The organism is Pseudomonas sp. 11/12A (assembly GCF_000800055.1).
GTDB lineage: Bacteria > Pseudomonadota > Gammaproteobacteria > Pseudomonadales > Pseudomonadaceae > Aquipseudomonas > Aquipseudomonas mohnii.
Genome location: NZ_JUGV01000001.1, coordinates 115,344 through 171,810, shown reverse-complemented (window position 1 = coordinate 171,810; position 56,467 = coordinate 115,344). Strand labels below are relative to the sequence as shown.

Annotated in this window: 53 protein-coding genes and 2 tRNA genes (2 of these 55 only partly in view); 34 read left to right on the top strand and 21 right to left on the bottom strand. The window is 59.6% G+C overall.

Annotated elements, in window-relative coordinates; translation table 11 throughout:
* On the top strand, positions 1-1,048 hold the final stretch of the coding sequence (gene rapA / locus GQ39_RS00795; protein WP_047526485.1) for an RNA polymerase-associated protein RapA. 1,799 nt of this gene lie to the left of the window's left edge; only the last 1,048 of its 2,847 coding nucleotides appear in the window; its start codon lies beyond the left edge, outside the window; its stop codon occupies positions 1,046-1,048.
* A gap of 173 nt (positions 1,049-1,221) precedes the next feature.
* Here rapA and GQ39_RS00790 read toward each other — a convergent pair whose 3' ends face one another.
* Positions 1,222-2,571, bottom strand: a complete 1,350-nt coding sequence (locus tag GQ39_RS00790; RefSeq protein ID WP_047526483.1) for a spinster family MFS transporter — start codon at positions 2,569-2,571, stop codon at positions 1,222-1,224.
* Positions 2,572-2,929: 358 nt separating this feature from the next.
* Here GQ39_RS00790 and GQ39_RS00785 point away from each other — a divergent pair, with 358 nt between their 5' ends.
* Entirely contained in the window at positions 2,930-5,080 is a 2,151-nt protein-coding gene (locus tag GQ39_RS00785; protein WP_279627446.1) for a putative bifunctional diguanylate cyclase/phosphodiesterase, read from the top strand.
* On the opposite strand, the gene GQ39_RS00780 is transcribed toward GQ39_RS00785, so the two are convergent.
* On the bottom strand, positions 5,037-5,933 hold the full coding sequence (locus GQ39_RS00780) for an NAD(P)-dependent oxidoreductase (protein WP_161793916.1): 897 nt from the start codon (positions 5,931-5,933) through the stop codon (positions 5,037-5,039). The genes GQ39_RS00785 and GQ39_RS00780 overlap by 44 nt on opposite strands.
* Before the next feature lie 197 nt (positions 5,934-6,130).
* Here GQ39_RS00780 and GQ39_RS00775 point away from each other — a divergent pair, with 197 nt between their 5' ends.
* Positions 6,131-8,335 (top strand): hypothetical protein, encoded by a 2,205-nt coding sequence (locus tag GQ39_RS00775; protein ID WP_047526481.1) that lies wholly within the window; start codon positions 6,131-6,133, stop codon positions 8,333-8,335.
* A 286-nt stretch (positions 8,336-8,621) separates the two neighbouring features.
* On the opposite strand, the gene GQ39_RS00770 is transcribed toward GQ39_RS00775, so the two are convergent.
* Entirely contained in the window at positions 8,622-8,927 is a 306-nt protein-coding gene (locus GQ39_RS00770; protein WP_047526479.1) for a DUF2288 domain-containing protein, read from the bottom strand.
* Positions 8,928-9,279: 352 nt separating this feature from the next.
* Between GQ39_RS00770 and GQ39_RS00765 the strand changes: the two genes are divergently transcribed.
* From GQ39_RS00765 to GQ39_RS00745, 5 genes are all read left to right on the top strand, one after another.
* Positions 9,280-10,407: a branched-chain amino acid ABC transporter substrate-binding protein gene (locus GQ39_RS00765; protein ID WP_047526476.1), complete on the top strand. Its 1,128-nt coding sequence runs from the start codon at positions 9,280-9,282 to the stop codon at positions 10,405-10,407.
* A gap of 232 nt (positions 10,408-10,639) precedes the next feature.
* Positions 10,640-11,563 (top strand): high-affinity branched-chain amino acid ABC transporter permease LivH, encoded by a 924-nt coding sequence (gene livH, locus GQ39_RS00760; protein ID WP_047526475.1) that lies wholly within the window; start codon positions 10,640-10,642, stop codon positions 11,561-11,563.
* Positions 11,560-12,816, top strand: coding sequence for a high-affinity branched-chain amino acid ABC transporter permease LivM (locus GQ39_RS00755; RefSeq protein WP_047526473.1), 1,257 nt, complete (start codon positions 11,560-11,562; stop codon positions 12,814-12,816). The genes livH and GQ39_RS00755 overlap by 4 nt, the downstream gene beginning before the upstream one ends.
* Complete coding sequence (gene livG / locus GQ39_RS00750; protein ID WP_047526471.1) at positions 12,813-13,580, top strand: high-affinity branched-chain amino acid ABC transporter ATP-binding protein LivG; 768 nt, start codon at positions 12,813-12,815, stop codon at positions 13,578-13,580. Before GQ39_RS00755 ends, livG begins: the two co-directional genes overlap by 4 nt.
* Complete coding sequence (locus GQ39_RS00745) at positions 13,581-14,282, top strand: ABC transporter ATP-binding protein (RefSeq protein ID WP_047526470.1); 702 nt, start codon at positions 13,581-13,583, stop codon at positions 14,280-14,282.
* A gap of 187 nt (positions 14,283-14,469) precedes the next feature.
* Here GQ39_RS00745 and GQ39_RS00740 read toward each other — a convergent pair whose 3' ends face one another.
* A complete protein-coding gene (locus GQ39_RS00740) occupies positions 14,470-15,378 on the bottom strand; it encodes a LysR family transcriptional regulator (RefSeq protein ID WP_047526468.1) in 909 nt (302 codons plus the stop codon).
* Between the two features lie 105 nt (positions 15,379-15,483).
* Between GQ39_RS00740 and GQ39_RS00735 the strand changes: the two genes are divergently transcribed.
* From GQ39_RS00735 to GQ39_RS00725, 3 genes are all read left to right on the top strand, one after another.
* A complete protein-coding gene (locus GQ39_RS00735; protein WP_047526466.1) occupies positions 15,484-16,083 on the top strand; it encodes a short chain dehydrogenase in 600 nt (199 codons plus the stop codon).
* 59 nt (positions 16,084-16,142) lie between these two features.
* On the top strand, positions 16,143-16,808 hold the full coding sequence (locus GQ39_RS00730) for a COG3650 family protein (protein WP_047526465.1): 666 nt from the start codon (positions 16,143-16,145) through the stop codon (positions 16,806-16,808).
* Positions 16,809-16,903: 95 nt separating this feature from the next.
* Positions 16,904-18,517 carry an NAD(P)/FAD-dependent oxidoreductase gene (locus tag GQ39_RS00725; protein WP_047526463.1) on the top strand — a complete coding sequence of 538 codons (1,614 nt, stop codon included), beginning with the start codon at positions 16,904-16,906 and terminating at the stop codon, positions 18,515-18,517.
* Positions 18,518-18,572: 55 nt separating this feature from the next.
* On the opposite strand, the gene GQ39_RS00720 is transcribed toward GQ39_RS00725, so the two are convergent.
* Entirely contained in the window at positions 18,573-19,667 is a 1,095-nt protein-coding gene (locus GQ39_RS00720; RefSeq protein WP_047526461.1) for a PLP-dependent cysteine synthase family protein, read from the bottom strand.
* 249 nt (positions 19,668-19,916) lie between these two features.
* Between GQ39_RS00720 and nhaA the strand changes: the two genes are divergently transcribed.
* Positions 19,917-21,104, top strand: a complete 1,188-nt coding sequence (gene nhaA / locus GQ39_RS00715) for a Na+/H+ antiporter NhaA (RefSeq protein ID WP_047526460.1) — start codon at positions 19,917-19,919, stop codon at positions 21,102-21,104.
* 144 nt (positions 21,105-21,248) lie between these two features.
* Here nhaA and GQ39_RS00710 read toward each other — a convergent pair whose 3' ends face one another.
* A complete protein-coding gene (locus GQ39_RS00710; RefSeq protein ID WP_047526458.1) occupies positions 21,249-21,713 on the bottom strand; it encodes a glycine zipper 2TM domain-containing protein in 465 nt (154 codons plus the stop codon).
* A gap of 167 nt (positions 21,714-21,880) precedes the next feature.
* Here GQ39_RS00710 and GQ39_RS00705 point away from each other — a divergent pair, with 167 nt between their 5' ends.
* Positions 21,881-22,117: a hypothetical protein gene (locus GQ39_RS00705; protein WP_047526457.1), complete on the top strand. Its 237-nt coding sequence runs from the start codon at positions 21,881-21,883 to the stop codon at positions 22,115-22,117.
* Between the two features lie 4 nt (positions 22,118-22,121).
* Here the strand turns inward: GQ39_RS00705 and pdxH are convergent, their stop codons facing one another.
* The 5 genes from pdxH to dinG form a co-directional block, all read right to left on the bottom strand.
* Complete coding sequence (gene pdxH / locus GQ39_RS00700; protein WP_047526456.1) at positions 22,122-22,769, bottom strand: pyridoxamine 5'-phosphate oxidase; 648 nt, start codon at positions 22,767-22,769, stop codon at positions 22,122-22,124.
* A gap of 24 nt (positions 22,770-22,793) precedes the next feature.
* Entirely contained in the window at positions 22,794-23,885 is a 1,092-nt protein-coding gene (locus GQ39_RS00695) for an OmpA family protein (RefSeq protein ID WP_047526455.1), read from the bottom strand.
* Between the two features lie 113 nt (positions 23,886-23,998).
* Entirely contained in the window at positions 23,999-25,144 is a 1,146-nt protein-coding gene (locus tag GQ39_RS00690; protein ID WP_047526454.1) for a serine hydrolase domain-containing protein, read from the bottom strand.
* A gap of 236 nt (positions 25,145-25,380) precedes the next feature.
* A complete protein-coding gene (locus tag GQ39_RS00685; RefSeq protein WP_047526452.1) occupies positions 25,381-27,894 on the bottom strand; it encodes a beta-galactosidase in 2,514 nt (837 codons plus the stop codon).
* A gap of 95 nt (positions 27,895-27,989) precedes the next feature.
* Positions 27,990-30,134, bottom strand: a complete 2,145-nt coding sequence (gene dinG, locus GQ39_RS00680) for an ATP-dependent DNA helicase DinG (protein WP_047526450.1) — start codon at positions 30,132-30,134, stop codon at positions 27,990-27,992.
* 99 nt (positions 30,135-30,233) lie between these two features.
* Here dinG and GQ39_RS00675 point away from each other — a divergent pair, with 99 nt between their 5' ends.
* Positions 30,234-30,698, top strand: coding sequence for a CopD family protein (locus GQ39_RS00675; RefSeq protein ID WP_047526449.1), 465 nt, complete (start codon positions 30,234-30,236; stop codon positions 30,696-30,698).
* Between the two features lie 103 nt (positions 30,699-30,801).
* Here GQ39_RS00675 and GQ39_RS00670 read toward each other — a convergent pair whose 3' ends face one another.
* The 4 genes from GQ39_RS00670 to GQ39_RS00655 form a co-directional block, all read right to left on the bottom strand.
* On the bottom strand, positions 30,802-31,560 hold the full coding sequence (locus tag GQ39_RS00670) for a collagen-like triple helix repeat-containing protein (protein WP_047526448.1): 759 nt from the start codon (positions 31,558-31,560) through the stop codon (positions 30,802-30,804).
* Positions 31,553-31,831 (bottom strand): DUF1145 domain-containing protein, encoded by a 279-nt coding sequence (locus tag GQ39_RS00665; RefSeq protein ID WP_047526447.1) that lies wholly within the window; start codon positions 31,829-31,831, stop codon positions 31,553-31,555. The genes GQ39_RS00670 and GQ39_RS00665 overlap by 8 nt, the downstream gene beginning before the upstream one ends.
* Positions 31,832-31,979: 148 nt before the next feature.
* Positions 31,980-32,699 carry an OmpA family protein gene (locus GQ39_RS00660; protein WP_047526446.1) on the bottom strand — a complete coding sequence of 240 codons (720 nt, stop codon included), beginning with the start codon at positions 32,697-32,699 and terminating at the stop codon, positions 31,980-31,982.
* Between the two features lie 90 nt (positions 32,700-32,789).
* Positions 32,790-33,485 carry an OmpA family protein gene (locus GQ39_RS00655; protein WP_047526445.1) on the bottom strand — a complete coding sequence of 232 codons (696 nt, stop codon included), beginning with the start codon at positions 33,483-33,485 and terminating at the stop codon, positions 32,790-32,792.
* 190 nt (positions 33,486-33,675) lie between these two features.
* On the opposite strand from GQ39_RS00655, the gene GQ39_RS00650 reads away from it, so the two are divergent.
* Genes GQ39_RS00650 through GQ39_RS00635 form a run of 4 tightly spaced genes read left to right on the top strand, consistent with a single transcriptional unit; the run spans position 33,676 to position 35,389 of the window.
* Positions 33,676-34,173, top strand: a complete 498-nt coding sequence (locus GQ39_RS00650; RefSeq protein WP_047526444.1) for a DUF6231 family protein — start codon at positions 33,676-33,678, stop codon at positions 34,171-34,173.
* 4 nt (positions 34,174-34,177) lie between these two features.
* Positions 34,178-34,654, top strand: a complete 477-nt coding sequence (locus tag GQ39_RS00645; RefSeq protein WP_047526443.1) for a YchJ family protein — start codon at positions 34,178-34,180, stop codon at positions 34,652-34,654.
* A gap of 43 nt (positions 34,655-34,697) precedes the next feature.
* Entirely contained in the window at positions 34,698-35,183 is a 486-nt protein-coding gene (locus tag GQ39_RS00640; RefSeq protein WP_047526441.1) for an LEA type 2 family protein, read from the top strand.
* 5 nt (positions 35,184-35,188) lie between these two features.
* Positions 35,189-35,389: an SEC-C metal-binding domain-containing protein gene (locus GQ39_RS00635; RefSeq protein ID WP_034146774.1), complete on the top strand. Its 201-nt coding sequence runs from the start codon at positions 35,189-35,191 to the stop codon at positions 35,387-35,389.
* Between the two features lie 102 nt (positions 35,390-35,491).
* Here GQ39_RS00635 and GQ39_RS00630 read toward each other — a convergent pair whose 3' ends face one another.
* On the bottom strand, positions 35,492-35,998 hold the full coding sequence (locus GQ39_RS00630) for a cysteine hydrolase family protein (protein ID WP_236693131.1): 507 nt from the start codon (positions 35,996-35,998) through the stop codon (positions 35,492-35,494).
* On the opposite strand from GQ39_RS00630, the gene GQ39_RS33110 reads away from it, so the two are divergent.
* The 7 genes from GQ39_RS33110 to GQ39_RS00600 all read left to right on the top strand — a co-directional run bounded on the left by GQ39_RS33110 (position 35,897) and on the right by GQ39_RS00600 (position 43,225).
* A complete protein-coding gene (locus GQ39_RS33110; protein WP_236693164.1) occupies positions 35,897-36,157 on the top strand; it encodes a hypothetical protein in 261 nt (86 codons plus the stop codon). The two genes, GQ39_RS00630 and GQ39_RS33110, sit on opposite strands and share 102 nt — an antisense overlap.
* 82 nt (positions 36,158-36,239) lie before the next feature.
* Positions 36,240-38,690 (top strand): penicillin acylase family protein, encoded by a 2,451-nt coding sequence (locus GQ39_RS00625; RefSeq protein ID WP_047526436.1) that lies wholly within the window; start codon positions 36,240-36,242, stop codon positions 38,688-38,690.
* A gap of 351 nt (positions 38,691-39,041) precedes the next feature.
* A complete protein-coding gene (locus GQ39_RS00620) occupies positions 39,042-39,824 on the top strand; it encodes a transporter substrate-binding domain-containing protein (RefSeq protein WP_047526433.1) in 783 nt (260 codons plus the stop codon).
* A 56-nt stretch (positions 39,825-39,880) separates the two neighbouring features.
* On the top strand, positions 39,881-40,609 hold the full coding sequence (locus tag GQ39_RS00615) for an ABC transporter permease (RefSeq protein WP_047526432.1): 729 nt from the start codon (positions 39,881-39,883) through the stop codon (positions 40,607-40,609).
* Positions 40,606-41,316 carry an ABC transporter permease gene (locus tag GQ39_RS00610; RefSeq protein ID WP_047526431.1) on the top strand — a complete coding sequence of 237 codons (711 nt, stop codon included), beginning with the start codon at positions 40,606-40,608 and terminating at the stop codon, positions 41,314-41,316. The genes GQ39_RS00615 and GQ39_RS00610 overlap by 4 nt, the downstream gene beginning before the upstream one ends.
* Before the next feature lie 12 nt (positions 41,317-41,328).
* A complete protein-coding gene (locus GQ39_RS00605; protein WP_047526430.1) occupies positions 41,329-42,447 on the top strand; it encodes a succinylglutamate desuccinylase/aspartoacylase family protein in 1,119 nt (372 codons plus the stop codon).
* A 13-nt stretch (positions 42,448-42,460) separates the two neighbouring features.
* The gene (locus GQ39_RS00600) at positions 42,461-43,225 is read left to right on the top strand and encodes an ABC transporter ATP-binding protein (protein ID WP_047526429.1); all 765 of its coding nucleotides are present in this window, start codon (positions 42,461-42,463) and stop codon (positions 43,223-43,225) included.
* A 51-nt stretch (positions 43,226-43,276) separates the two neighbouring features.
* Here the strand turns inward: GQ39_RS00600 and GQ39_RS00595 are convergent, their stop codons facing one another.
* The 3 genes from GQ39_RS00595 to dcd form a co-directional block, all read right to left on the bottom strand.
* Positions 43,277-43,657, bottom strand: a complete 381-nt coding sequence (locus tag GQ39_RS00595; protein ID WP_052193449.1) for a hypothetical protein — start codon at positions 43,655-43,657, stop codon at positions 43,277-43,279.
* Positions 43,658-43,994: 337 nt separating this feature from the next.
* Positions 43,995-44,204 (bottom strand): hypothetical protein, encoded by a 210-nt coding sequence (locus GQ39_RS00590; RefSeq protein WP_047526427.1) that lies wholly within the window; start codon positions 44,202-44,204, stop codon positions 43,995-43,997.
* Positions 44,205-44,311: 107 nt separating this feature from the next.
* Positions 44,312-44,878 (bottom strand): dCTP deaminase, encoded by a 567-nt coding sequence (gene dcd, locus GQ39_RS00585; protein WP_007904652.1) that lies wholly within the window; start codon positions 44,876-44,878, stop codon positions 44,312-44,314.
* Between the two features lie 354 nt (positions 44,879-45,232).
* Here dcd and GQ39_RS00580 point away from each other — a divergent pair, with 354 nt between their 5' ends.
* Positions 45,233-45,442: a cold-shock protein gene (locus tag GQ39_RS00580; RefSeq protein ID WP_002554837.1), complete on the top strand. Its 210-nt coding sequence runs from the start codon at positions 45,233-45,235 to the stop codon at positions 45,440-45,442.
* Positions 45,443-45,550: 108 nt separating this feature from the next.
* Here GQ39_RS00580 and GQ39_RS00575 read toward each other — a convergent pair whose 3' ends face one another.
* Entirely contained in the window at positions 45,551-46,558 is a 1,008-nt protein-coding gene (locus GQ39_RS00575; RefSeq protein ID WP_047526394.1) for a DUF481 domain-containing protein, read from the bottom strand.
* Positions 46,559-46,721: 163 nt separating this feature from the next.
* Between GQ39_RS00575 and GQ39_RS00570 the strand changes: the two genes are divergently transcribed.
* The 4 genes from GQ39_RS00570 (at position 46,722) to GQ39_RS00555 (ending at position 51,507) form a co-directional block, all read left to right on the top strand.
* A complete protein-coding gene (locus tag GQ39_RS00570) occupies positions 46,722-47,075 on the top strand; it encodes an MGMT family protein (protein ID WP_047526392.1) in 354 nt (117 codons plus the stop codon).
* Between the two features lie 44 nt (positions 47,076-47,119).
* Positions 47,120-48,679 carry an AmpG family muropeptide MFS transporter gene (locus GQ39_RS00565; protein WP_047526391.1) on the top strand — a complete coding sequence of 520 codons (1,560 nt, stop codon included), beginning with the start codon at positions 47,120-47,122 and terminating at the stop codon, positions 48,677-48,679.
* A 141-nt stretch (positions 48,680-48,820) separates the two neighbouring features.
* Complete coding sequence (locus GQ39_RS00560) at positions 48,821-50,536, top strand: proline--tRNA ligase (RefSeq protein WP_047526389.1); 1,716 nt, start codon at positions 48,821-48,823, stop codon at positions 50,534-50,536.
* A 17-nt stretch (positions 50,537-50,553) separates the two neighbouring features.
* Positions 50,554-51,507, top strand: a complete 954-nt coding sequence (locus GQ39_RS00555; protein ID WP_047526388.1) for a hypothetical protein — start codon at positions 50,554-50,556, stop codon at positions 51,505-51,507.
* A gap of 62 nt (positions 51,508-51,569) precedes the next feature.
* On the opposite strand, the gene dinB is transcribed toward GQ39_RS00555, so the two are convergent.
* On the bottom strand, positions 51,570-52,631 hold the full coding sequence (dinB, locus tag GQ39_RS00550; protein ID WP_047526387.1) for a DNA polymerase IV: 1,062 nt from the start codon (positions 52,629-52,631) through the stop codon (positions 51,570-51,572).
* A 301-nt stretch (positions 52,632-52,932) separates the two neighbouring features.
* Between dinB and GQ39_RS00545 the strand changes: the two genes are divergently transcribed.
* From GQ39_RS00545 to GQ39_RS00530, 4 genes are all read left to right on the top strand, one after another.
* Positions 52,933-53,009 (top strand) — tRNA-Met (locus tag GQ39_RS00545).
* 229 nt (positions 53,010-53,238) lie between these two features.
* Positions 53,239-53,315 (top strand) — tRNA-Met (locus tag GQ39_RS00540).
* 278 nt (positions 53,316-53,593) lie between these two features.
* The gene (mprF, locus tag GQ39_RS00535) at positions 53,594-56,236 is read left to right on the top strand and encodes a bifunctional lysylphosphatidylglycerol flippase/synthetase MprF (protein ID WP_047526386.1); all 2,643 of its coding nucleotides are present in this window, start codon (positions 53,594-53,596) and stop codon (positions 56,234-56,236) included.
* On the top strand, positions 56,236-56,467 hold the 5' end (the start) of the coding sequence (locus GQ39_RS00530) for a virulence factor family protein (RefSeq protein ID WP_047526383.1). Its footprint extends 1,067 nt past the window's final position; the window shows 232 of its 1,299 coding nt (coding positions 1-232); it begins with the start codon at positions 56,236-56,238; the stop codon falls past the right edge of the window. Before mprF ends, GQ39_RS00530 begins: the two co-directional genes overlap by 1 nt.

Below are 56,467 nucleotides of genomic sequence, written 5' to 3'. Positions count from 1 at the left end.
GCAAGAGCGCCTGTTTCAGTGGTACCACGAAGCGCTGAACGCGTTCCTCAACACCTGCCCGACCGGCAACGCCCTGCAACATCAGTTCGGCCCGCGCCTGCTGCCTTTGCTGGAAGAGGCCGATGATGGCGAGTGGCAAGCGCTGATCGACGAAGCCCGCACCGAACGCGAACGTCTGGAAGCCGAACTGCATACTGGCCGCGACCGCCTGCTGGAACTCAATTCCGGCGGCGCCGGCGAAGGCGATGCCTTGGTCGAAGCCATCCTTGAGCAAGACGATCAATTCGCCCTGCCGATCTATATGGAAACCCTGTTCGACGCATTCGGCATCGACAGCGAAGACCATTCGGAAAACGCACTGATCCTCAAGCCGAGCGAGAAAATGCTCGACGCCAGCTTCCCGCTGGGCGACGACGAAGGCGTGACCATCACCTACGACCGCAACCAGGCGCTGTCCCGCGAAGACATGCAGTTCATCACCTGGGAGCACCCGATGGTGCAGGGCGGCATGGATCTGGTTTTGTCCGGTTCCATGGGCAATACCGCCGTGGCGCTGATCAAGAACAAGGCACTCAAGCCTGGCACCGTGTTGCTGGAACTGCTGTATGTCAGTGAAGTGGTTGCCCCGCGCTCACTGCAACTGGGCCGTTACCTGCCGCCGGCCGCCCTGCGTTGCCTGCTCGACCCGAACGGCAACGACCTGTCGGCCCGGGTGTCGTTCGAAACGCTGAACGATCAACTGGAAAGCGTACCGCGCGCCAGCGCCAACAAGTTCATCCAGGCCCAGCGCGATCAGCTGACCCCACGGATCAACGCTGGCGAAGAAAAGATCACCCCGCGTCACGCCGAACGTGTAGCCGAGGCGCAACGTCGTCTGGCGGCCGATACCGATGAAGAACTGGCACGCCTGACCGCCTTGCAAGCGGTCAATCCGACCGTACGCGACAGCGAACTGGTTGCCCTGCGCAAACAACGCGAGCAAGGCCTGGCCATGCTCGAAAAGGCTGCGCTGCGACTGGAAGCGATTCGGGTGTTGGTGGCAGGTTAAGCCCCCTGCTCCACCGCTATAAATGAAAAGGCCCGCAGCGATGCGGGCCTTTTTATTTCCTGTAATGAATCGGCTGCTGCTGATGGGTTCTTCGCGAGCAAGCGCTCACAGGCTTGGGCTGTTTAAAGTTTCTGTGTTCGACTCGAACACAGCGAGCTTGCTCACGAAAGCGATTATGCAGTCGCTGCAACCCCATCTGGCTCTACCACAGCAATCAACCCCTCCTTCATCCGCTTGGCATCGCGCACAAAACACCGCGCAGCCAGGAACAAAAACACCATGGTGAAAAACAGCGCCACCGGGATCAGGTACATCGCATCATGCAGGCCGACAGCCTTGAACGCTTCGGTCATCTGTTCGGCACCGGCGGCAAGCATCGCTGTATGGGCGAAGTGATCGGACAACGCGCCCACCACCACCGGCCCCAGGCCACCGCCCAACAGGTACAAGCCGGCAAAGAACAGCGCCATGGCCGTCGCCCGCAGACGCGGCTCGACCACGTCCTGAATCGCCGTGTACACGCAGGTGTAAAAGTTATAGGCGAACAACCAGCCCAGACTGAACACCGCCACGAACACGCCAATCTCGATCCGTCCCGAATGCAGCGCCCAGGCCGTGCACAGGGTCGATATGATCAGGCTGATCGCAGCAAACAGCAGACGTCCGTTGGCGACCCGTTGATGGATCTTGTCCGCGACCCAGCCACCCAGCGTCAGGCCCACCAGGCCGGTCACACCGACAATCACTCCGGTCGCCACGGCGGCCTCCTGCAAAGGCATCAGAAAGTAACGCTGAAGCATCGGCACCAGAAACGAGTTGCAGGCATAAGTTGCGAAGTTGAAACACAGCCCGGCCATCACCAGCCACAGAAAAGTCGGCACCGCCAAAACCCGGCGGATAGGTCGGTCGACGCGCTCTTGCGAGACTTGTACGCTCTCGGCAGCCCCCCGCTTCGGCTCCTTGATGAAAAACATGAACACCGCCAGGATCAGTCCCGGTACGGCAGCGATGAAGAAAGGTGCCCGCCAGCTGTCGAACGCCTTGACCATCGCCCCGATGGTAAAGAACGCCAGCAACAAGCCCAAAGGCAGGCCGAGCATGAAAATACCCATGGCCCGCGCCCGTCGGTGAGCGGGAAACAAATCGCCGATCAACGAGTTGGCGGCGGGCGCGTAACTGGCCTCACCGATGCCGATACCCATGCGCACGACCAGGAAACTCCAGAAACTGCCTACCATGCCGTTGACCGCGGTCAACCCGCTCCACACGGCCAGCCCCCAGCCCATCAACTTGCTGCGCGAACCGGTATCGGCCATCCGCCCCAGTGGCAGGCCGGCTATCGCGTAGACAAGGGTGAAGGCGGTGCCGATGATCCCCAACTGAAAGTCGCTGAGGTGCCATTCCATGCGGATCGGCTCAATGATGATGGCCGGGATCGTGCGGTCGAAAAAATTGAACAGATTGGCCAGGAACAGCAGGAACAGAATGCGCCAGGCATTCGCCGCTTGGGTCGAGTTCTGCATGGGTCCGTCTCTTTTATTGTTATGGGGCTTCACTGCCAGCGCATCCGAGCCCGGAACTTGCAATCTAGTCAGGCCCGCGAATGCTGTCTGTCATTATTCGCAAGGCTGATACCCACCCATGGTGGCGGGCGCAGCCCATGCAACAATTTATTTCCAATCGCTCTAAAGCCCATTCCAAAAAGGTTGGGCCCATTTAGCCACCATGGCTTGCGCTTCGTGCATGCCCTCTATACTTCAGTGCATTCGCCAGCGTCGATTGCGCAGGCCAGGGTGATTAACGACGGGGCATGCTATGGACTGGCTTGGTCTGCATTTCATTACCGAGCTACCAGTGAACGGGCAGGTCATACTTAACTGCATGCATGACCCCTTTCTGGTGTTACTGGCTTATCTGGTCGCCTGTGCCGGCAGTTTTGCCACACTGGACATGGCCGAACGGGTTGCCCACGCGGAAAACCTCTCCTCCCAACGACTGTGGCGCTGGGTCGGTGCCGGCTGCCTGGCCGGCGGAATATGGGCCATGCACTTTATCGGCATGCTGGCGTTCCAGGTGCCGGTCGATGTTCATTTCCAACTGCCCGTCACCTTGTTGTCCCTGTTGATCGCCCTGCTCACCTCCTGGCTGGTGATGTACACCCTCAGTCGCCCCTCCCTGAGCTTTTGGCAATGCCTGAAAGCCTCCGTCTGGATCGGCATGGGCATCGCGACCATGCATTACGTGGGCATGGGCGCCATGCAGTCGCAAGCGAAGGTCTATTACCAGCCAGTGTTGTTTGGGCTCTCCATCCTGATTGCGATTGGCGCCAGCCTGGCGGCGCTGTTACTGGCCAGCCATTTGCGCAACGGCACCGGGATGTTTCATCAGTTGTTCAAATACAGCGCGAGCCTGGTTATAGGGGCCGGCATCATCAGCATGCACTTTACGGGTATGGCGGCTTTCAATCTGTTGCTACCCGGCGGCACCGTCCTGCCGCAACCAGGGGAACACAACCACCTGCAATTGGGGGTGACTGTCGCAGTCATGACGCTGCTCATCATTGGCAGCTGCATCAGCGCGGCCCTGGCGGACAAGAAACTGCAAAAAAAGGATCATGACCTGCAACGGGTGAACTCGCTGCTCAGCCAACTCGACCAGGCACGCGTTTCCCTGCAACAGGTCGCGCACTACGACGCCTTGACCAGCCTGATCAACCGACGCGGTTTCAATCAGATCTTCGCCGAGAAGCTCATCGAGAAAACCCATGAAGGTGGCATGCTTGCCGTCCTGTTCCTCGACATTGACCATTTCAAGCGGATCAACGACAGCCTGGGCCATGATGCGGGCGACGAACTGCTCAAGGTACTGGCCAGCCACATCAAGGCCTCGGTGCGCAGCCACGAAGATGTCGTGGCGCGATTCGGTGGCGATGAATTCTGCATCCTCATCGATCTGCACGATCGGGACGAAGCCCGACAAATGGCACAACGCATCATGCTGAAAATGAAGGACCCCATCGAGCTGGCCGGGCGGCGCATGGTCATGACGACCAGCATCGGTATCAGCCTGTTTCCGGAGGATGGAAAAACCTGCGAAGAACTGCTGAAAAATGCCGATTTGGCGCTGTATCAGTCCAAGGGCAGCGGTCGCAACGGCTTGAATTTTTTCAGCGCCAATCTCAAGGCCCGGGCCACGCTGGAACTGCAACTGGAAGAAGAACTGCGCCATGCCCTGCGCGAAGACACCGGCCTGATGCTCTATTACCAGCCAATCTACGACCTGAAAACCGGCCAGGCCAGCAAACTGGAAGCGTTGATTCGCTGGCAGCATCCTGTCCACGGTTTCCTCGCACCGGATCGTTTCATTGCCCTCGCCGAGTCCAATGGCCTGATCACCGAACTGGACAAATGGGTGCTGCGCAAGGCCTGCCAGGACCTCGGCGAATTGTCACGACAGGGCTGCGATGAACTGAAGATTGCCGTGAATTGCTCGCCCCTGAGCCTGGTTCGCGAGGAACTGGCCGGGGAAATCGAACAGGCCTTGCGCAGCGCCGCAGTGGCGCCAAGGCGGCTGGAACTGGAGGTGACTGAAAATGCATTGATGGGCAACATCACCGAAACGCTGGTATTGCTGCAGCAGATTCGCGCCCTCGGCGTGTCGCTGTCGATCGATGACTTCGGCACCGGTTACTCGTCCCTGGCCTACCTCAAGCGCTTGCCACTCAACACGCTGAAGATCGATCGATCGTTCATTATCGACATCCCCAAATCCGCCCAGGACATGGAGATCGTCCAGGCCATTATCGTCATGGCCCACACGCTGCATCTGGACGTGGTCACCGAGGGCGTCGAAACGTTCGAGCAATACCAGTTTCTCGAACGCCACGGCTGTGACTTTGTTCAGGGGTACCTGCTAAGCCGCCCGGTGCCCCTCAATGATTTACGCCCGGTGCTGGACGAGATCAACCAGCGCAAGCACGCATACACCGTTACGCCGTTGAGTCTGGTTCACGGTACAACTGCACTAATGTAGACGGGTCATGTTCCAGGAAGCCCTGGCTCCCATGCAATCGCATCAATTGCGCGGCCAGACCGCTGATCGGCGTTGCCGAGCCTTGCTCACGGGAAAACTTCACCGCGGTATCCAGATCCTTGAGCAGGGTTCGCACGTGCCATTTGACTGGTTCGAAACGGCTTTCGGCCATTTGCGGGCCGAGAATCTGCAAAGGTTTTGAGTCGGCAAAACCACCGGCCAGCGCCTCGGCGATCAGGCTCGCATCAACACCGGAGCGCTCCGCCAGCGCCACCACTTCAGCAATAACCAGCGCGTTGCAGGCCACGATCATTTGATTGCAGGCCTTGGTCACCTGCCCCGCCCCGACGGCCCCCATGTGCGTCACGCGCTGGCCAAGGCTCAACAAGACAGGTTTGACCCGATCAAGCGCCGCCGCCTCGCCGCCCACCATGATCGCGAGGCTTCCGGCCTCGGCTCCGACCACGCCGCCGGAGACCGGCGCATCCAGCCAACCCATACCGGTTTTACTGACAAGCTCCGAGGCCATTTCCCGCGTTGCAGTCGGTTCCAGGCTGGAAAAATCCACCAGCAACTGACCGCTTTTCGCCCCTTCGACAATCCCCGCCGCACCGAAAACCACCTCACGGACGACCGGGGTATCGGCCAGGCACAACATCACCACATCAGCGTGTTGGCATAGCTCGGCAGGCGTGGCGACCTGGCGCGCCCCAGCCTGGACCAGCGGCGCGCACTTGGCCGGATTGCGGTTCCACACCGTCAGCGGAAAACCCGCCGCAAGCAGGCGCTTGCACATAGGCAGGCCCATCAGGCCGACCCCGGCAAATCCCAACGAAGGTAGCGTTGACATCATTTGGCCTCCTTTTGATTAAAGAACGTTGAATATTGGCCGATTCATCATGACTTAGGAAAGGATTCCCCCGAGCGACATTCAGGCCATGGCTCTGAAGCTTGGGACAAATACGCGCTGATAAAAGACGCGAGTTCTCATTCCGTGACGGTTCGACGACAGCGAGTCGCCCGACCACCAGCCCAGGTACATGGCGAACAATGACTTCTAAAAACAATCCGGCCCCTGTGGTATCCGACCTGACGTTGAGCCCTGCGGCGAACAGCCCCGCCCCAATGCCGTCGAAGCCATTGCTCCCGTCCCGCCCGCTGGCGACCCAGCAATACCTGTATTTCACCGAAACCAATACTGACCGTATCCTCGACAACCTCGATGGCCTGCGCGACATGGTGTTCCCGCGCCCGTCGCATCTGGAAGGCGATAACGAACAGCACAACGATCAGGAATTCCCGTCGGTATGCCTGATCGGCCTGGGTCGTTGCGGCTCGAACATCGCGCTGGATGTCGCGGAGCTGGTGTACAACGCCCGCAAGTTCTATCTCAACGAATTCAACAACGAAGATCGCCTGTCGCCGGACAAGCGCTTTGCCGAAAAGGGCTACAGCCCGGCCCAATGGATTCGCAACAACCTGCGCCTGGGGCCGAACAAAGCCACCAAACCGGTGTTCCTGGTAGAACCGCTGGTCATGCTGGGCGACCTGGACAAAGACATCGCCGGCCGTATCCGTTTCTCGCGCAAGGGCGAAAAAAGCGGGTTCCTGCGCGACTACAGCAAAATGAAAATCATGGACTTGTCGGAAGTCCACGCCGGTGGCGCTGGTAACGCGCCGATCCTCGGCCAGTACCTGGCCAAGATCATCCTCAACAAGGACACCCAGCGTTTCTCCAGCCCGGACTGGAAAATGATTCACTCGTACCTGATCGACAGCTGCGGCATCAAGGCCAACCAGTCGCGCCTGTATTTCTCGATTTTCAGTGCCGGCGGCGGTACCGGTTCGGGCATGGCTTCGGAGTTCGGCCTGGCCCAGCAGCACTCGTACATGAACAAGACGTTCGACACCAAGCCGATGGACGAGCACGACGGCAAGAGTGGTCATTCCTTCGTCTTCGAACCGATCTTCACCAGCGGCATCTGCGTGTTGCCGAACATTTCCGATCATCGCAGCGAAATGTCTGAAGCCTTGCATATCAACGCCGGTCGCCTGTTGTGCAAATACCTGTCGGAAGAGTGGGACTTCTCCTACAACTTCGCCAACGAGGACAGCAGCGAAGCCAGCGTCATGGGCCGTATCCGCCCATGGAATGCCATGATGCTGATCTCCAACGACATCATGCGTTACGCCGAAGAGAGCGATGACGGCAATATCCAGAACATTGATGTCAATGCCATGGAAAAGCACGCCAACCAATACATCTCACAACAGATTTTCAACATTCTGACGGCACAAGCGGTAACGACCGACTACGACCAGAACTATTTCCGTCGTGCCGGCATCGACATCGGCGAGACCATTCGCCTCGATGCCAACGACCTGTTCATGAGCCTGGCCGGCCCGGTGGCCATCGCCTACGCCGAATCCGTGGTGCCGGAATCCCCGCCGCCGACCAGCGACAAATTCAAGGTGTTCGAGAAAGAGCCGCAGCGCCTGAACATCGACGACCTGTTCTTCCGCTCCATCGACCTGCCGCACTTCAACAAGGTCACACAGGCCATCGAAGGCATCAGCCTGTTGCCCATTGAGTCCAAGCGCTATCGGGCATCGCTGGAGCAGTACAAGAACTCGGGGTATGACGCGGCCGCGCTGCACGACCTGCACTTCTTCAAGAATTGCTCGTCGGTGGTGTCGATCGTTTCCCTGCCGAAGGACTACAAGCTGTCCTACATGGACCTGAACCGGTTGAAGACCCACCTCAACAGCCTGTTCCCCAACACCACGCTCAAGCGCTATGCGCTGGTGATCGGCGCCTCGGCCAACCTGTCCCTGACCACGCTGATCGCCAAGAGCCCATGCCTGTCGGACGACTTCCTGACGCTGATCGTTGCATTCATCAAGCGTTGCTTTGCAAAAAACCCGTACCGCTTCGATGAGACCCTCGACAACTCGATACTGGACTTCATCATCCATGATCACTTCGACGAAGGCTTGATCGACGACCTGCTCAACGAGTTCGAGAACCCGGCCAAGATCCTCGATACCAACTGGTACGCGATCAAGCCGATGTATGAGAAAAAGTATCGTGAACTGATCAACGACAAGGACAAGTTCGTCTCGATCAACGACATTCGCCTGTCCCGGGACTGCGTGAAAAAAGCCATCAAATACCTGCGCGAGATCTACCGCCACCGCATCGGCAAGACCAAGGTCATTTCGCTGAATAACCACACGGGTAAAACCACTTACTAAGACCGGCGCATACCGCGTCGTGGCTAATCGCGAGCAGGCTCGCTCCCACAGTATCCGAGCCAACGGAAACCTGTGGGAGCGAGCCTGCTCGCGATGACGGCCTTGCACGTCACACAAATCTCAACATCCAGAAACAATTGAGCAGCCATTCGGCTGCTCACTTAACTGTTCCCGTTACGTTTACGTCACCGTGAGGCTGTGGCCTTTCTCTACGGCAACGTGCCATCACGCTACTCGCCTACACACTTTTAACCGACACCGCCACGCACCAAACAAGTGCGGGCATTTATGACTTTGCCCTTTCCTGGATCATTATCCACGGCGAAACGACCACCGCCCACAACTCGGGATCACGTTCAAACAGATCCAGCGCCCGCGTTTCAGACAGCTTGGCGAGCTGATCGGCAGCCAGCCAGGCAGCCACTTTCTCCCCCTCATCGGTGGCCACGGCTTCGGCGGCGGCGATCAAATCCAGACCGGGGTCGACCCACAATAGGGCACCCTTGGCGAAGAACGGCTCCAACTCCTTCCAGGTAATAGATGCAGTTTCACCAAGCAGCTTGGCATAGAGGGTGCTAGGTTCTTGAGTCATGGGTCCTGTCCGGATAAGAAATCGACGCAATGATAACGTCGGTGATCCTGATAGAAAAACCCAGTTGCACATTGAGTCACCGAATGAAAAGAGCAGGAATGCCAAGGAATGAACGGAATCTGGCTATAAGCACTCCAAAGTCCCGCCGCAATTCTGTCTTTTTCTTTCAAAAAAGCGACACCCCAAAGTTTTGCCCCCCGCCGCCAGCTTCCCAGGCTGACAATCGGCGCTCTACACTGTACCGGTACAGTTGCCGAGGGGCATTTTCCGGGGGATGTCGTGGATATCTGACCCGGTTCTGCCGCCAACGGCGCCAGGACTATAAAAAATACAACAGTAAGAGTGGAGCACTATGACTAAGGCTACTAAGCAGATTTCCAAACTGTTTGCCGCTATGGTTCTGGCCGGGGTTGCCAGCCATTCGTTCGCAGCTGATACCATCAAGATCGGCATCGCCGGCCCTAAAACCGGCCCTGTAGCCCAATACGGCGACATGCAGTTCAGTGGCGCCAAAATGGCCATCGAGCAAATCAACGCCAAGGGCGGCGTCGACGGCAAGAAACTCGAAGCCGTTGAATACGATGACGCCTGTGATCCAAAACAAGCGGTCGCGGTCGCGAACAAAGTCGTCAACGACGGCGTGAAGTTCGTGGTTGGCCACCTGTGCTCCAGCTCCACTCAACCGGCTTCGGACATCTACGAAGACGAAGGCGTGATCATGATCACCCCGGCTGCCACCAGCCCGGACATCACCGCCCGTGGTTACAAAATGGTGTTCCGCACCATCGGTCTGGACAGCGCCCAGGGCCCTGCCGCCGGTAACTACATTGCCGATCACGTAAAACCGAAAATCGTTGCTGTGCTGCACGACAAACAGCAATACGGTGAAGGCATCGCCACCGCCGTGAAACAGACCCTCGAGAAGAAAGGCGTCAAGGTTGCCGTATTCGAAGGCATCAACGCCGGCGACAAAGACTTCTCTTCGATGATCTCCAAGCTCAAGCAAGCCAACGTCGACTTCGTCTACTACGGCGGCTACCACCCGGAGCTGGGTCTGATCCTGCGTCAATCCCAGGAAAAAGGCCTGAAGGCCAAGTTCATGGGTCCGGAAGGCGTGGGTAACGACTCCATTTCGCAGATCGCCAAGGACGCTTCCGAAGGCCTGCTGGTGACCCTGCCTAAATCCTTCGACCAGGACCCGGCAAACGTTGCCCTGGCTGATGCGTTCAAGGCCAAGAAAGAAGATCCAAGCGGTCCGTTCGTGTTCCCGGCCTACTCGGCTGTTGAAGTCATTGCCGGTGGTATCGCTGCCGCCAAGAGCGAAGACACTGCCAAAGTGGCTGCTGCCATCCACGCAGGCTCTTTCAAGACTCCAACTGGCGACCTGAGCTTCGACGCCAAGGGCGACCTGAAAGACTTCAAGTTCGTGGTTTACGAGTGGCACTTCGGTAAACCTAAAACTGAAGTTTCGCCTCAGTAAGGCCTTGCCTGACTGACTGCCAACAAAGCCCACGGCGTGCCGTGGGCTTTGTTTTACGAACGTATTGGGCCGTGCTGGCGTGATCCGCTAGTCTCCCCACCTGAAAATCTCAAAACCGTCATCAGCGGTTCGCTGGCAAACCTCGAATTCGAAGTGGATGCAGATCCATGGGGCTCGAGCGGGAAAATGACTCCACCAGTGAAATGCGTATCAGGTTTTTAGGAGCGCTGTAATGCCTGACATCTATCACTTCTTCCAACAGCTGGTTAATGGTCTGACCATTGGCAGCACGTATGCCCTGATCGCCATCGGCTATACGATGGTTTACGGCATCATTGGAATGATCAACTTCGCCCACGGCGAGGTGTACATGATCGGTTCCTACGTGGCGTTCATCGCCATCGCCGGACTGACCATGCTGGGACTCGACAGTGTTCCACTGTTGATGACCGCCGCTTTCCTCGCGACCATTGTCGTGACCAGTGCCTACGGTTACAGCATCGAACGGATCGCTTACCGCCCACTTCGCGGCAGCAACCGTCTGATCCCGCTGATTTCCGCCATCGGCATGTCGATATTCCTGCAGAACACGGTTCTGTTGGCGCAAGACTCCAAGGACAAATCCATTCCCAACCTGATTCCGGGCAACTTCTCCATCGGGCCAGGTGGCGCACATGAAGTGCTGATTTCCTACATGCAAATCGTGGTGTTCGTGGTGACCCTGGTCGCCATGCTCGGCCTGACGCTGTTCATCTCCCGCTCTCGCCTGGGTCGCGCCTGCCGTGCCTGCGCCGAAGACATCAAGATGGCCAACCTGCTGGGTATCAACACCAACAACATCATCGCCCTGACCTTCGTCATCGGTGCCGCGCTGGCGGCCGTCGCGGCCGTGCTGCTGAGCATGCAATACGGCGTGATCAACCCGAACGCCGGTTTCCTGGTCGGCCTCAAGGCCTTCACCGCTGCGGTATTGGGCGGTATCGGCAGCATTCCGGGCGCCATGCTCGGCGGGCTGGTCCTGGGCGTGGCGGAAGCCTTCGGTGCCGATATCTTCGGCGACCAGTACAAGGACGTCGTGGCGTTCGGCCTATTGGTTCTGGTGTTGTTGTTCCGGCCAACCGGCCTGCTGGGCCGTCCGGAGGTTGAGAAAGTATGACTAGGAATCTTAAACAGGCGCTGTTCAGCGCCTTGCTGGTGTGGGCCGTGGCCTACCCGGTACTCGGTCTGAAGCTGACCATCGTTGGCATCAACCTCGAAGTCCATGGCACCAGCAACGCCACGCTGATCACCATCGCCGTGTGCTCGGTGCTGATGTTCCTGCGCGTGATCTTCGACCGGGAAATCAGCTCGGCCTGGCGTTCCTCGCCCGGCGTGCCGCTGATTCCGGCCAAGGCCAGTAATTTCCTGACCCTGCCGACCACCCAGCGCTGGATCATCATTGCGCTGATCGCCGGTGCGCTGGTCTGGCCGTTCTTCGGCTCTCGCGGCGCGGTGGACATCGCGACCCTGGTGCTGATCTACGTGATGCTCGGCCTCGGCCTGAACATCGTGGTCGGCCTGGCCGGCCTGCTCGACCTCGGTTACGTCGGCTTCTACGCCGTCGGTGCCTACAGCTATGCGCTGCTGTCGCACTACTACGGCCTGAGCTTCTGGATCTGCCTGCCAATCGCCGGCCTGATGTCCGCCACCTTCGGCTTCCTGCTCGGTTTCCCGGTACTGCGTCTGCGCGGTGACTACCTGGCGATCGTGACCCTGGGCTTTGGTGAAATCATCCGTCTGTTCCTGCGTAACCTGACCGGCCTCACTGGCGGTCCGAACGGCATCAGCAACATCGAGAAACCGACGTTCTTCGGCCTGACCTTCGAACGTAAAGCCGCCGAAGGGATGCAGACCTTCCACGAGTACTTCGGCCTGGAATACAACTCGATCAACAAGGTGATCTTCCTTTACCTGGTTGCGTTGCTCCTGGCTTTGGGTGCGCTGTTCGTCATCAACCGCTTGCTGCGCATGCCGCTGGGCCGCGCGTGGGAAGCCTTGCGTGAAGACGAAATCGCCTGCCGGGCACTGGGCCTCAACCCGACCGTGATCAAGCTTTCAGCCTTTACCCTGGGCGCCAGCTTCGCCGGTTTTGCCGGCAGCTTCTTCGCTGCCCGTCAGGGCCTGGTAACGCCGGAATCCTTCACCTTCATCGAGTCGGCGATCATTCTCGCCATCGTCGTGCTGGGTGGCATGGGCTCGCAGCTGGGCGTGATCCTCGCGGCGGTGGTCATGATCCTGTTGCCGGAAATGATGCGTGAGTTCAGTGAGTACCGCATGTTGATGTTCGGTGCCTTGATGGTACTGATGATGATCTGGCGCCCTCAGGGTCTGCTGCCCATGCAACGTCCTCACATGGAGCTGCGCAAATGAGCCGCGAGATCCTGAAAGTAGAAAACCTGAGCATGCGCTTCGGCGGCTTGCTGGCGGTCAACGGCGTAGCCTTGAGCGTGAAAGAGAAACAAGTGGTCGCCCTGATCGGCCCCAACGGCGCCGGCAAGACCACCGTGTTCAACTGCCTGACCGGCTTCTACAAGCCAAGCGGCGGCAGCATCCTGCTGGACGGCGAGCCGATCGAGGGCCTGCCGGGCCACAAGATCGCCCTCAAAGGCGTGGTGCGTACCTTCCAGAACGTGCGGTTGTTCAAGGACATGACTGCGGTCGAGAACCTCTTGATCGCCCAGCATCGTCACCTGAACACCAACTTCCTGTCCGGCCTGTTCAAGACCCCGTCGTTCCGCAAAAGCGAACGCGAGGCCATGGATTTCGCCGAATACTGGCTGGAAAAAGTTCATCTCAAGGAGTTCGCCAACCGTCCGGCCGGTACCCTGGCCTACGGTCAGCAACGTCGCCTGGAAATCGCTCGCTGCATGATGACCCGCCCGCGGATCCTCATGCTCGACGAGCCCGCAGCCGGCCTGAACCCGAAGGAAACCGAAGACCTCAAGGCGCTGATCAGCGTGCTGCGTGAAGAGCACAACGTCACCGTGCTGCTGATCGAACACGACATGAAACTGGTCATGAGCATTTCCGACCACATCGTCGTGATCAACCAGGGCACGCCTCTGGCCGACGGCACGCCGGAACAGATCCGCGACAATCCTGAAGTGATCAAAGCCTACCTGGGGGAAGCGTAAATGCTGCAGTTCGAAAACGTTTCCACCTTCTATGGCAAGATCCAGGCCCTGCACAGCGTCAACGTGGAAATCCGTCAGGGCGAAATCGTCACGCTGATCGGCGCCAACGGCGCGGGCAAATCCACCCTGCTGATGACCCTCTGCGGCTCGCCGCAAGCCCACAGCGGCAGCATCCGTTACTTGGGTGAAGAGCTCGTGGGGCAAACCTCGGCGCAGATCATGCGCAAGAGCATCGCCGTGGTGCCGGAAGGTCGCCGGGTGTTCTCGCGCCTGACCGTGGAAGAAAACCTCTCCATGGGTGGTTTCTTTACCGCGAAGGGCGATTATCAGGAACAAATGGACAAGGTCCTCGGACTTTTCCCACGCCTGAAAGAGCGCTTTAGCCAACGCGGCGGCACCATGTCCGGCGGCGAACAGCAAATGCTTGCCATCGGCCGTGCGCTGATGAGCAAACCCAAGCTGCTGCTGCTCGACGAGCCATCGTTGGGCCTGGCACCGATTATCATCCAGCAGATCTTCGACATCATCGAACAGTTGCGCAAGGACGGTGTGACGGTGTTCCTGGTCGAGCAAAACGCCAACCAGGCGCTGAAAATCGCTGACCGTGCCTACGTGCTGGAAAACGGCCGGGTCGTGATGCAAGGCACCGGTGAAGCCTTGCTGACCGACCCGAAAGTGCGCGAAGCGTACCTCGGCGGCTAAGCGATTGCGGTAACCAGAAAACGGCCTTTGCGGGCCGTTTTTTTATGCCTGCCAACCTCTAGAACCATGAAGATCCACTGTAGGAGCGAGCTTGCTCGCGAAGAACCTGAGAGTGCAGCGCTCATCGAAACATTCCTCGTCATGGTTGACGACCATCGTCGGAACACCGCCCGAAACAAGCTCGCGCCTACAGTCGATCCAACGCCTCCCCACTGCGTTTGAACCAGCCAATCAGATAATCCGACAACACTTGCGTACGCTTGGGCAGCCCACCCTGATACGGATGCACCAGGTACATCGGCATGCTCCGGGTCTGGTAATCGCGCAGGAGCCAGCGCAAACGTCCGTCAGCCAATTCCGCCGGCAGCAAGTAGGACGGCAAACGCGCGATACCCGCCCCGGCCAGGGCGGCCTTCTTCAACAAGTTGTAATGGTTGCTGGCAAACGGCCCGGACACACGTACCCGCAACAATTCGTGTTGCTGGTGATACAGCCATTCTTCGCGACCGCTGTAGTGGCTGTTGAGCAGGCAACGATGATCGGCCAATGCCTGAGGCGTCAGCGGCTCGCCATATTGTTCGAGATACGCAGGGCTGGCGCAGGTCATCTCGTGCCACGCCAACAGCGGGCGTGCCACCAGACGCTGATCGTTAGCCACCTCCGAGCGAACCGCGAGGTCATAGCCATCACGAGATAAATCGCGATAGTTATTGCTCAGGTCCAACTCGATCTGCACTTCTGGGTACTGGCTGGAGAACTCCAGCAACAGACCGTCGAAGAAGGTTTCCCCGAGGGAAACCGGAACCGTCATGCGCACCGGCCCGGCCATGTCGTCCTTCAGTCGCGCCAATGCCTGACGCGCCCGCTCGACCTGCACCACCAGCGCCTGCGCCTGCGGCAGCAAGGCAGCGCCCGCAGCCGTCAGGCTCAAGCGCCGTGTAGTGCGCTGCAGCAAGACCACGGAAAACTGCGCTTCCAGCTGACTGATACGCTTGGACAATTGCCCCTTGCTGCAACCCAATTGTTGCGCCGCCAAAGTAAAGCTCCCCGCCTCGACCAGTACCGCGAACGCCGCGAGATCATCCATTTCACTCATGGATTGTTTCCATTTGAAAACCAAAGGTTGCCTATTAGCGCGCTTATCAACGTAAAAAACCACTCTAAACTGAGGTCTCATTCAACCCAATCGAGGATCAGCACCATGAAAATTCTTTTGATCGGCGCAGGCGGCACCATCGGTTCAGCGGTCGACAAGGAACTGTCTCAACGCCATGAGATCGTTCGTATCGGCCGCAAGAGCGGTGATTTTCAGGTGGACATCAGCGACAGCGCGTCGATTCGCAAACTGTTCGAGCAGACCGGAAAATTCGACGCGCTGATCTGCGCCGCCGGTAACGTGACCTTCGCACCGCTGGCCGATATGACGGAAGAGAGTTTCGCCCTCGGCCTCAAAGACAAACTGATGGGTCAGGTCAATCTGCTGTTGATCGGTCGCGAGTACGCCAATGACGGCGCCTCGTTCACCTTCACCACTGGCGTGCTCAGCCACGACCCGATACGTAGCGGCGCGTCGGCAGCGCTGGTCAACGGTGCACTGGACAGTTTCGTCCGCGCCGCCGCCATCGAACTGCCACGCGGCCTGCGAGTGAATTCGATCAGCCCGAACGTGCTCGTCGAAGCCATGGGCAAATACGCGCCGTACTTCCGTGGCTTCAAACCGGTTCCTGCGGCGGATGTCGCACTGGCCTACGCGAAAAGCGTGGAAGGCCTGCAGACAGGCCAGACCATTCACGTGGGCTAAAGCCTTGTGATGAACGGTCAGGCTGAGTAACGTGGCGGCACTTGTCAGGAGACCCCAAGATGCGTGTTGCCCGTTCCCTCGTCCTCGTTGCCTTGCTTCCGCTGTTCGCCGCGTGCCAGTTACTCGATGGCTCGCGTGAAAGCGCCTCCCATGTCGGCCAGACCCGCCTGCAGGGCCAGTTGAGCGCAGCCGATGGCAAGCTGTTGTTCCAGCCTTGCGGCGAACAGCGTCGTTATGTAGTCAACGACACGGGCGGCACCAGCGTCCTGCAACAGGCTGCCAGCCTGGCCGACGCCCAGGGCAAGCTGTTCGCCGACGTGCGCGGGCGAATCGTTCCCGGCAGCGGCGACGGTCAGTTCGACCTGGAAACGCTGTACCGCGTCGAGCGTTCGGGCAACGCCTGTGACGACCCCAACTTCAAACGGCTGATCCTGCGCGCGGCCGGCCATTCTCCGGAGTGGAACGTCAACGTCAGCGGCAAGGGCATGGTCATCGGCCGTGCAGGCCAGCCTCCCCTCGCCGTCCCCTACGTAGAAGAACAACTGGGCGATGGCCGCTTCAATCTCAGCACCGAAGCCAACAATCAGCACATCGAACTGTGGGTCGCGCCACAACGCTGCGTCGACGCCAGCACCGGCAGTATTCAGCACATGAGTGCCGAGTTGCGCATCGACGGGCAGGTTCAACGTGGTTGCGGGTATTTCGGCGGATCGCGCAACGACTGATCGTTTTTGCCTCACGGGACCGGGCGTTTGAGGCTTATAATCGCCCGCTTCAAACGCCCTGGCGCAGTTGTGCGCCCCGCGAACCGGATCCCGTCATGTTACGAATCACCGAACTCAAGTTGCCGATCGACCATCCCGATGAAGACCTGCGCCCTGCCATTGTGCAGCGCCTGGGCATCGCCAGCGATGACCTGCTCGACTTCACCTTGTTCAAGCGCAGCTACGATGCGCGCAAAAAATCTTCCGAGCTGTGCTTCATCTACACCATCGACCTCACGTTGCGCGATGAAGCCTCGGTTCTGCACAAGTTCGCCGATGACCGTAACGTCAACGTGGCACCGGATGTCAGTTACAAAATGGTCGGCCAGGCGCCGGCTGATCTGAGCGCACGCCCGATCGTCGTCGGCTTCGGCCCCTGCGGGATTTTTGCCGGGCTGCTGCTGGCACAGATGGGTTTCAAGCCGATCATCCTCGAACGCGGTACCGAAGTGCGCCAGCGCACCAAGGACACCTGGGGCCTGTGGCGTAAAAACGTGCTCAACCCCGAATCCAACGTGCAGTTCGGTGAAGGCGGTGCGGGAACGTTCTCCGACGGCAAGCTCTACAGCCAGATCAAGGACCCGAAATTCCTCGGTCGCAAGGTCCTGCACGAATTCGTCAAGGCCGGTGCACCGGAAGAAATCCTCTACGTCAGCAAACCGCACATCGGTACGTTCCGTCTGACAGGCGTTGTGGAAAACATGCGTGAGCAGATTCGCGCCCTAGGTGGCGAAGTACGCTTCCAGCAACGGGTCACCGACGTGCTGATCGACGACGGCCAACTGGTTGGCGTCGAACTCAATGGTGGCGAGCAAATCCACTCCAGGCACGTGATTCTGGCCCTCGGCCACAGTGCCCGCGACACCTTCCGCATGCTGCACGGCCGCGGCGTGTTCATGGAAGCCAAACCGTTCTCGGTGGGCTTCCGTATCGAGCACCCGCAATCGCTGATCGATCGCGCACGCCTTGGCAAGTACGCCGGCCACCCGAAACTCGGCGCCGCCGATTACAAACTGGTGCACCACGCCAAGAACGGCCGCTCGGTCTACAGCTTCTGCATGTGCCCAGGCGGAACGGTAGTGGCGGCGACATCTGAGCCGAATCGCGTCGTCACCAACGGCATGAGCCAATACTCGCGCAACGAGCGCAACGCCAACTCCGGGATCGTCGTAGGCATCACCCCGGAAGTTGATTATCCGGGCGGCCCGCTGGCGGGTATCGAGTTGCAGGAACGCCTGGAGTCCCACGCTTTTGTGCTGGGCGGCAGCAACTACGAGGCCCCGGCGCAACTGGTCGGCGACTTCATTGCCGGCAAGCCGTCCACCGCGCTGGGCACTGTCGAGCCGTCCTACAAGCCGGGCGTTGCCTTGGGCGACCTGGCCCTGGCCCTGCCGGAATTCGCCATCGAAGCGATTCGCGAAGCCTTGCCGGCGTTCGAGAAGCAGATCCGTGGTTACTCGCTGCATGACGCGGTGTTGACCGGGATCGAAACCCGTACTTCGTCGCCGCTACGCATTACCCGTAACGAGTCGATGCAGAGCCTGAACGTGAAGGGCTTGTTCCCGGCCGGTGAAGGTGCAGGGTATGCGGGGGGGATTCTGTCGGCGGGTGTCGATGGCATTCGCATCGCCGAAGCCGTGGCGCGGGATATTCTCGGCCTGCAAGCCTAGAACAACACCCTGTGGGAGCTCGCTCCCACAGGGTGCTTGGGATATTTGAAAGACCTCAGATATTGGCGCGCAGAATGCTGGCCGGCAACGGCTCACCCCGCTCGACCGTCGCCGCAACCGCCGCGATCAAACCGGTCAGCTCATACCCCTGGGCCTTGAGCCAGGCTTGATTGTAGTAAGTCGTGGCGTAGCGTTCGCCGCCATCACACAATATCGCCACGATTGACCCCGCCTCCCCCGCCACCGTCATCTGCTGCGCTGCCATCAAGGCGCCAATCAGGTTGGTCCCGCTCGATCCGCCCACATGACGCCCCAAACGCTCGGCCAGGTAATGCATGGCGGCCAGCGACAGCGCATCCGGAACCTTGACCATCGCATCGATCACCTTGGGCAGGAACGACGCCTCCACCCGTGGCCGGCCAATTCCTTCTATCCGCGAGCCATGGTCAAGACTCAGGCTGGCATCGCCGCTTTGGTAGTAATCGAAAAACACCGAGCGCTCGGCATCGGCACACAGCACGCGGGTGCAATGCTGACGATAACGCACGTAACGCCCCAGGGTCGCCGTGGTGCCACCGGTGCCGGGGCTGGAAATCAGCCAGCTCGGCTCCGGGTGCTGCTCGAAACGCATCTGCTGGAAAATCGACTCGGCGATGTTGTTGTTCGCCCGCCAGTCGGTGGCGCGCTCGGCGTAAGTGAACTGATCGATGAAGTGCCCATCGTGCTCACGGGCCAGGCGTTCGGACTCGGCATAGATCTGCGTCGGATCATCCACCAGATGGCTCTGGCCACCGTAGAACGCGATCTGTGCGATTTTTTCCCTGGAGGTGGTCGCCGGCATCACCGCAATGAACGGCAAACCCAGCATGCGGGCGAAGTATGCCTCGGAAATCGCCGTCGAGCCGCTGGACGCCTCGATCACCGGCGCGCCGGGCTTGAGCCAGCCATTACACAACGCATAGAGAAACAGAGAACGAGCCAAGCGGTGTTTGAGGCTGCCAGTGGGATGACTGGATTCGTCCTTGAAGTACAACTCGATGCCCGGAAACCCCGGCAGCGGCAAAGGGATCAGGTGGGTGTCGGCGCTGCGCTGGAAGTCGGCTTCAATGATCCGGATGGCTTCGCGGGCCCACTGTCGGTTGTCGCTCATGGTGGTTTTCTCGTGGAATCGGGCAGGAGTCGGCCATGTCACAAGCCTCAGCCATCAGCTTAGGAAAAATCCTACATCACGCACAGGTACAGCTGAGCTTCAATACGCCCGGCAACTGCTAGGCTCAAGTTCTTGCGGGACAATCGCGTTGTAACGACATATAACAAAAAAGAATATAACTTTTGTTTTAACAACTAACCGTACGGGTTAGGGTGTCCCACCTTTTGAATTCACCGATGGAGAGCGACCTTGCCTCTGCGTAGCACTTTCACGCGTTTCTTTCAGTTGGAAGCTGCCAGCGGTCTGTTACTGATCGCTGCGGCTGTCCTCGCTTTAGTCATCAACAACTCCCCGCTGTCGTGGCTGTACAACGGCCTGCTGGACACCCCCGTGGTTGCCCAGGTCGGCGCCTTGAAAATCGCCAAGCCGCTGCTGCTTTGGATCAATGACGGCCTGATGGCGCTGTTCTTCCTGCTGATCGGTCTGGAAGTGAAGCGCGAAGTACTCGACGGGCAATTGTCCAAACCCTCACAGATCGTCCTGCCCGGCGCGGCCGCCATTGGCGGCATGGTGGTGCCGGCGCTGATCTACTGGTTCCTCAACCGTGACAATCCACCGGCCTTGAACGGCTGGGCGATCCCGACCGCCACCGATATCGCCTTCGCGCTGGGCGTACTGGCACTGCTGGGCAAACGCGTCCCGGTCTCGTTGAAACTGTTCCTCATGACCCTGGCGATCATCGACGACCTCGGCGCGATCATCATCATTGCCATTTTCTACTCCGGTGCGCTGTCGACCCTGTCCCTGGCACTGGCCGCCGCCTGTATTGCGGCGTTGATCGCGATGAACCGACTCGGCGTGGTCAAGCTCGGGCCGTACATGATCATCGGCCTGATCCTTTGGGTCTGTGTGCTCAAGAGCGGCGTGCACGCCACGCTGGCCGGCGTGACTCTGGCGTTCTGCATCCCACTGCGCACGAAAAATGCCGAACCCTCGCCGCTGCTGACCCTGGAGCACGCGCTGCATCCGTGGGTAGCGTACGGCATCCTGCCGCTGTTCGCCTTTGCCAACGCCGGCCTGTCCCTGAGCGGCGTCACCGTCGACAGCTTCACCCACGACGTGCCGATGGGCATTGCGGTCGGCCTGCTGCTCGGCAAAACCCTCGGTGTGTTCGGCTTGACCTGGCTGGCAGTGAAAACAGGCATCGCCGCCCTGCCCCAGGGCGCCAATTGGGGTCAGGTGCTGGGTGTGGCAATTCTCTGTGGCATCGGTTTCACCATGAGCCTGTTCGTCGGCTCCCTGGCCTTCGAACCGGGCGCCAGCGACTATGCGGGCATGGATCGAATGGGGATTTTGACCGGTTCGATATTGGCGGCGTTGATCGGTTATGCGGTGACGGCCATGGCGAGTCGCAAGCACGCTACGTTGCCTTCCTGAACATCAGAGGCCACTTTCCAGGCCGTCAAAGCGTGGCCCTGAAGCCACAACCTGTCCCGGCCAAGTGTCATCCGTAATTGCTTGCGCAACAAAAAACCCCGACCAGCTCACCTGATCGGGGTTTTCTTTTGACCTTATTCCGGCTTAGTGCGAAACGCGGCTGGTCCCGCCAACGGTGGAAATGCGAACACGCTCACCCACACGGAACACTTCGTTTGGCTGAACTTCCTGGACGTAGGCGCGCATGCTGCCGTCGTCTTCGCGCACGGTGATCTCGACACCCTGGGTACGCGTCAGGCCTTCTTCGGCTGCCGAACCCACCAGGCCGCCGGCGACTGCGCCGATGACTGCAGCGACGATGCTGCCCTTGCCGCCACCGATGGCGCTGCCGCCAACGCCGCCGACAGCTGCACCGGCGAGGCCGCCGATTGGGGTCTTGGTGCCTTCGATTTTCACCGGACGCAGGGATTCGATGGTGCCCATGCGGACGGTCTGCACGCGACGTGCTTCGTCACGGGAGTAGGAGTCACCGGTCAGGCTCGATTGGCAGCCGGTGAGCAACATCGCCATCGTGGAAAAGGAAGCAACCAGCAGAACAGACTTACGCATAGCATCAACTCCAAAGGACGGGTAATCATTTAACTCCGCAGCTTGACGCCTGTCACGGCATCGCCCGGATAAAAATGTTCTGATTCAGGCCTTGTACAGGCATTCTCACGAATTAATCACACGGTAGTGGCAAATTTCTCGATCTGCGCGACTGAACCAGGATTTTCATGGATTACTTTATCATTGTCGTCACTACGGTTGCCGGTCTGTATTTCCACTGGTGGCTGTACGTAAGGATCAAACGCTGGATGGACCGCGATCTGGCGCTGGCACTGGCTGGCAAGGACGAACGGAAAAAGGCGTTCATGCTCCAGCAACTGGCGAGCGCTCACGCGCAAAAGATCAAACGCCGAGACCTGCCGCAATGGCTGGAGGCCGCTGCGGCAGGCTATCCCGACCAGTAGGCGCTTAAGGTGCCAGACGCTCAAGAAGCCAGTCGGCACCCTGCAGGCGATAGTTGAGGCGGTCGTGCAGGCGGCTTGGGCGGCCTTGCCAGAACTCGATGCGCTGCGGCACCAGACGGTAACCGCCCCAATGTTCCGGGCAATGCGGCTGGGTGTCGCTGAATCGTTGCTCGGTATCTTTGAGCAGCGCTTCCAGCTCCGCGCGATCGGCAATCACCCGGCTTTGGGGCGACGCCCAGGCACCGAGGCGGCTGCCCAATGGGCGAACCTGATAGTAAGCGTCGGACTCTTCAGGCGTGACCTTCTCCACCCGCCCCTCGATGCGCACCTGACGCTCCAGGGTTGGCCAGAAAAAAGTCATGGCCGCGAATGGGTTCTCGGCCAGGTGCTGACCCTTTGCACTGTCGTAATTGGTGAAGAAGGTGAAGCCCTGGGCGTCCAGGCCCTTGAGCAACAGGATACGGCAATGCGGTCGGCCGTCCTGATCGACAGTGGCCAAGGTCATGGCGTTTGCCTCCACCGGTGCCTGTTCGGTTTTCACCGCATCAGCGAACCACTGGTGGAACAGCGCAAACGGCTCGGCCGGAGCTTGCGCCTCGGTCAGGCCATCACGGGTGTAGTCGCGGCGCATATCAGCCAGAGCCTTGGTCATGGCGTTTTCCTTTTGGTTAACGAATCACTTCTTTGTGGTATCGGCGTCAGCGACTTTTTTCGTGTCGGCAGCGGCTTTGGCCGGTGCAGTCTTTTTCGCTGGAGTCGCTGTTTTAGCTGGCGTCTTCTTGGCGGCGGCTTTCTTGGCCGGCGCTTTTTTCGTCGCTGGAACCGCAGCTTTCTTGGCCGCAGGTGCCGGGGTCACTGGCTTGGCAACTGGCTTGACGTCTTGCGCCGCAACCATCGTCACTGGCGCCGGGGCCGGCATGTTGTACTTGCTCAGCAGTGCAACCATGGTGTTCTGCGGAGTGACCAGCAGCTCTACACGACGGTTCAAGGCGCGACCTTCAACGCTGTCATTGGCGGCACGCGGGGCTTCACCACCCATGCCACGCAGCATCAGGCGATCACGCTGCAGACCACTGAGACGGAAGATCGCAGCCACGGCCTGTGCACGCTCCTGACTCAACTTCACGTTGGCCGGTGCGGCACCCGAGGTGTCACTGTGGCCTAGCACCAGTACGGCAGTCTTCGAATCGACTTCAAGGATTTTCGCCACGCGGGTGAAAGGGCCAAGGGTCACTGGCAGCAGCATCGCCGGGCGATCCGGGTTGAACGAGCCTTCGACCGGCGCTGTCACCACCAGCACGTTTTCACGACGTTCGAGTTGCAGGTTACTGCCCTTGATCGCTTCGCGCAGGCGCGGTTCGTAGTCATCGAGCCAGGCCTGGGTCACTTTCGGGTCCGGCATCGGCACGACTTTGGCGGTGCTCTGGTCCTTGCCACCGAACGGCCACCACCACTTGCCACCGGAATCGGCGTCAGCCTTGGCCACAGCGACAGGCTTGGCTTCAGGTTTTACTTCCGGTTTGGCTGCAGATTTGTCACTGCTGTCATCGGAACCAAACGGCCAGTACCAATGGCTGCTGCTTTCAGTCTTGGCCACCGGAGCGCTGACGGCAGGCTTCAGGGGCGCCGGAGCAGGCTCTTTGGCTGCGACTTTGTCGGAGGAACCGAACGGCCACCAGCTACCGCCGTCTGCATCATTTTTAGGAGTCTGTGCACAACCGGTTATAGCGAAGCACAGTGCCAAAGCGAGAGTTGGTTTGGATGACATTGGATATCCACAAAAATGAAGTCATAAAAATCAGGCCGGGTTGGCCCGCATAAACAGATGATTCGAAACTGAAAAGGCTTTCGGGTTCCAACTCCGGAACCCTTGGGCATGATTTACAGACAAGTGGCCAGTACCCGCACAAGCTTTTGTGCGCGCGGATCCATCAAGACGTACGGCCCCAGTGTATTTGTCACAAAACCGAAGGCGACATCGTGCTCCGGGTCAGCAAAACCGATGGAACCGCCCGCGCCCGGATGGCCGAACGCTCGCGGGCCGAGGCCGAACGTCGCGTTGGGCACGTCCGGTTGATCGAGCATGCACCCCAGACCGAAACGGGTCCGGGTCAGTAATGTCTTGTCCTCGCCAAGGCTGTGCTCGCGGGTCAGTTCGTCGAGCATTTCGCCTTCCAGCAAGCTGCCATCGAGCAGACCGGCATAGAACCCGGCCAGGCTACGGGCATTGCCGTGACCATTGGCAGCGGGTTGTTGCATGCGCCGCCATTCCGGCTTGTTGGTGCTGGTCATGATCGAAGGCGGGTTGGTAAACGCCCGGGTGGTCATGGCCGTGGGTTCGCGCATGGTCACTTGCAGAAGGCGCTGGGCAGCGGCATCGCCGACATTGCCCTTGCCACGGGCGATATGCGCCACGCGATGAAACTCTTCGTCGGCCAGACCGACGTGGAAATCCAGCCCCAAAGGCTTGGCGACCCGCGCCACGATGGACTCACCCGGCCCGCGCCCATCGGCACGGCGCAACAATTCACCGACCAGCCAGCCATAAGTGATCGCCGCATACCCATGCCCCTGTCCCGGCGTCCACCACGGTGTTTCAGCAGCCAGGGCGTCGACCATGGTTTGCCAGTCGTAAAGGGCTTCGGGTGCCAGCAATTCCCGTAGCGCCGGCAGACCGGCCTGGTGGCAGAGCAGTTGGCGCAACGTCACGGACGCTTTGCCGGCGGCGGCAAACTCGGGCCAATAACGCGCAACCGGCGCATCCAGTTGCAGCTTGCCTTCGGCGACCAGTTGCAGGGCAGTGACGGCAGTAAAGGTTTTAGTGCAGGAAAACAGGTTGGCGATGGTGTCGCTGTGCCAGGCTTGCGCGCCGTCCTTGTCGCTGGTGCCGGCCCAGAGGTCGACGACGGTTTCGCCGCCGATCTGGATGCACAGCGCTGCGCCACGCTCCTGCGGATCGTCGAACAATGCCGCGAAGGCCTCGCGTACCGCTTCGAACTTGAGCTCGTAATAACCCTGAATCTGCACCCGCAACTCCCCCGGACAAGCGTTCTACAAAGTGGCCCGCATTGTTCCAGCCCTTGAGGGATTTGGGAACAGGGTCGGGCCGGGCGGTCAATCGCCCCTGGAAGTGATCAGATTTTTCCGGCGTCCTTACAGACGCCATCGCGAGCCTGCTCGCTCCCACAGGGACCTATGAAACGATTGAGATCCAATGTGGGGCGAGCCTGCTCGCGATGAACGATGACACGGTGTGTCAGGACTCAGTGCCCCTTGCCAGAATGCCCGCCGGCAGCCTTGCCCGGCCCTTTACCGGCCTCGGCCTTGCGTCCGCCTTCGGCGTCGTGTTTCTGTTTATCGGCCTCGGCGCCCGCCTTTTCAGCCTCTTTGCCTAATTGATCGACGGCCGCCAGGTTGCTCTTGCGCACGCTGTCGACAAAGCCCTGAAATGGCAGGTCGGTAATCCCCACCAGACCGAAATGACCGTTTTCGCCATCCAACAGACGCCCGGTCACGGGTTGGTCGAGGTATTGGAACCAGTGCACACCGACGATCGACGGCTCGCTCAGCGCTTGCTTGAGGAAGTTCGCGTAGGCCGGGCCCCGGTCCTCTTCCTTCGCCAGTTGCGTTACGCCGCCCCAGAACGGGCCACGGTCCGTCGAACCGAAGTTGAATTCGGTAATCAGCACTGGCTTGTCGAGGCTGTTCAGTTGCGCGAAGTCATAACCGTCCTGGGGTTTCAGGGTGTACATGTTGAAGCTCAGCACATCGCAGTATTGAGCGCAGGACTCCACGGCTTCTGGCGTGCTGATGGCAAAGCGGCCACCGAGCAGCATCTGGTTCGGTGCGTGCCATTTGAGCGAATCAGAGATCGTCTTGAAGTAGGTGTCGGCGAAGACCTTCTGGAAGTATTTGAAGTCGGCCTCGATTTCCGGATGGTCGGCGCTTGGCAGCGGCGGCTCGAAACCGGGGTCTTCCATCAGTTCCCATGCCGGCAAATCAATGCCCCAGGCTTTCGACAGGCCTTCCTGGTTGCGGTATTTATCGCGCAGCTGCTTGAGAAACGCGCGTTTGGCCGGCACGTCGGTGGTCATTTTCAACGTACCGTAGGCCAGGGCGTAGCGGGCCTTCGGATCGTCGCCGGGGCCGGCCCAGGCCAGTTCATTGTCGGCGTAGAAGCCGATCAGCCAAGGATCGTCGCGGTGATCGCGAGCGGCGATGGCCACGGCGCGCTCGGTGGCCATGGCGAAACGCGGGTCGAACGGATCGGGCATACCGCCCCACCAGTCCGTTCCCGTGCTGATGCTCGCGTAATCGCCGACGATCGATAGCGGCAAGGTGTATGGCACACGATCGGCGTTGCCCAGTGCCGGCGCACTCCAGTTGCCAATGGTGTTGAAGCCCCAGGCTTGCAGACGGTCGAGGGTATGACCGGCCCAGCGCTTTTCATCGAAGGTCGCTTTGCAGGGCTCGGCAGGTTTTTGCTCGGCCGCGTTCGCGACTGTCGCGTCTGCGGCGTCGGTCTTGGCCGCTTCGGCAATCCCGGATTCGGCCGTCGAAGGAACAACCGGTGGCTCGGCGGCCTTCTCCGCCGTGGCCTCTGCCGCATCAGCCTTGGCCGCTGCGGCGACGCCGGCCTTGGTATCGCTGCCCAGAGCACAAGGGTCGCCATACAGGCGCTGTAAATTGGCACCATAAAAGTCGTACCAGCGCCCGACGTTGAAGCCCCGGCCCTGATCAACGCCGTTGCCGCCACGGGTGTCACCTTCACCGAAGTGACTGGCCAGGGGCTCACCGGCCTTGGGCAGGGACTGGAACATCCATTCACGACCGGCGATATAAGTCTGATTGACGTCCGGGGTAACCGTGTTGACCCCCAGCGAATAGAACGGATGCCCTTCCGGGGTCACCAGGTACCAGCGACCGTCGCGTTTCTCCGTGCGGAAGAAACCGCTGGCCTTGAAGGCCGGACCGTTGGTCCAACCTCCGAATTTGTCCAGGGGCGACTTCTCACGTTCCGCCAGCCAGGTTTTCAGTTGTTGCTGTTCCTTGGCCGCGGCGCCTTTGAGTTGCTCATCGCTGCTGACCTTTTCCGGCCATTTGGCCCGGGTCGATTGACCGTAGGCATCCACCAAGGCGCCATACACGGTCTGGGTCACGGCCTCGGCGTCCTGCACACCGAAGCGCTCCACAAGAATGCTCTGGGCCACTTTCGGCTGGTCCATCGACACACTCACCGCCACCACTTGGCCACGATCCAGCTCACCAGCGCTGCTGGCCAGCAGGATGCGCTGACCGTCGACCGTCATCGGCATGGGCGGCCCAGCCTTCATGCCCAGGCTCAACGGCGATGTCGGCTGCAACGGCACCAACAGGGTCTGCGCCGGGCCGGCCGGCAGATCGACACGGCTGACCAGCGTCTTGCCATCGTTGCTCTGGATGGTCACGTACAGGGTCAGCGCCCAATTCATGGCGTTCTGCACCCGCAGGCTCATGAAACCCGACTGCGACCAGTCCCAGCCCCCCGTCTGCGGGGTCAACCGCAAGGTCGGGCGAGCGACCGGGTTGAACGTCACCCGCCGCAGCACTTCACCTTCGGCGGTTTGCTCGGCGTTGGATTGCGGCAGGTTGGCGTCCTGAGTGGTCACCTGGACCACATCGGCGGGGCGCACAAAGTTGAACAGCGTCTGCTGGGTGGCGGGTGCCGCCAGCAAGGGCGATGCGAACAACAGGGCAAAAACGGCAGGTAACGATTGGCGCAGCGAACGGCGAATCATGAGAACGGAATTCTCCCTAACGACCCGGATGGGCCAGTGGAAAAGCAATGGCAGAGAGATAGACAACACGATGGGCAGATTTGCCCACCGATGTCTCAGGAAATTTCGCGACGAAATGGCGGCAACGCATTGAGGATCGCCTTGCCATAGCGCTGGGTGACCAGACGCCGGTCAAGCAGGGTGATGGTGCCGCGATCTTCCTCGGTGCGCAGCAGGCGACCGCAGGCCTGGACCAGTTTCAGCGAGGCGTCCGGTACGGAGATTTCCATGAACGGATTGCCGCCACGGGCTTCGATCCATTCGGCCAACGCCGCCTCGACCGGGTCATCCGGCACCGAGAACGGAATTTTGGCGATCACCACGTGCTCGCAATAGGCGCCGGGCAAGTCGACCCCCTCGGCAAAACTCGCCAGGCCGAACAACACGCTGGAGTCCCCGCCATCCACCCGCGCCTTGTGCTTGTTCAGGGTTTCCTGCTTCGACAGGTTGCCTTGAATGAACACTTGCTTGCGCCAGTCGCGGTCCAGGCCGTCGAACACGTCCTGCATCTGCTTGCGAGAGGAAAACAGCACCAGGGTGCCGCGGGAACCTTCGACCAGATCAGGCAAATCGCGAATGATCGCGGCGGTGTGCGCCGCCGCATCACGGGGGTCGGCATTCAGATTCGGCACCCGCAGCACGCCGGCATCGGCGTGATGAAACGGGCTGGGCACCACGGCAGTCACGGCTTTCTTCGGTAGGCCGGCGCGCATGCGAAAGCGATCGAAGGTGCCGAGGGCGGTCAAGGTAGCCGAGGTCACGAGCGCACCGTAGGCCACGTTCCACAGGTTGCGTCGCAGCATTTCCGCCGCGAGGATCGGGCTGGCGTTGACTTCGATGTCGAACAGCGAGCCGCTTTCGGCCAGGGTCAGCCAGCGGGCCATCGGTGGGTTGTCTTCCGGGTCTTCAACGGTGAAGGCGGTCCACAACTCCCAGTTGCCCGAAGAACGGGACAACAGGCTGCCGAACAGTGGATACCACTCTTCAGCCTGGTTGCTGGCGATACCGATGTTGACTTCGCCGTCCATGCCTTCCTTGAGCAAATCGGTCAGGCGGGTGAACAGGTCGGTCAGGCGGGCGAAGCCTTTTTTCAGCTCGATGCCCATTTCGCGCATGTGTTCGGGAATCACCCCGCCGACGAAACGGTGACGCGGTCGTTCACGGCCTTCAACGTCTTCGCCGGGTTTGAAATCGGCGACTTGCTCGCAGGCGGTGAACATAAACTGCTGCTGGGTCTTGATCTCCCGCGCCAGCTCCGGCACCTGTTCGATCAACTTGCCCAGATCACCGGGCAACGGGTGTTGGGCGAGCAACTTGGTGAGATTCTTGGCGGTGGTTTCCAGCCAGTCGGCGGTCGAGCGCAGGCGCGTGTAGTGGGCGAAGTGGCCGATGGCCTTGTCCGGCAGGTGATGGCCTTCGTCGAATACGTAAATGGTGTCTCGCGGGTCGGGCAGCACCGCGCCACCGCCCAGGGCCAGGTCGGCCAGGACCATGTCGTGGTTGGTGACAATCACATCGACCTTGCCCATGCCTTCGCGGGCCTTATAGAAGGCGCACTGGCCGAAGTTCGGGCAATGACGGTTGGTGCACTGGCTGTGATCGGTGGTCAGGCGCGCCCAGTCGGCGTCTTCCAGTGCGGTGGACCAGCTGTCGCGATCGCCGTCCCATTTATTGCCGGCGAGTTTTTCGATCATGCTGGTAAACAGCTTCTGACTGGCCTCATCGACCTCGATCTTGAAGCCTTCTTCTTCGAACAATTGCGCCGTGGCGGTTTGCGCGTGGCCTTCCTGGAGCAACATGTCGAGCTTGGACAGGCACATATAGCGCCCGCGCCCCTTGGCCAGCGCGAAACTGAAATTCAGCCCGCTGTTGCGCATCAGATCAGGCAAATCCTTGTAGACGATCTGCTCTTGCAGGGCGACGGTGGCCGTGGCGATCACCAGGCGCTTGCCGGCCGCTTTCGCCGTCGGGATGGCGGCCAGGCTGTAAGCGACGGTCTTGCCGGTACCGGTGCCGGCTTCCACCGCGACAATCGCGGGCTCGCCGCTACGCCGGCCTTCGTCGTCGGTGTCGATATCCCCGAGGACCTTGGCCACTTCGGCAATCATCAGGCGTTGGCCGTAGCGCGGCTTGAGGCTCTTGGCTTCGAGAAAACGCGAATAGGCGCCCTGGATCGTGGTTTTGAGTTCAGTGCTGATCATGGATTGTCGGGCGCAAAAAACGCTGGATAAATTTTCAGTGGTTCGGAACGACGGCTATCATACCCCGCTAATTAATCCCGCGCAGAACGGAGTACCCCAATGACCGCTTTTAGCCTTGTTTATAGCCTGCATGTCCTCGCCGCACTGGTGTGGGTCGGCGGCATGTTTTTCGCCTGGATGGTCTTGCGCCCTGCGGCTGTGAACGCACTGGAGGGCCCTGCCCGACTGAAATTGTGGGTAGAAGTGTTTCAAGGTTTTTTCCGCTGGGTCTGGGTCGCGGTCTTACTGCTGCCCGTCAGCGGTGTGGGCATGCTGCATATGCACTTCAACGGATTTGAAACCGCTCCGCGCTATGTGCAGGTGATGATGGGCTTGTATGTGGTGATGACGGCGCTGTTCATCCGGATTCAGGCGCTGATGCTGCCTGAGTTGCGTACGGCGGTCATTGCCCAGGATTGGCCGGCGGGGGCTGCGGTGCTCGGGAAGATTCGGCGCCTGGTGGGGATCAATCTGATTGTCGGGCTGGTGCTGGTGGCGATTGCTGCGGCGCGGCCGATGTTCTAAAAGCATCGCGAGCAAGCTCGCTCCCACAGGTACGGAGCAATCCTGTGGGAGCGAGCTTGCTCGCGAAGACCATCGATCAGACGACACACACTTCAGAAATTGCTTACAACCGCTGAACCGTCACCGAGCCCGCCGCCCCCGCAGGCCCCGGCTGGCCATCGGCGCCAGGTTTGCCGCTTTTGCCGCCATCGGCCTTGTAGATGAAGCAACCCTTGGCCTTACCGCCCGCTCCCGGCTTGCCGCCGGGGCCAGCCAAGCCACCGGCTCCGCCAGCGACCTGAACCTTGATTTGTTCGGCGGGGTATTCGCGCGGCACTGCCAGCTTGACCAACGCCCCCGGTGCCCCGGGCTGGCCATTACTGCCATCGCTGCCATCGGCACCGCGCCCCGCCTGCCCCCAGGTGCAGCCTGGAGGCTGGCCATTGGCCCCGTCGAGGCCGACGAATCCCGGCGCTCCCGCACCACCGCGAGCATCCACCAACAATTGCGGCGCCTTCAGTGCCTTGATCTGCAAATTCAGATTACGCCCGGAGCGGGCCGCCTTCTGGTAAGTGCCGGGGGCGCCGCGAGCGGTGATCTGGCTGCCCTCGGCCAACTCGGCACGACTGACTTTCAGCTCCAACGCCTGTTCGCTGGGCACGATAGCGATCCGCGCATCACGGCCCAGGTGCAATTCGCCGACGGTGACCTCGGTTACATTCGACGGGATGAGCAATGTGCCGTAATCAGCCACTTCCAGGCGATCCAGCTGCAAGGTGCTGGCGGTGTTGGGCAAGCGCATCAGCGAGTTGGTTTCAACACTCACCACCTGTGCGCAGGCCAGTGGACTGATGAGTACGGCGAGCAGACAGAGTTTACGCATGGGAAGCCTTCGGTGCAGTCGGAGCGGGAATGGTTTGCAGGTGGAAAACGCCGAAAAAGAGGATGTTCAAGCGATCACGCCAGGGATGGGCGCGCCCCCTGAGGCTGCGGAAGCAGAAGACAATCTCCAGCAGGTGGAGCCCTGCCAGCAGGCTGCCGGCCAGGTTGACCAGCAGGTGCAGCGGATGGATGAACGGCGTGAGCAGATTGACCAGCACCACCGACCAGAACAGCAGGGTCAACAGCTTCCCCAGCCCCCAGAACACCTTCATACGCTCCCCCGAACAGAATTATTATTTGCACGCACAGTAACGGCTTCCACGCGGGATAAGCCAGAGGGCAACCAAAAATTCTTCATGAAGATCGCCGACTGGCTGTCGGGACGACCTGAAAAGTCACCCGACAGCTCTATTTCGAGGTTCAGCGATTGATGTGCAGCTCCACGCGACGGTTTTTCGCGCGGCCTTCATCGGTTTCGTTATCGGCCACAGGCTGGCTTTCGCCTTTGCCTTCGCTGGTGAGTTTGTTCGGCGCCACGCCCTGGCTTAGCAGGTATTCGGCGACACTGCTGGCGCGCCGCTGCGAGAGTGCCTGGTTATAGGCATCCGATCCGACGCTGTCGGTGAAGCCAACCACCTTGATGCTGACCACATCGGCGTCTTCCAGCTTGCCCATGATCGAGTCCAACTGACTCTTCGCGGTGGGTGTCAGCTCGGACTGGTTAAAAGCGAACAGCACATCACCGGCATCACTCAGGGTAATGACCTCCGATTGCGCCGGTTCGGCAGGCTTCACACTGACCGGGTACTGGGGCAGCGGGCAACCGCGATGATCGACAGGGGTGTTGGCCGGTGTATCAGGGCAGCGATCACGGCGGTCGAAAACGCCATCGCCGTCTTCGTCGCCATCCTGGGCATAGCAAATCAAACCACCGGTCAAAATACCGAGCGCCGCTCCACCGGCCGCCCATCCGCCACTTTCGACAGCGCCAAGGCCTCCGCCGACCAGTCCGCCAATGACGCTGCAAATCGGCCAGGTACGTTGATTGAGGGGAGCAGTGCCATCACTGTGAGTGGCGCAACCGGTCAACAGGCTGCCAAGTAGCAGAACCGGCAAGACGGTCCGTGTGAATTGGGTCATTTTGAGAAGCTCCTGTGTCACCGGTCAATGCCGGTTACACAGGAGTAAAGACCGGCATCCGCGACTGCACAAGCCGCGGATGCGAGGGACTTAGCGCTGGATTTTGATTTCCGTGCGACGGTTCTGTGCACGGCCGTCGGCGGTTTTGTTATCGGCAACCGGCTGGCTTTCACCGGCACCGGAAACAGACACGAAGTTGCTCCGCGGCACGCCTTGCTGGATGAGGTACTCAACCACCGAGTGGGCGCGTTTGTCCGACAGTTTCTGGTTGTAGCTATCGCTGCCCACGCTGTCAGTATGACCGGTAACGGTCATCCGTGCGGTTGGGGCTTCCGCTTTCAAGCGAGTGGCGATCTTGTCGAGCACCTGCTTGTCAGACGCAGTAAGTGTCGCTTTGTCGAACTGGAAGTGAACATCGCGGATGACAATCGTTTCTTCCTTGACCACCACGACCTCTTCGACCACTGGTGCTGGTGCTGGTGGTGGGCAACCATCGGCATCGACTTTCACGCCTCGAGGCGTGCCCGGGCACTTGTCGCGGTTATCCGGCACACCATCGCCGTCTTCGTCGCCATCCCCGTGAACCCAGCAATAGGCCGCTGCCGTACCACCGACAATCAGCGCGCCATAACCGGCCCAGGAGGAGCTCTCGGTTGCACCGAGACCCGCGCCCACGACACCACCGACGGCCGCACAGGTCGGCCAGTCGGTTTTCTGCAAACCTGCGCAACCAGTCAACACACTGGTTAGCAGAACCAGGGGTAATGCTGTCCGAACTATGCTCATCTAGTTTTCTCCTGAAGGATCGGCTTAGAACCGATTCAGGGAGTAAAGACCGGAGTTTTAATCTCCGCCAGCAATAGGCCATTGCTGTTTTTTCCACTGTTCAGCACTGATCGCCGGTTTTGCGTCAAAGCCGCTCTAGGCTCGGACTCACAGGCAAGCTAGTCTTGGCAGATCTGATTGAGGATCTTTGATGATTGCAGGTAACTCTTCGCGCACGCCGCAGCAGGCGCTGGCCGCTTTGCTGGATCTTTACTCCCCTTCGCGCCTGTTGCTGATCGGCGCCAGTGAGTTCCCCGCGCTGGAAGCTTTCAAGCTCGCGCACCCGGACAGCTGCGTGGCGCACGCGGCACCCGGGCCGTTGCCTGCCGAGCTGGCGGCGCGCCGGTTTGACCTGGCGCTGGTGGTCGATTGCCTTGAGCACCTGCCCAAGCGTGACGGCCTGAATTTGCTCGGTGGTATCCGCAACCTCAATGCCAGTCGCATTGCGGTGCTGGCGGACCTGCCCGCCAGCGGCTGGCAAGAAACGGATTTTTTCTCCCTGGCGCTGCAGGCCAGCGAACGCTTCCAGCGTGACGATCAAGTGCTGACGCTGTTCACCTATGACCTGCTTGACTACAAACAAGTCCCCGACTGGCTCAACTCGCGGTTCTGGGCCAATCCGGAAAACTTCGGGAAATATTGGTGGTAATGCAATGAGTACATCCATTTGCCCTTGCGGCAGCGGCACCCTGCTCGATGCCTGCTGCGGTCATTACCATGCCGGCCACCCGGCTCCGTGCGCCGAAGCCCTGATGCGCTCGCGCTACAGTGCCTACGTGCTGGGTCTGATCGATTATCTGGTGGCCACCACCCTGCCCGCGCAGCAAGCCGGCCTTGATCGGCAATCGATCAGCGACTGGAGCGCGCAAAGCACCTGGCTGGGTCTTGAGGTGGAAAGCTCGGAAGTCTTTGGCGGTCAGCCCGAACACGCTTTCGTGACCTTCACCGCGCGCTGGCACGACGGCAGCGGTGAACACAGTCACCGTGAGCGTTCGTCGTTCGTTCAGAACGCCGACCGCTGGTATTTCATCGATCCGACCGTGCCCCTCGAAGTCGGACGTAACGACGCCTGTCCCTGCGCCAGCGGGCAGAAGTTCAAGAAGTGCTGTTCGGGTTATTTCGGCCGTTGATGTGAATCCAGGGAGCTAGACTGGGCATCAAAGGAGTCCCACCATGCTCAGTCGACGACGCACACTTCAAACACTCATTCTGCTGTTGTTTCTGGGGCTCGGCGGCTGCGCGTCGTGGTTCAGCGACGACGAACCGGACCCCGAGGTGCATCTGGTCAGGGTTGAAGTCGTGCGAGCCAAACTGTTGGAACAGCGCTTTGTGCTGCATTTCCGGATCGATAACCCCAACGACAGCGACCTGACGGTGCGTGGCCTGGCATACCGCATTCATCTTGGCGACATCCTGCTGGCCGAGGGCGAGCATGAACACTGGATCACCGTCGGCCCCAAACGCAGCGGCTTTTACAAGGTACCGATCCGCACCAACCTGTGGCCGAAAGTGAGGGATCTGGTCAAACAACTGAAAAGTCCCAAGCATCCCATCCCCTATCGACTGGAAGGCGAAATGGAAACCGGTTTATTCATCGCCCACTACGTGCACCTGGCGCGTAATGGCGTGATAATCCCCGCCGATCTAATTCCGGAGTAACCCCGATGACCCAGCAACCCCATGTACATGGCCCAGACTGCAACCACGATCACGACCACCATGATCACGACCATGGCCATGTCCACGGCCCGAACTGCGGCCACGCCCACCAGGAACCGGTGCGCAACGCCCTGAAAGACGTTGGCCGCAATGACCCTTGCCCGTGTGGCAATGGCAAGAAGTTCAAGAAGTGCCACGGCGCTTGATGGGTTAGACCCATTTCCCTTGAGGAGTCGGCTTGCTGGCGATCAATGCGACGCGTTTTGTCATACGCACCGCTTCGCTGGCAAGCCAGCTCCTACAGGTTTTCAATCGGCCATCAATATCTGCGCCGAATTGACCACCGTCGCATACTCGCCATGCAAATTCCCCAGCGACATCCCGTGTACCTCTTCAGCTGAACGGGCATGCCCAAAAAAGTCGACCTTGTCGAAGGTAAAGCACGCGTCCTCCGCCACCCACGTATCGAACCCCAGATTGCCTGCGGTACGCGCCGTGGACTCCACGGAGTTGTGGGTCGCCACGCCGACGATGATCAATTGTTCGACTCCCGCTTCTCGCAAAAACGCCTCCAGCCCCGTCGAGCAAAACGCATCCGGCACCTGTTTTTGAATCAGTCGCTCGCTTGGCAATGGCTGAAACCGCTCCTGAAATTCGACGCCCGATTGTTGTGGCCAGAACACCGAGTCCTCCGAGCGGGACAGGTGTTGCACATGAATGATCGGCCGCCCACTGCGACGCCAGTGGCCCAAGAGCGCCAGCATGCGATCTTCGGCCTGAGGATTGTTACGCCGGCCGAGTCTGGGGTGAAGGATGCCTTTTTGCTGATCGATGATGATCAGTGTCGCGTTTTTCTCAAGCTCCATGCTCGCTCTTCTCACGCCAGGTCAGTTGATTTCCTGCACTTCAACATCGGCCCCGGCCAGTGGCAAGCCATCGAATGCAAACGGGATCTCGGACAAAACCTGAAATAACCTTGCCGCCCGCTTGCGCGGCCACCTCCTGCTCACTAACGTAGCGCCTTTACTGACGTTACCGCCCCGCAGGAGCTTTGCCATGGCCTCGCCAGCCCTTACACATTTTCTACCCCGGTTCGGCGTTGCCGCAGCAGTTGCAGGTGTTTTGAGCCTGACCGGCTGTCAGAGCTTCAACGCACAGGACACCGTCCCGCCGACTTCCGGCGTACAGCCGCTCAAAGGCCTGGCGCAGAACGTTTCGGTGCGTCGCAATGCCATGGGCATGCCGCTAATCGAAAGCAGCAGCTTCCACGACGCACTGTTCACCCTCGGCTATGTGCACGCCAGCGACCGCATCACGCAAATGGTCACCTTGCGTTTGCTGGCCCAGGGCCGTCTGGCCGAGATGCACGGTTCGGACCTGCTGGACGCCGACCGCTACATGCGCGCGGTCAATCTGAAGAAAAGCGCCGGCGAGCTCTATAAGGCATCGTCGCCACGCCTCAAGCGCTTCTTCGAAGTCTATGCCCGCGGGGTCAACGCTTACCTGTTCCGCTACCGCGACAAGCTGCCGGCGGACCTCGCCGCCAGCGGCTATAAGCCTGAATACTGGCAACCGGAAGACTCGGCGCTGATTTTCTGCCTGCTCAACTTCAGTCAGTCAGCCAACCTGCCCGAAGAGATCTCCGCGCTGGTGCTGGCCCAAACGGTATCCACCGACAAACTGCCATGGCTGACCCCTTCCGCCCCCGATGAACAATTGCCAGTGGCCGAAAGCGAAAAGCTGCAAGGCATCAAACTCAACGGGCAAGTACCGGGACTGGCTGAAATCAGCAAAGCCACGAGCCAGCTCGCCGAGCTGAATCTGCTCGGCGCCACGTCATCGAACAACTGGGCCATTGCCCCGCAACGCAGCCGCAGCGGCAAGAGCCTGCTGGCCAGCGACAGCCATGGGCCGATGGGCGTGCCATCGTTGTTCAGCTATGTGCAGATTCGCGCACCGAAATACCAGGCATCCGGCGTGACCATCCCCGGGTTGCCGATGGTGCTCGGCGGGTTCAACGGCAAGGTCGCGTGGAGCACGACCAGCGTCATGGGTGACAACCAGGACCTGTTCCTGGAAAAAATCAAACGCCAGGGCAACGGCCTGGTCTACGAAAACGGCGGCAAATGGCAGCCGGCGGTGGTGCGCAACGAAACCTATTTCGTCAAAGGCCAGCGGCCGATTCGCGAAGCGGTGTACGAAACCCGCCATGGCTCCCTGCTCAACAGCGCTCAGGGGCTTGCCCAGGGCAGCGGCTTCGGCCTGGCCTTGCAGACGCCGAGCTTCACCGATGACAAAACCCTGGACGCGTTTTTTGACCTGTCCCGCGCGCAGAATGTCGAGAAGGCGTCGGACGCCAGCCGAGAGATCCGCGCCATTGCGCTGAACCTGGTGTTTGCCGATGCCAGCAACATTGGCTGGCAAGTCACCGGTCGCTACCCGAACCGTCGCGAAGGCGAAGGCCTGTTGCCCTCACCAGGCTGGGAAGGTCGCTACGATTGGGATGGCTACGCCGACCCGATGCTGCACCCCTACGATCAAGACCCGGCCCAGGGCTGGCTCGGCACCGCGAACCAACGGGTCATCCCCCATGGCTACGGCATGCAGCTGTCCAATTCCTGGTCGGCGCCGGAACGTGGCGAACGTCTGGCTGAGCTGGCCGGGGTGGGCAAGCATGACACCCGCAGCCTGATCGCCATGCAGTACGACCAGACCACCACCTTCGCCGCCAAATTAAAGAAAATGTTCGCAGCGCCGGGCATGTCCCAACCGCTCAAACAAGCCATCGCGGCGTTGCCCGCAGCGGATGGAGCCAAGGCACGCGAAGCGTTCACCCGCTTGATGACGTTCGATGGCAAACTCAGCCCGACCTCCGCCGATGCGGCGATCTACGAGCTGTTCCTGCAGGAAAGCGCCAAGCAGATTTTCCTTGATGAACTGGGGCCAGAAAGCAGTCCGGCATGGAAGGCCTTTATCGCCAACGGCAAGTTGTCCTATGCCGCGCAGGCCGATCACCTGCTGGGCCGCGAAGACAGCCCGTTTTGGGATGACGTGCGCACCGCGCAGAAAGAAGACAAACCGGCGATCCTGGCGCGCAGCCTGGCAGCCGCGATCAGCGCCGGGGACAGCCAGCTGGGCGGCGACCACAAAGCCTGGCAGTGGGGCAAACTGCACCGCTACGAATGGAAGAATGCCACTGGCCAGACCGTGCGCGGTCCGTTGCCGGCCGGCGGCGATCACACCACGCTTAACACGGCTGCGTTCGCCTGGGGCCAGGACTTCAACACCACGCTGGCGCCTGCCATGCGCTTTATCGTCGACTTCGGCCAGGCTGAACCTCTGATGGGCCAGAATGCCACCGGCCAGTCCGGTAACCCGGCCAGCCCGAATTACCTGAACAGCATCGAGCCGTGGCTGAAAGGTCAGTATCAGAGCTTGCCGATGCAGCCGCAGAACTTTGACAAGGTGTACGGAACCAAGCGATTGACCCTGACACCAGGCAAGTAAACCCATTCCCTGAGGCGAGGGAGCTTGCTCCCGCCGGGCTGCGAAACGGCCCTTGAATCTGTCCACGCGGCCCATCCGTCAAACGTCACTGTCGCGTTTACGGCTGCTGCGCAGTCGAGCGACAGCAAGCGCTCTCGCCATAGGGCTTCGCCACATTCGACCTAAAAAAGTGCAGGCTTCCCACGTCGCCCAATTTCGTGCACTAATCCCTTGCGGCAATTTCCTGAACACCTTTTAAAACGCTTGTTCGGCACTCTGGTTCGGAAATTGCTACTTTCATTAAGTCTTACGCTCACCAGTAACAATAATTCTGCGCCACAAGCGCTCATATTGGTTCTTAGGGATTGAATAATGAAAAAAGCATTGCTGACCCTTTCTGCACTGGCATTGTGCGTTGCCGCTGGCTCCGCGCTGGCAAAGGAATACAAGGAATTGCGTTTTGGCGTTGACCCTTCCTACGCACCGTTCGAGTCGAAAGCGGCCGACGGCAGCCTGGTCGGTTTCGACATCGATCTGGGGAACGCAATCTGCGCCGAGCTGAAGGTCAAGTGCAAATGGGTCGAGAGCGATTTCGACGGCATGATTCCTGGCCTGAAGGCCAATAAATTCGACGGCGTGATCTCTTCGATGACCGTCACTCCGGCCCGCGAAAAAGTCATCGACTTCTCCAGCGAGCTGTTCTCCGGCCCAACCGCTTACGTGTCCAAGAAAGGTTCTGGCATCACGGCAGACGTCGCGTCGCTCAAAGGCAAAACCGTCGGCTACGAGCAAGGCACCATTCAGGAAGCCTATGCCAAAGCCGTTCTGGACAAGGCTGGCGTGAAAACCCAGGCCTATCAGAACCAGGACCAGGTGTACTCCGACCTGACTTCCGGTCGTCTCGACGCCGGGATCCAGGACATGCTGCAAGCCGAACTGGGCTTCCTGAAGTCGCCAAACGGCGCCGATTACGAAATCAGCAAGCCGGTCGACAGCGAACTGCTGCCAGCCAAGACAGCGGTCGGTATTAAGAAAGGTAACACCGAGCTGAAAGCCCTTTTGGATAAAGGTATCAAAGCGTTACACGATGATGGCACCTACGCCACCATTCAGAAGAAACACTTTGGCGATCTGAATCTGTACAGCGGCAAATAATGCCCGGCGCCCATTTCGCGATGGGCGCTTTTTTCTTCCGATCAGGTTGCTGATTTATGTTTGAAAACCTCCTACAAAATCTGGGGCTCTCAGCCTTCAGCCTCAAGGGCTTCGGTCCGTTGCTGATGGAAGGCACCTGGATGACCATCAAATTATCGGCGATGTCGCTGCTGGTGGCCGTATTGCTCGGCCTGCTCGGCGCCAGTGCCAAACTGTCAAAAGTCAAACTGCTGCGCTTGCCTGCCCAGTGCTACACCACGCTGATTCGCGGGGTGCCGGATCTGGTGCTGATGCTCCTGATTTTCTACAGCCTGCAAACCTGGCTGACATCGCTCACCGACTACATGGAATGGGAATACATCGAGATCAACCCGTTCAGCGCCGGTGTTTTGACCCTGGGCTTCATTTACGGCGCGTACTTCACCGAAACGTTCCGCGGCGCGATCCTCGCCGTGCCTCGCGGCCAGGTTGAAGCCGCCACCGCCTACGGTCTCAAACGCGGCCAGCGTTTCCGCATCGTGGTGTTCCCACAGATGATGCGCTACGCCCTGCCGGGTATCGGCAACAACTGGATGGTCATGCTCAAGGCCACCGCGCTGGTATCGATCATAGGCCTGGCCGACCTGGTCAAGGCCGCGCAGGACGCCGGTAAAAGCAGCTACCAGCTGTTCTATTTCCTGGTACTCGCCGCCTTGATCTACCTGGCGATCACCAGTGCCTCCAACTTCATTCTGCGCTGGCTGGAACGCCGCTACGCCGCGGGTACACGGGAGGCCGTGCGATGATCGAACTCCTTCAGGAATACTGGAAAGCCTTTCTCTACACCGACGGCCAGAACATCACCGGCCTGGCCATGACCCTCTGGCTGCTCAGCGCGTCGATCTTCTTCGGTTTCATCGTATCGATTCCATTGTCCATCGCCCGGGTCTCGCCGCACTCCTACATTCGCTGGCCGGTGCAGTTCTACACCTACCTGTTCCGTGGCACACCACTCTATATCCAGCTGCTGATCTGCTACACCGGTATCTACAGCCTGGCCGCCGTGCGTGCGCAACCGCTGCTGGACAGTTTTTTCCGCGACGCAATGAACTGCACCATCCTGGCCTTCGCCCTGAATACTTGCGCCTATACCACGGAGATTTTCGCCGGGGCGATTCGCAGCATGAACCACGGTGAAGTCGAAGCGGCCAAGGCTTACGGCCTGACAGGCTGGAAGCTGTATGCCTACGTGATCATGCCTTCGGCCCTGCGTCGCTCGTTGCCCTACTACAGCAACGAAGTGATTCTGATGCTGCACTCGACCACCGTGGCGTTCACCGCGACCATCCCGGACATCCTGAAAGTCGCACGGGACGCCAACTCGGCGACCTTCCTGACCTTCCAGTCGTTCGGCATCGCCGCCCTGATCTACCTGACCGTCACCTTTGCGCTGGTCGGCCTGTTCCGTCTCGCCGAACGCCGATGGCTGGCCTTCCTCGGGCCGACCCACTAGGACTTCTCGCACATGCGCCACCAGATACATGACTTGCTGTCCCCGCTGCCGGGGACCGCACGACAGATCCACAGTTTTCACTTCGGGCCGCAACCGGCCAACGGCAAGATCTACATCCAGTCCTCCCTTCACGCCGATGAAATGCCCGGCATGCTGGTGGCCTGGCACCTCAAGCAACGCCTGGCGGAGCTGGAAGCCGCCGGCCGCCTGCGCAGCGAAATCGTCCTGGTTCCGGTGGCCAATCCGGTCGGCCTGGAGCAAGTGCTGATGGATGTACCGCTGGGCCGCTACGAACTGGAAAGCGGTCAGAACTTCAACCGCTGGTTCATCGATCTGAGCGAAGAGGTCGGCAACGAGATCGAGGGCCGACTGGGCGATGACCCGCAGCACAACCTCGAACTGATTCGTGACAGTTTGCGTAATGCACTTGCCCGGCAGACGGCCAGCACCCAGTTGCAATGCCAGCGCCTGACCCTGCAGCGGCTGGCCTGCGATGCCGACATGGTGCTGGACCTGCATTGCGATTTCGAAGCCGTCGCGCACCTGTACACCACTCCGGATGCATGGCCCCAGGTCGAGCCTCTGGCCCGCTACATCGGTGCCGAGGCCAGCCTGTTGGCCACTGACTCCGGCGGGCAGTCGTTCGACGAATGCTTCACCTTGCTCTGGTGGCAGTTGAAAGAGCGCTTCGGCGAACATTTCGACATTCCGGCCGGCAGCTTTTCGGTGACCGTCGAACTGCGCGGCCAGGGTGACGTCAACCACCCGCTGGCCAGCCTGGACAGTCAGGCGCTGATCGATTACCTGATTCATTTCGGCGCGATCACCGGTGAGCCGGCGCCCATGCCCGAGCTGCCCTACCCGGCCACACCGCTGGCTGCTGTCGAACCCGTGGCCACGCCCGCCGGCGGCTTGCTGGTGTTCACTGCGCTGCCAGGGGAATACCTGGAAGCCGGGCAATTGATCGCTGAAATCATTGACCCGATCGCGGATCGCGTCACCCCCGTTCATTGCACCGCCGCCGGGTTGATGTACGCCCGCTCGCTGCGCCGCATGGCCACTGCCGGCATGGTAATCGCCCATGTCGCGGGCACCGAAGCCTATCGCAGCGGCTACCTACTTTCGCCTTGAGGATGCCTGTTCCATGTACAAACTGACCATCGAAGGCCTGCATAAAAGCTACGGCGATCATCAGGTGCTCAAAGGCGTTTCGCTCAAGGCCAACACCGGCGACGTCATCAGCCTGATCGGCGCCAGCGGCTCGGGTAAAAGTACCTTTCTGCGCTGCATCAACTTTCTCGAACAACCCAACGACGGCGCCATGAGCCTCGACGGCCAGGCGATCCGCATGATCAAGGATCGACACGGCATGCATGTCGCCGATCCCGATGAGCTGCAACGGATCCGTACCCGCCTGGCCATGGTGTTCCAGCACTTCAACCTGTGGAGCCACATGACCGTGCTGGAAAACATCACCATGGCCCCGCGCCGGGTGCTGGGGTGCAGCAAGCAGGAAGCCGAAGACCGCGCACGACGCTATCTGGACAAGGTTGGCCTGGCAGCGCGGGTGGCGGACCAGTATCCGGCATTCCTCTCAGGCGGCCAGCAACAGCGGGTGGCCATTGCCAGGGCGCTGGCCATGGAGCCGGAGGTCATGCTGTTCGATGAGCCGACTTCGGCGCTCGACCCGGAGCTGGTGGGGGAGGTGCTACGCGTAATCCAGGGCCTGGCCGAAGAAGGCCGGACCATGATCATGGTGACCCACGAAATGAGCTTCGCCCGCAAGGTCTCGAGCCAGGTGCTGTTCCTGCATCAGGGCCTGGTGGAAGAGGAAGGCGCGCCGGAAGACGTGCTGGGCAATCCGAAGAGTGAGCGATTGAAGCAATTCCTCAGCGGTAACCTGAAATAAACGCCGAACGAAAAAAGGGGAGCCGCATTCCCGGCTCCCCTCACTCAAACATCAAGCACTCGCATCGTGCTCAAGCCTGAAACGGCCATTGGTCACTTCCAGACCGTCTGCATCTATCCCACTGAAGTTTCCGGCAAACTGCGCATCTCCACCCACGGTCAAATCAAGTGCGCCTCGATACAACTCGGCTTCGGAGTTGCCCGTCACATGGATAACCATGGGGGACCGCTCACTAAGCCCCAGACTGAAGCTGCCACTCTGGATTCCAACCGGCAGATAGACATAAAACGCTGTCCCCTTCCCGTTATCAGCCTCGATACAGTGGATGCCTGGCCGATCATGGAAGTAGAGTCCGTGCGTCACGCGAAACGGCAGGGGATCGCCGGCCGTGCTCACATCGGCACTTAAATGCCCCGATCGATTTGTACTCATCTGAATGTCCTTTTCATAGGCGGAATAACTGCCCGCCGCCGACCTTTTCCAAAAAGTCGCAGAACGAGCAACGCCGGAATAAAAACACGGCCGGATCGGAAATAGGTTTCGACGGCGATTACAGTTATTGCCGGATATGAGTCGATCAACACTGGAGCGAACTTCGCCCGCGCCGACGCACAAGCAGCAGCGCTTTCGATGCGTTGGCTGGTGACCATGAAGTCCGCCGGGACAACAACTGTAGGATCTTTGTCATCGGCGACAACGAAATATGGCCAGTCAGCTGAAGTCTTCACAGACCTCAGCTGACTGACCATTCATTTTTCTGCGCAGACGGTCAGGCCACAGGGGCGGGAGGCGGCTCATCCGGCAGGGTGGGCTCACCGGGCTCGGTGGGCTGTTCGTTGGGGGTATCGGGATCAGGTTGGCCGGGGATGCCTCCTGCCATGCTGATCGGAGGGTGTGCCAACAAGGACCAGGCCAAGACGCCAACCTGATTGGGCTCAAGACTTGCCAGTTCGGCACTTATTCGCGGGTCGATCTTCATAAAGCACTCCTGAGCGATGGTCCGGTCCGCGTTGCGCGAATCAGAGCAGTACACTCCATAGAGTGTACGCTCGCCCAGGAATTCCCACGGTTCGTCAGACGGCTGACTCAGGTCCGCGGCAGGGTCACGCCACGCTGGCCCTGATACTTGCCGCCACGGTCCTTGTAAGACACTTCACACTCTTCGTCAGACTCAAGGAACAGCATCTGTGCCACGCCTTCATTGGCGTAGATTTTCGCCGGCAGGTTGGTGGTGTTGGAAAATTCCAGGGTCACGTGACCTTCCCACTCAGGCTCGAGCGGCGTGACGTTGACGATGATGCCGCAACGCGCGTAGGTACTTTTACCCAGGCAAATGGTCAGCACATTACGTGGAATGCGGAAGTATTCGACGGTGCTGGCCAGGGCGAAGGAGTTCGGTGGAATGATGCATACGTCGCTATGGATGTCGACGAAGCTGCCAGCATCGAAGTTTTTCGGGTCGACGATAGCCGAATTGATGTTGGTGAACACCTTGAAATGATTGGTGCAACGCACATCGTAGCCGTAGCTGGACACACCATAGGAGATCACACGGCTATCGTCGCTGCCGCGCACCTGACGCTCCACGAAGGGCTCGATCATGCCGTGCTCTTGCGCCATGCGGCGAATCCACTTGTCCGATTTGATGCTCATGGCGGGTGTCCTGAATAGCGAGGTGGAAAAAATCTGTCCGGCATCTTACCGGGGCACGCCCTTGGGTTCAAAGACCGGGGCACAATTCTCGACAATCATCCGAAATCACTGGCCCCTTGAAACAATCGGATGCACCGTCGATCACGAAAACAAAGAAACCTTCGCAAGAAACATTGGCACGTTCCGGAAAAAGGGTTAAGGTGACGTCACTGTGCTGCTTGTGTCACTGAGAATCTCTACACGATATGTTGAATTTCGATCCAACCATCTACAAGAATTTTTCCTGCTCTTTGCACTCAGTCTCGGCCAGGGTTCTTCCTGAGTCGCAGTTATCTTTGTTCAAGGAGTTACACCATGTCTAATCGCCAAACCGGTACCGTTAAGTGGTTCAACGATGAAAAAGGCTTCGGCTTCATCACTCCACAATCCGGTGACGACCTGTTCGTTCACTTCAAAGCTATCCAATCCGACGGCTTCAAAAGCCTGAAAGAAGGCCAACAGGTTTCTTTCATCGCTACCCGCGGTCAGAAAGGCATGCAAGCTGAAGAAGTTCAAGTTATCTAACTTGTACTTGCTTTAGTAAAAAGCCCCGCCCTCAACAGCGGGGCTTTTTTGTGCCTGCGTGTTTTTCCAGGCATAGAAAAACGCAGCCGAAGCTGCGTTTTTCAGCACTTACCAAGTCACGCCAAACCCTGCGGTGTAACGGGTCTTACTCAAGTCAGCCTCATCGGAACCACTGACAATATCCCTCTCGGCCTTCAGGTTCAGCGACGCCCAATCGGTCACTTTATAGCGCAGCCCCATCTCGGCATCGAGCGCGTAGTCGGCCACGCCCGACAACGGCTTGGCCACCTCACCATTGGTGAAGAACTCCACCTTCTTGCCAATCAGGTAACGGTTGTAATCCCACTTCATGGCCAAGGAATAGAAATTCTCCTTGCTGCCGTCGCGGAACTCATAATCGGTGCGATTGACCAGCGACCCCAGGGAAAATGCACCCAATTCGTCATCCCAGAACTGATAGCCAGGACCGGTACCCACGGTACGCTGGCGAGACAGGTCTTCTACCTTGTCGCGCTTGTAAACCAGACGACCTTCCCAGAACCATTTATCGGTGATGAAGCGGTCGAGGGAGTATTCAGCTCTCCAGTTGTCCGTAGTGACAACGTCATCCTGGAACTCGCGGTTGTATTCGCCTTCCGCGATGTGCCGCCAACGGCCATGGCGGGCAGTGGTCTTGAAGTCGATGTCGTAATCATCGGTATCTTTGTCCGCACGCTGGTAATCCAGAGCCGCGTCGATATTGCCCTTCCATACCAAGTCTTCGACCACCGGCTTGGGTTTGAGGATTTGTTGGACACTGGCCAGCTCGACTGTCTTGGGAGCTTCGCCATTGGCCAAAATGACCTTGCCATCCTCCGCAGCATGCAACGACTTGGCCTTCTCGCCGGTGTAGGCGTCCTGCTTGACCAACAGTTCCTGATCACTTTCCAGGGTTTTGACCTGCTTCCAGTCAATGGGGACCGCGCCGGCGTATTCGGTCTGGATCAACAGCTTGCCACCATCGAACAGAATGATCTTGCCACTCAACTTGTCACCGTTCTTCAACCACACGGTATCCGCGAGCAAGGGGGTAGAAGCACTGACGATGGCGAGACACAACACGGTTCTGGAGAACATAAGCAAATACAGGCTCAGGTACGCGAAAAGAATTGACCCTATTCGCAGGAATAAGGCCCTGGCTAGGACTGACCCCGACCCTATCTATTGAGTTCATTTCTCAATGGACGATCAAGGATTTACTCTACAGACGGTACTGCGAACTTTTTCAGGAACCCCGGACGTGATCGAACCAACCAATGGCACCGAGAGTGCGGCACAAATCCGACGCACGGCGCTCTACCTGACACTCGCACAAGTGCCGGAGGGCAAAGTGGTGAGTTATGGCCAATTGGCCGAACTGGCCGGACTGGGGCGCGCCGCCCGCTGGGTCGGGCGGACACTGAGCCAGTTGCCCGGCGACAGCAAATTACCCTGGCACCGCGTACTCGCCGCCGGCGGGCGCATCAGCTTGCCCGCGGGCAGTCCATCCGGGGACGAACAACGCGCCCGATTGCGCATGGAGGGCATCAGTATCCTGAACAATCGTGTTGATATTCGGCGCCATGGCTGGCGCCCGGTAGAGCACAGCGGTTAGAGTGCGCGCTTTGTTTCCGTATTTCTTGAGGCAGACTCCAGCCCATGCCCCGTAAAACCTGGCGCGCCGCGCTCGCCGCATATGCCAGCCCCTCGACGCTTGTACTGTTACTGCTGGGTTTCGCCGCCGGCCTGCCGTACATGCTGGTATTCTCGACTCTTTCGGTCTGGCTACGCGAAGCCGGTGTGGCTCGCGAAACCATCGGCTACGCAAGCCTGATCGGTCTGGCCTATGCCTTCAAATGGGTCTGGTCGCCTCTGCTAGACCAATGGCGTCTGCCCCTGCTGGGCAAGCTCGGTCGACGACGCTCCTGGCTTGTTTTGTCGCAATCACTGGTGATCCTCGGCCTGATCGGGATGGGCTTTTGCGACCCGCAAAAACACCTTTCCTGGCTGATCGCCATCGCGGTCATTGTCGCATTCGCCTCGGCAACGCAAGACATCGCCGTGGACGCCTACCGCCTGGAGATCGCCGAAGACAGTCGCCAGGCCGCCCTCGCCGCCAGTTACATGTCCGGCTATCGGATTGCCGCTTTGCTGGCGACGGCAGGTGCCCTGTTCTTCGCCGAAGGGTTCGGCTCCACCGGTTTCAACTATCAGCACTCCGCCTGGACCGGCACCTACGTGCTGTTCGGCGCCCTGATGATCCCGGCGCTGCTGACCTCCCTCTTCATGCGCGAACCATCGGTCCCGCTGCGCACCCAACTGCAGGCCGGGCGTTATAGCTTCGCGCATCAACTGGCTTCAGTGTTCGTACTGATCGTACTGCTGGTGTCCGTCCCGGCGATGTTCACCCAGCTCTACAACACCGACTTTGCCAGCGTGCTCTTCCATGGCGTGAGCCTGCTCGATCTGCTGCTCGAAGACCGCGCGTTCCTTCGGGCAATTCTCTATACCACGCTGACTGCGCTGTGCCTGTCGACCATGGGCCGCCGTGGCCTGGCGCCAGTGCTGACGCCGGTCAACGACTTCATTCTGCGTTACCGCTGGCAAGCCCTGCTGCTGCTTGGGCTGATCGCCACCTATCGGATGTCCGATACGGTCATGGGTGTGATGGCCAACGTCTTCTACATCGACCAGGGCTTCACCAAAGATCAGATTGCCAGCGTCAGCAAAATTTTCGGTCTGATCATGACGCTGGTGGGCGCCGGCATGGGCGGCCTGCTGATCGTGCGTTTCGGCATCTTGCCGATCCTGTTCATCGGTGGCGCCGCATCGGCGGGAACCAACCTGTTGTTCCTGATGCTCGCGGACATGGGCCCCAACCTGAACATGCTGATCGTCACCATTTCACTGGATAACTTCAGCTCCGGCATGGCGACTTCAGCCTTCGTCGCTTACCTGTCGAGCCTGACCAACCTGAAGTTCTCAGCCACCCAATATGCCCTGCTCAGCTCGATCATGCTCTTGCTGCCACGCCTGATCGGCGGCTACTCAGGCGTCATGGTGGAGAAATTCGGCTACCACAACTTCTTCCTGATCACCGCCATGCTGGGCGTTCCGACCCTGGTATTGATCGCCCTGCACTGGTTCCAGGAGAGCCGCCGCGCAGGACCGACACCGACGCCGGAACCGGTTCCGACCCAGGTCGCGGAGGAATCGTAAGAAACACGCAGGAAACCTTGCAGAGGGCGCAGAGATTCCCGCCCTCCTGCCACACCGCCGGCCGCACTTCTGTACGACAGCGGATCTCGCCCGTACAATGCTCCGTCATTTCTCGTCATCAGCAACCGACAACGGCCAACCATGCGCACCAGTCAATTTTTGCTCGCCACACAGAAAGAAACGCCTTCCGATGCGGTCGTGATCAGCCACCAGCTGATGCTGCGCGCCGGCATGATCCGCAAACTCGCCTCGGGCCTGTATACCTGGCTGCCGATGGGCTTGCGAGTAATGCGCAAGGTCGAAGCCGTCGTTCGTGAAGAAATGAACGCTGCCGGCTCGCTTGAAGTGTTGATGCCGAGCACTCAACCGGCAGAGCTGTGGCAGGAATCCGGTCGCTGGGAGGAGTACGGCCCTGAATTGCTGCGCTTCAAGGATCGCCACGGTCGTGACTTCTGTGCCGGCCCGACCCACGAAGAAGTCATCACCGATCTGATGCGCAACGAGCTGAGCAGCTACAAACAGCTGCCGATCAACCTCTACCAGATCCAGACCAAATTCCGTGACGAAATCCGCCCACGCTTCGGTTTGATGCGCGGCCGCGAATTCATCATGAAGGACGCCTATTCGTTCCACGCTGACCAGCCATCGCTGCAGATCACCTACGACCGCATGCATCAGGCGTACTGCAACGTGTTCACCCGCCTGGGCCTGAAATTCCGCCCGGTTGAAGCCGATAACGGCTCCATCGGCGGTGCCGGCTCCCATGAATTCCACGTACTGGCCGAGTCCGGCGAAGACGATATCGTCTTCAGCAACGGTTCCGACTACGCCGCGAACATCGAGAAAGCCGAAGCCGTACCGCGCGAAACCTCCCGCGCAGCACCGACTGAAGAACTGCGCCTGGTCGACACCCCGAACGCCAAGACCATCGCGCAGCTGGTCGAAGGCTTCAACCTGCCGATCGAGAAGACCATCAAGACCCTGGTGGTTCACGCTGAAGAGAAAGGCAAGCTGATTGCCCTGATCATCCGTGGCGACCACGAACTGAACGAAATCAAGGCTGCTAACCAACCGGGCGTTGCCAGCCCGCTGGTCATGGCTTCCGAAACCGAACTGCGCGACGCCATCGGCGCCGGCGCCGGCTCCCTCGGCCCGCTGAACCTGCCGCTGCCAATGATCATCGACCGCTCGGTCGAGCTGATGAGCGACTTCGGCATCGGTGCGAACATCGACGACAAGCACTATTTCGGCGTGAACTGGGAACGCGACCTGCCGGTTCCGACCGTTGCCGACCTGCGTAACGTCGTCAGCGGCGACCCAAGCCCGGATGGCAAAGGCACCCTGGAAATCAAGCGCGGCATCGAAGTCGGGCATATCTTCCAGCTGGGCAACAAGTACAGCAAAGCGATGAAGTGCGAAGTGCTGGGCGAGAACGGTAAGCCGATCACCCTGGAAATGGGCTGCTACGGCATTGGCGTGTCCCGCGTGGTTGCGGCTGCCATCGAGCAGAACAACGACGAAAAAGGGATTATCTGGAGTGACGCGCTCGCGCCGTTCCAGATCGCCCTGGTACCACTGCGCTATGAAACCGACCTGGTTCGCGAAGCTACCGACAAGCTGTATGCAGAACTGACTGCAGCCGGCTTCGAAGTACTGCTGGACGACCGCGACAAGAAAACCAGCCCGGGCATCAAGTTCGCGGACATGGAGCTGATCGGCATTCCTCACCGGATCGTGGTCAGTGACCGCGGCCTCGCCGAAGGCAACCTGGAATACAAGAGCCGTACCGAGGCCGAGCCGCAAGCGCTGCCGGTCGCTGACGTACTGTCTTTCCTGCAGGCCCGTATCCGCCGCTGAAACCAGATAGAGACGTCATGTTCAAGCGAAACACCTTAGGCCTCGGTGGTGCCGCCCTGTGCGGCACCCTGCTGGTCAGCGGCTGTGCCAATCACATGTCACAACGCAGCGAGCACGAGGAACGTGTCGAGCGCAAATTGCTCGATCACAGCCTGCAGATCGATGTCGGTGAGCCCAAGGTGCTTGAGCTCCCGCAACGCCGGGTAAAGATCCACGAGCAGAAGACCTTCGAAGTCACCGAGTTCGAAGTCACCCGTCATTACGATCGCTATACGCCTTATCAACCCTGGCGGGAGATCTACGAGATCCCGCTGGGTGCAGTGGCGGTGGTGGGCGGCGTGGGCGCGAACGTGGTTAACGTGTTTGCCCTGGGCAATCTTCCCGACAGCATGACCAAGGACTGGCTCAGCTACGGTTTCGCGGGACTCAACCCGTTCATGAACGTCCAATCCAACGGTCGTGCGCAACAGAACCTGGCCGGTATCGATGAAGTCCAGCGCGACAAGCGCAAGGAATACTCGAGCCTGCCGTGGAGCGAGCGCCCGGTCGAGGTCAAGGCCGGCAAGGAAACCTTCGAGCTGACCACCGACAAAAACGGCGTCTTGCGCCTGAATCTGCTGGACAGCCCGTTCGCCGAATATGACCTCAATCATCTGGGCAAGCTGCAGATCAGCGTCGATGACTCAAAGGGCGATGTGCATAGCGATTCTTCCCTCGCGCTCAGCAGCACGCTGCGCGGCAAATTGCTCGAAGCTCATGGCCTGATTTACGACGACCTCGAAGACGACGAAGTGAGCCAATGGGTACACCGGGTCAAACGCCTGTCGGAACTGGGGCTGGAGGAAGAAGCCAGTGAACTGGAACAAAGCCTGATTGAACTGACCCGTAACGATCCTGAACTGCAGACCGAATTCCTCAAGTCACTGACCAAGGATGCCGGACGACTGGTAGCAGATCCGGGGCCGAACTAAACGCTCAGAGCATCGCGGGCAAATCGAATCGCCCGCGAAGGCGTCTGACAGGTACCTTGGGACTACCGCTCAAACAATTCCATCTGCTCGAACCCGCCGCGCAAATCCTCCAGCCTCACTCCCACACCCAACAATCGCACCGGCTTACCGCCGCGATTGAACGCCTGGGTCAGCATCAACTGATAACTGCCCAAATCCCGCCCTGCCCCGGCCTGCTCCAGTGTGGTTTGGGTAAAGTCATGAAACTTCACTTTGACGAACGGCTTGCCTGGCCGATAGCTGCTGTCGATTCGCTCCATGCGGGTTTTCAGGGTTTCCAGCAGTTCTGGCAACTTATCCAGGCAACTCCGCAAATCGGGCAGATCGACATCGTAGGTATTTTCGACACTGATCGACTGTCGGCGACTGTCGTTATGCACCAGGCGTTCGTCAATCCCACGGGCCAGACTCCAGAGTCGCTCACCAAAACTGCCGAATTCCCGCACCAGCGCCAACTTTTCCCACTCGCGCAATTGCAGACAATCGGCAATTCCGAGTTTGGCCAACTTATCCGCAGTGACCTTGCCGACCCCGTGCAACTTGTTCACCGGCAAGCCGCTGACAAAGTCTTCGATCTGATCCGGCGTGATGACAAACAAACCGTTGGGTTTTTTCCAGTCGCTGGCGATTTTGGCCAAAAATTTGTTCGGCGCCACGCCTGCTGAAACGGTGATATGCAACTGATTGGACACTCGTCGGCGAATATCCTGGGCAATTCGCGTGGCACTGCCACCGAAATGCGCGCTGTCCGACACATCGAGATAGGCCTCATCCAGGGAAAGCGGCTCGATGATGTCGGTGTAATCGCTAAAAATCGTGTGAATTTCCTTGGATGCTTCTCTGTAGGCATCCATTCGCGGCCTGACGATGGTCAGGTCCGGGCACAGCTTCAACGCATGCCCGGAGGACATCGCCGAGCGCACACCGTAAGCCCGCGCTTCGTAATTACAGGTCGCGATCACTCCACGCCGATCCGCCGACCCACCGACCGCCAGGGGTTTACCGGCCAGGCGCGGGTCGTCACGCATCTCGATGGCGGCGTAGAAACAGTCACAATCGACGTGGATGATTTTTCGCTGGGTCATATCAACGCGGTGTTCAGGGTGAAGAAACGGCGTCATGCCGTGTCAGACGGGCAGTATCTCACTGACACCTGTATATAGCACCAGTAGTCGGAATGTTCTTTTCCAATCGTAGGAAAGCCACCGACAAATTTATTTTTTCAATCGAATTACTTACGCCAATAGAGCTGAAAGCCTTGCCGCGCCTGCCTTCCAGCCCTGCCACATACCGTCAAAAGCAAGCTAAGCGATTGAACAGAAACAGGTTTTATCGAAATTTATGATTGACACGCTGACGTATCTCTATAGAATGCCGATCCACAGACGCGGGATGGAGCAGTCTGGTAGCTCGTCGGGCTCATAACCCGAAGGTCGTCGGTTCAAATCCGGCTCCCGCAACCAAACATCAAAAAAGGCTACTCGAAAGAGTGGCCTTTTTTGTGCGTGCCTGTTTTGTGCAGAAGGCGCACCATAAGGGCACGCATCAGCGCCACGGCAAACCAGAAATCGTTCTGATTCCGAAACTTAAGCCTCACCTGCGACCGTTCGCCGCGTTTTTGCGTTTATTTGACCTGGTTCAGGATTAACGGTTGACACCCCGGCGTATCTCTATAGAATGCCGCCACACAGACGCGGGATGGAGCAGTCTGGTAGCTCGTCGGGCTCATAACCCGAAGGTCGTCGGTTCAAATCCGGCTCCCGCAACCAAACATCAAAAAAGGCTACTCGAAAGAGTGGCCTTTTTTGTATCTGTTGAAAAAACCCTTTCGCAACAATGATCTGTCACTGTGTAGTGAGCCGTCCGGGGCCACCGATGCGCTGAGTTCCGACTATGCTCAATCGCAGACTTGGCCCTCTACGACTGATGACGTGCCGTCGCCGAGAGCCGGTGATAGGCGTTAATATTTGTGATTATTTTTTTCTACAGGGATTGGTAACTTGGCTGGATACCCCCATCCTGTCGCGCACAATCCAAGAGGTGATTGATGCGCGCCAACTCGTCTGATTCACAAGACACCGTCACAGCGACACAACCGATCAAGGCGGAGCGCCTGCGCCTGCTCGATCTGGTCAGCAAATACCGTCAGCCCATCGGCTTGGCGGTGACCCTGCTGCTGTTCGCGATCGCGCTGATTGCCTGCCGTCATTTGTTGAGCGAGCTCGATCTGGACGCTCTGCACGACTCGATCCTCGACGTTCCCAAACCCGCATTGCTGGGCGCTCTTGGCGCTACCGTGGTGGGTTTCATCATTTTGCTGGGTTACGAATGGTCGGCCAGTCGCTACGCCGGCGTGAACCTGGCGCCGCGAACCCTGGCACTGGGAGGCTTCACCGCATTCGCCATTGGTAATGCCATCGGCCTTTCGATGCTGTCGGGCGGTTCGGTTCGCTACCGTCTATATGCGCGTCACGGTCTGGGGGCCTCCGAGGTCGCCCACATGACCTTGTTCGCCAGCCTCTCGCTAGGGTGCGCCCTGCCACCGCTCGCCGCGCTGGCGACGCTCAGCGACCTGCCAGCGGCCTCCGGTGCATTGGGTCTATCCGAAATCTTGCTGGGTGCCGTAGCCACTGCCGTATTACTACTGTTTTCGGTACTGGCCATCGGCATCTACCGTCGTCGCTTGCCGGAACAACCTTACGCGGACAACCTGATGGTCAAGGTCGGGCGTCGCACCTTGCGCCTGCCGGGGCGTCGCCTGACCTTCCTGCAATTGATCATCACAGCCCTGGACGTTGCCGCCGCCGCCACCGTGCTTTACTTGCTGCTGCCGGAAGCACCGCCCTTCGGCGCCTTTCTGCTGGTCTACCTGCTGGCCCTGGCCGCTGGCGTACTCAGCCACGTGCCGGGTGGTGTCGGTGTATTCGAGGCGATTTTGCTGGCCGCGTTTTCCGACAAACTCGGAGCCGCGCCACTGGCCGCCGCCCTGCTGCTGTATCGCCTGATCTACGTCGTACTGCCGATGCTGGTGGCCTGCCTGTTGTTGCTGATCAACGAAGGTCAGCGCGTATTCCAGACGCGCCAGTCCCTAAGGGCGGCATCGGGCCTGGCTGCGCCGATTCTGGCGGTGCTGGTGTTCCTGTCCGGCGTGGTGCTGTTGTTTTCAGGCGCCACGCCGGAAATCGACACCCGACTGGAACACATCGGTTTTCTGATTCCCCATCGACTGGTCGATGCCTCGCACTTTGGCGCCAGCCTGATCGGCGTGCTATGCCTGTTGCTGGCCCAGGGCCTGCGTCGTCGACTGTCGGCCGCGTGGATGCTGACCACTATTCTGTTGCTGGTGGGCGCCCTGCTTTCGCTGCTCAAGGGCTTCGACTGGGAAGAAGCCTGCCTGATGACCCTGACCGCCGCTTTGCTGGGGGTTTTCCGGCGTTCGTTCTATCGCCCCAGCCGCCTGACGGAGGTGCCGTTCTCACCACTCTATCTGGTGGCCAGCCTGTGCGTGTTGGGCGCCTCGATGTGGCTGCTGCTGTTTGCCTATCAGGACGTTCCGTACAGCCATCAACTCTGGTGGCAGTTCACCCTCGATGCCGACGCACCCCGCGGCTTGCGCTCGTTGCTCGGTGCCGCCGTGCTGCTGGTTGTGGTGTCCCTGACTTGGCTGCTGCGCACTGCGCGCCCGGTCATCCACCTGCCGACCCCCGATGAACTGGAGCGCGCCAGCAAGATTCTGATGGCCTCGGCGCAACCCGATGGCGGCCTGGCGCTGACCGGCGACAAGGCACTGCTGTTTCACCCCAACGACGAGGCGTTCCTGATGTACGCCCGCCGTGGCCGCAGCCTGGTGGCGCTGTATGACCCGATCGGTCCGGGCCAGCAACGAGCGGAAATGATCTGGCAGTTCCGTGACCTGTGCGACATCCACCACGCCCGCCCCGTGTTTTATCAAGTGCGCGCGGAGAACCTGCCGTACTACATGGACATCGGCCTGACTGCGATAAAACTTGGCGAAGAAGCCCGTGTGGATCTGCATCGCTTCGATCTCGAAGCCAAAGGCAAAGAGATGAAGGACCTGCGCTACACCTGGAACCGTGGCACACGCGACGGCCTGTCGCTGGAGATCTTCGAGCCGGGCCAGGCGCCGATGGATGAGCTTAAGGTGATATCCGATGCCTGGCTGACCGGCAAGAATGTACGCGAGAAAGGCTTTTCCCTTGGCCGCTTCAGCGATGACTACCTCAAGCATTTCCGCATTGCGGTGATTCGTTTCGAAGGACGCCCGGTGGCATTCGCCAACCTGCTAGAGACCTATAGCCATGACCTGGCCAGCCTCGACCTGATGCGCGCGCACCCGGACGCACCCAAACTGACCATGGAATTCATGATGGTCGGCCTGATTCAGCATTATAAAAATCATGGATATGCGCGCTTCAGCCTGGGCATGGTGCCATTGTCAGGGTTACAACCCCGTCGCGGCGCCCCGTTGACCCAGCGCCTGGGCTCGATGGTTTTCCGCCGTGGTGAGCAGCTCTACAACTTCCAAGGCTTGCGCCGCTTCAAAGACAAGTTCCAGCCAGACTGGGAACCCCGTTATATGGCCGTGCCCGCCGGACTCGATCCGCTGGTTGCCCTGGCCGATACTGCTGCCCTGATCGCGGGCGGCTTGACTGGATTGGTGAAACGCTGATGATTCAACGCTCCTTGCGGTACGTCCTGGGCACACTGGTGGTGCTGGCCCTGATTCTCGGTGGTGGCTACTGGTACCTGAAACGTCCGGCACCGGAACCGACCCTCGAACTGTTGACCCCGGCCGATGGCGCGGCGATGACCCGCGTCATTCCCGGGACCACGCCACACGCCCAGGTGCTGGTGGCGGTCACCGAGGAACAGAAGCTCAGCGACAAACAATTGATGACCC

Excerpts from the sequence above, each read along its gene's own strand:
- GQ39_RS00790 (WP_047526483.1), bottom strand. The coding sequence starts at position 2,571 with ATGCAGAACTCGACCCAAGCGGCGAATGCCTGGCGCATTCTGTTCCTG.
- GQ39_RS00785 (WP_279627446.1), top strand. The coding sequence starts at position 2,930 with ATGCATGACCCCTTTCTGGTGTTACTGGCTTATCTGGTCGCCTGTGCC.
- GQ39_RS00780 (WP_161793916.1), bottom strand. The coding sequence starts at position 5,933 with ATGATGTCAACGCTACCTTCGTTGGGATTTGCCGGGGTCGGCCTGATG.
- GQ39_RS00775 (WP_047526481.1), top strand. The coding sequence starts at position 6,131 with ATGACTTCTAAAAACAATCCGGCCCCTGTGGTATCCGACCTGACGTTG.
- GQ39_RS00770 (WP_047526479.1), bottom strand. The coding sequence starts at position 8,927 with ATGACTCAAGAACCTAGCACCCTCTATGCCAAGCTGCTTGGTGAAACT.
- GQ39_RS00765 (WP_047526476.1), top strand. The coding sequence starts at position 9,280 with ATGACTAAGGCTACTAAGCAGATTTCCAAACTGTTTGCCGCTATGGTT.
- livH (WP_047526475.1), top strand. The coding sequence starts at position 10,640 with ATGCCTGACATCTATCACTTCTTCCAACAGCTGGTTAATGGTCTGACC.
- GQ39_RS00755 (WP_047526473.1), top strand. The coding sequence starts at position 11,560 with ATGACTAGGAATCTTAAACAGGCGCTGTTCAGCGCCTTGCTGGTGTGG.
- livG (WP_047526471.1), top strand. The coding sequence starts at position 12,813 with ATGAGCCGCGAGATCCTGAAAGTAGAAAACCTGAGCATGCGCTTCGGC.
- GQ39_RS00745 (WP_047526470.1), top strand. The coding sequence starts at position 13,581 with ATGCTGCAGTTCGAAAACGTTTCCACCTTCTATGGCAAGATCCAGGCC.
- GQ39_RS00740 (WP_047526468.1), bottom strand. The coding sequence starts at position 15,378 with ATGAGTGAAATGGATGATCTCGCGGCGTTCGCGGTACTGGTCGAGGCG.
- GQ39_RS00735 (WP_047526466.1), top strand. The coding sequence starts at position 15,484 with ATGAAAATTCTTTTGATCGGCGCAGGCGGCACCATCGGTTCAGCGGTC.
- GQ39_RS00730 (WP_047526465.1), top strand. The coding sequence starts at position 16,143 with ATGCGTGTTGCCCGTTCCCTCGTCCTCGTTGCCTTGCTTCCGCTGTTC.
- GQ39_RS00725 (WP_047526463.1), top strand. The coding sequence starts at position 16,904 with ATGTTACGAATCACCGAACTCAAGTTGCCGATCGACCATCCCGATGAA.
- GQ39_RS00720 (WP_047526461.1), bottom strand. The coding sequence starts at position 19,667 with ATGAGCGACAACCGACAGTGGGCCCGCGAAGCCATCCGGATCATTGAA.
- GQ39_RS00710 (WP_047526458.1), bottom strand. The coding sequence starts at position 21,713 with ATGCGTAAGTCTGTTCTGCTGGTTGCTTCCTTTTCCACGATGGCGATG.
- GQ39_RS00705 (WP_047526457.1), top strand. The coding sequence starts at position 21,881 with ATGGATTACTTTATCATTGTCGTCACTACGGTTGCCGGTCTGTATTTC.
- pdxH (WP_047526456.1), bottom strand. The coding sequence starts at position 22,769 with ATGACCAAGGCTCTGGCTGATATGCGCCGCGACTACACCCGTGATGGC.
- GQ39_RS00695 (WP_047526455.1), bottom strand. The coding sequence starts at position 23,885 with ATGTCATCCAAACCAACTCTCGCTTTGGCACTGTGCTTCGCTATAACC.
- GQ39_RS00685 (WP_047526452.1), bottom strand. The coding sequence starts at position 27,894 with ATGATTCGCCGTTCGCTGCGCCAATCGTTACCTGCCGTTTTTGCCCTG.
- dinG (WP_047526450.1), bottom strand. The coding sequence starts at position 30,134 with ATGATCAGCACTGAACTCAAAACCACGATCCAGGGCGCCTATTCGCGT.
- GQ39_RS00675 (WP_047526449.1), top strand. The coding sequence starts at position 30,234 with ATGACCGCTTTTAGCCTTGTTTATAGCCTGCATGTCCTCGCCGCACTG.
- GQ39_RS00670 (WP_047526448.1), bottom strand. The coding sequence starts at position 31,560 with ATGCGTAAACTCTGTCTGCTCGCCGTACTCATCAGTCCACTGGCCTGC.
- GQ39_RS00665 (WP_047526447.1), bottom strand. The coding sequence starts at position 31,831 with ATGAAGGTGTTCTGGGGGCTGGGGAAGCTGTTGACCCTGCTGTTCTGG.
- GQ39_RS00660 (WP_047526446.1), bottom strand. The coding sequence starts at position 32,699 with ATGACCCAATTCACACGGACCGTCTTGCCGGTTCTGCTACTTGGCAGC.
- GQ39_RS00655 (WP_047526445.1), bottom strand. The coding sequence starts at position 33,485 with ATGAGCATAGTTCGGACAGCATTACCCCTGGTTCTGCTAACCAGTGTG.
- GQ39_RS00650 (WP_047526444.1), top strand. The coding sequence starts at position 33,676 with ATGATTGCAGGTAACTCTTCGCGCACGCCGCAGCAGGCGCTGGCCGCT.
- GQ39_RS00645 (WP_047526443.1), top strand. The coding sequence starts at position 34,178 with ATGAGTACATCCATTTGCCCTTGCGGCAGCGGCACCCTGCTCGATGCC.
- GQ39_RS00640 (WP_047526441.1), top strand. The coding sequence starts at position 34,698 with ATGCTCAGTCGACGACGCACACTTCAAACACTCATTCTGCTGTTGTTT.
- GQ39_RS00635 (WP_034146774.1), top strand. The coding sequence starts at position 35,189 with ATGACCCAGCAACCCCATGTACATGGCCCAGACTGCAACCACGATCAC.
- GQ39_RS33110 (WP_236693164.1), top strand. The coding sequence starts at position 35,897 with ATGAATGATCGGCCGCCCACTGCGACGCCAGTGGCCCAAGAGCGCCAG.
- GQ39_RS00625 (WP_047526436.1), top strand. The coding sequence starts at position 36,240 with ATGGCCTCGCCAGCCCTTACACATTTTCTACCCCGGTTCGGCGTTGCC.
- GQ39_RS00620 (WP_047526433.1), top strand. The coding sequence starts at position 39,042 with ATGAAAAAAGCATTGCTGACCCTTTCTGCACTGGCATTGTGCGTTGCC.
- GQ39_RS00615 (WP_047526432.1), top strand. The coding sequence starts at position 39,881 with ATGTTTGAAAACCTCCTACAAAATCTGGGGCTCTCAGCCTTCAGCCTC.
- GQ39_RS00610 (WP_047526431.1), top strand. The coding sequence starts at position 40,606 with ATGATCGAACTCCTTCAGGAATACTGGAAAGCCTTTCTCTACACCGAC.
- GQ39_RS00605 (WP_047526430.1), top strand. The coding sequence starts at position 41,329 with ATGCGCCACCAGATACATGACTTGCTGTCCCCGCTGCCGGGGACCGCA.
- GQ39_RS00600 (WP_047526429.1), top strand. The coding sequence starts at position 42,461 with ATGTACAAACTGACCATCGAAGGCCTGCATAAAAGCTACGGCGATCAT.
- GQ39_RS00595 (WP_052193449.1), bottom strand. The coding sequence starts at position 43,657 with ATGAGTACAAATCGATCGGGGCATTTAAGTGCCGATGTGAGCACGGCC.
- GQ39_RS00590 (WP_047526427.1), bottom strand. The coding sequence starts at position 44,204 with ATGAAGATCGACCCGCGAATAAGTGCCGAACTGGCAAGTCTTGAGCCC.
- dcd (WP_007904652.1), bottom strand. The coding sequence starts at position 44,878 with ATGAGCATCAAATCGGACAAGTGGATTCGCCGCATGGCGCAAGAGCAC.
- GQ39_RS00580 (WP_002554837.1), top strand. The coding sequence starts at position 45,233 with ATGTCTAATCGCCAAACCGGTACCGTTAAGTGGTTCAACGATGAAAAA.
- GQ39_RS00575 (WP_047526394.1), bottom strand. The coding sequence starts at position 46,558 with ATGTTCTCCAGAACCGTGTTGTGTCTCGCCATCGTCAGTGCTTCTACC.
- GQ39_RS00565 (WP_047526391.1), top strand. The coding sequence starts at position 47,120 with ATGCCCCGTAAAACCTGGCGCGCCGCGCTCGCCGCATATGCCAGCCCC.
- GQ39_RS00560 (WP_047526389.1), top strand. The coding sequence starts at position 48,821 with ATGCGCACCAGTCAATTTTTGCTCGCCACACAGAAAGAAACGCCTTCC.
- GQ39_RS00555 (WP_047526388.1), top strand. The coding sequence starts at position 50,554 with ATGTTCAAGCGAAACACCTTAGGCCTCGGTGGTGCCGCCCTGTGCGGC.
- dinB (WP_047526387.1), bottom strand. The coding sequence starts at position 52,631 with ATGACCCAGCGAAAAATCATCCACGTCGATTGTGACTGTTTCTACGCC.
- mprF (WP_047526386.1), top strand. The coding sequence starts at position 53,594 with ATGCGCGCCAACTCGTCTGATTCACAAGACACCGTCACAGCGACACAA.